The sequence below is a fragment of the Geminisphaera colitermitum TAV2 genome (assembly GCF_000171235.2).
Lineage (GTDB): Bacteria > Verrucomicrobiota > Verrucomicrobiia > Opitutales > Opitutaceae > Geminisphaera > Geminisphaera colitermitum.
Window position 1 is genome coordinate 1 of sequence record NZ_ABEA03000010.1, and the last position, 46,589, is coordinate 46,589.

At 61.1% G+C, this 46,589-nt stretch carries 35 protein-coding genes; 21 read left to right on the forward strand and 14 right to left on the reverse strand.

Annotation, left to right across the window (positions count from 1 at the left end):
- The 6 genes from OBACDRAFT_RS01690 to OBACDRAFT_RS24800 all read left to right on the forward strand — a co-directional run.
- Positions 1–1,433 (forward strand): pyruvate formate lyase family protein (locus OBACDRAFT_RS01690; protein WP_332835101.1); only part of this gene is annotated, 1,433 nt, incomplete at its 5' end.
- A gap of 158 nt (positions 1,434–1,591) precedes the next feature.
- On the forward strand, positions 1,592–2,446 hold the full coding sequence (locus tag OBACDRAFT_RS01695; protein WP_081721751.1) for a radical SAM protein: 855 nt from the start codon (positions 1,592–1,594) through the stop codon (positions 2,444–2,446).
- Positions 2,447–2,588: 142 nt separating this feature from the next.
- Positions 2,589–3,572, forward strand: coding sequence for a Gfo/Idh/MocA family protein (locus OBACDRAFT_RS01700; RefSeq protein ID WP_043582383.1), 984 nt, complete (start codon positions 2,589–2,591; stop codon positions 3,570–3,572).
- Between the two features lie 332 nt (positions 3,573–3,904).
- The gene (locus OBACDRAFT_RS01705) at positions 3,905–4,267 is read left to right on the forward strand and encodes an AlbA family DNA-binding domain-containing protein (RefSeq protein WP_043582384.1); all 363 of its coding nucleotides are present in this window, start codon (positions 3,905–3,907) and stop codon (positions 4,265–4,267) included.
- Positions 4,268–4,398: 131 nt separating this feature from the next.
- Positions 4,399–4,932, forward strand: a complete 534-nt coding sequence (locus OBACDRAFT_RS27790) for a hypothetical protein (RefSeq protein ID WP_198529832.1) — start codon at positions 4,399–4,401, stop codon at positions 4,930–4,932.
- On the forward strand, positions 4,818–5,510 hold the full coding sequence (locus OBACDRAFT_RS24800; protein WP_157836875.1) for a Fic family protein: 693 nt from the start codon (positions 4,818–4,820) through the stop codon (positions 5,508–5,510). The genes OBACDRAFT_RS27790 and OBACDRAFT_RS24800 overlap by 115 nt, the downstream gene beginning before the upstream one ends.
- Before the next feature lie 235 nt (positions 5,511–5,745).
- On the opposite strand, the gene OBACDRAFT_RS01715 is transcribed toward OBACDRAFT_RS24800, so the two are convergent.
- The 5 genes from OBACDRAFT_RS01715 to OBACDRAFT_RS01735 all read right to left on the reverse strand — a co-directional run bounded on the left by OBACDRAFT_RS01715 (position 5,746) and on the right by OBACDRAFT_RS01735 (position 12,781).
- A complete protein-coding gene (locus OBACDRAFT_RS01715; protein WP_043582385.1) occupies positions 5,746–6,411 on the reverse strand; it encodes a type II secretion system protein in 666 nt (221 codons plus the stop codon).
- A gap of 13 nt (positions 6,412–6,424) precedes the next feature.
- Positions 6,425–9,835 (reverse strand): hypothetical protein, encoded by a 3,411-nt coding sequence (locus OBACDRAFT_RS01720; protein ID WP_043582386.1) that lies wholly within the window; start codon positions 9,833–9,835, stop codon positions 6,425–6,427.
- Positions 9,836–9,889: 54 nt separating this feature from the next.
- Complete coding sequence (locus tag OBACDRAFT_RS01725; protein WP_043582387.1) at positions 9,890–10,564, reverse strand: PEP-CTERM sorting domain-containing protein; 675 nt, start codon at positions 10,562–10,564, stop codon at positions 9,890–9,892.
- A 130-nt stretch (positions 10,565–10,694) separates the two neighbouring features.
- Positions 10,695–11,618 (reverse strand): alpha/beta hydrolase, encoded by a 924-nt coding sequence (locus OBACDRAFT_RS01730; protein ID WP_232766527.1) that lies wholly within the window; start codon positions 11,616–11,618, stop codon positions 10,695–10,697.
- A gap of 56 nt (positions 11,619–11,674) precedes the next feature.
- Positions 11,675–12,781: a GntR family transcriptional regulator gene (locus OBACDRAFT_RS01735; RefSeq protein ID WP_232766529.1), complete on the reverse strand. Its 1,107-nt coding sequence runs from the start codon at positions 12,779–12,781 to the stop codon at positions 11,675–11,677.
- A gap of 50 nt (positions 12,782–12,831) precedes the next feature.
- On the opposite strand from OBACDRAFT_RS01735, the gene OBACDRAFT_RS01740 reads away from it, so the two are divergent.
- The 5 genes from OBACDRAFT_RS01740 to OBACDRAFT_RS01760 all read left to right on the forward strand — a co-directional run bounded on the left by OBACDRAFT_RS01740 (position 12,832) and on the right by OBACDRAFT_RS01760 (position 19,479).
- On the forward strand, positions 12,832–14,550 hold the full coding sequence (locus OBACDRAFT_RS01740) for an L-fucose/L-arabinose isomerase family protein (protein ID WP_232766531.1): 1,719 nt from the start codon (positions 12,832–12,834) through the stop codon (positions 14,548–14,550).
- Positions 14,551–14,680: 130 nt separating this feature from the next.
- Complete coding sequence (locus OBACDRAFT_RS01745) at positions 14,681–15,682, forward strand: carbohydrate kinase family protein (protein WP_043582389.1); 1,002 nt, start codon at positions 14,681–14,683, stop codon at positions 15,680–15,682.
- 128 nt (positions 15,683–15,810) lie between these two features.
- Entirely contained in the window at positions 15,811–16,809 is a 999-nt protein-coding gene (locus OBACDRAFT_RS01750; RefSeq protein ID WP_043582390.1) for a class II fructose-bisphosphate aldolase, read from the forward strand.
- 80 nt (positions 16,810–16,889) lie between these two features.
- The gene (locus OBACDRAFT_RS01755) at positions 16,890–19,100 is read left to right on the forward strand and encodes a glycoside hydrolase family 36 protein (protein ID WP_043582391.1); all 2,211 of its coding nucleotides are present in this window, start codon (positions 16,890–16,892) and stop codon (positions 19,098–19,100) included.
- Positions 19,101–19,212: 112 nt separating this feature from the next.
- Entirely contained in the window at positions 19,213–19,479 is a 267-nt protein-coding gene (locus OBACDRAFT_RS01760) for a hypothetical protein (RefSeq protein ID WP_157836876.1), read from the forward strand.
- Between the two features lie 514 nt (positions 19,480–19,993).
- On the opposite strand, the gene OBACDRAFT_RS01765 is transcribed toward OBACDRAFT_RS01760, so the two are convergent.
- The 5 genes from OBACDRAFT_RS01765 to OBACDRAFT_RS01785 form a co-directional block, all read right to left on the reverse strand.
- Positions 19,994–21,553 carry an SGNH/GDSL hydrolase family protein gene (locus OBACDRAFT_RS01765; RefSeq protein ID WP_081721754.1) on the reverse strand — a complete coding sequence of 520 codons (1,560 nt, stop codon included), beginning with the start codon at positions 21,551–21,553 and terminating at the stop codon, positions 19,994–19,996.
- A gap of 10 nt (positions 21,554–21,563) precedes the next feature.
- Positions 21,564–22,286 (reverse strand): prepilin-type N-terminal cleavage/methylation domain-containing protein, encoded by a 723-nt coding sequence (locus OBACDRAFT_RS01770; protein WP_052360839.1) that lies wholly within the window; start codon positions 22,284–22,286, stop codon positions 21,564–21,566.
- 29 nt (positions 22,287–22,315) lie between these two features.
- Complete coding sequence (locus tag OBACDRAFT_RS01775; RefSeq protein WP_043582392.1) at positions 22,316–23,953, reverse strand: hypothetical protein; 1,638 nt, start codon at positions 23,951–23,953, stop codon at positions 22,316–22,318.
- A gap of 113 nt (positions 23,954–24,066) precedes the next feature.
- A complete protein-coding gene (locus tag OBACDRAFT_RS01780) occupies positions 24,067–24,963 on the reverse strand; it encodes a LamG-like jellyroll fold domain-containing protein (RefSeq protein ID WP_043582393.1) in 897 nt (298 codons plus the stop codon).
- A gap of 70 nt (positions 24,964–25,033) precedes the next feature.
- A complete protein-coding gene (locus OBACDRAFT_RS01785) occupies positions 25,034–26,179 on the reverse strand; it encodes a LacI family DNA-binding transcriptional regulator (protein WP_043582394.1) in 1,146 nt (381 codons plus the stop codon).
- A gap of 227 nt (positions 26,180–26,406) precedes the next feature.
- Between OBACDRAFT_RS01785 and OBACDRAFT_RS01790 the strand changes: the two genes are divergently transcribed.
- Together OBACDRAFT_RS01790 and OBACDRAFT_RS01795 are read left to right on the forward strand one after the other, a co-directional pair.
- A complete protein-coding gene (locus tag OBACDRAFT_RS01790) occupies positions 26,407–27,855 on the forward strand; it encodes an alpha-L-fucosidase (RefSeq protein ID WP_043582395.1) in 1,449 nt (482 codons plus the stop codon).
- Between the two features lie 263 nt (positions 27,856–28,118).
- A complete protein-coding gene (locus OBACDRAFT_RS01795) occupies positions 28,119–32,360 on the forward strand; it encodes a S8 family serine peptidase (RefSeq protein ID WP_052360844.1) in 4,242 nt (1,413 codons plus the stop codon).
- Positions 32,361–32,761: 401 nt separating this feature from the next.
- On the opposite strand, the gene carB is transcribed toward OBACDRAFT_RS01795, so the two are convergent.
- The 3 genes from carB to OBACDRAFT_RS01810 form a co-directional block, all read right to left on the reverse strand.
- The gene (carB, locus tag OBACDRAFT_RS29150; protein WP_043582396.1) at positions 32,762–36,163 is read right to left on the reverse strand and encodes a carbamoyl-phosphate synthase large subunit; all 3,402 of its coding nucleotides are present in this window, start codon (positions 36,161–36,163) and stop codon (positions 32,762–32,764) included.
- A gap of 392 nt (positions 36,164–36,555) precedes the next feature.
- Positions 36,556–37,113, reverse strand: a complete 558-nt coding sequence (locus OBACDRAFT_RS01805; RefSeq protein WP_043582397.1) for a Uma2 family endonuclease — start codon at positions 37,111–37,113, stop codon at positions 36,556–36,558.
- Between the two features lie 57 nt (positions 37,114–37,170).
- Positions 37,171–38,574, reverse strand: coding sequence for a Y-family DNA polymerase (locus OBACDRAFT_RS01810; RefSeq protein WP_232766534.1), 1,404 nt, complete (start codon positions 38,572–38,574; stop codon positions 37,171–37,173).
- 331 nt (positions 38,575–38,905) lie between these two features.
- On the opposite strand from OBACDRAFT_RS01810, the gene OBACDRAFT_RS01815 reads away from it, so the two are divergent.
- The 8 genes from OBACDRAFT_RS01815 to OBACDRAFT_RS01845 all read left to right on the forward strand — a co-directional run bounded on the left by OBACDRAFT_RS01815 (position 38,906) and on the right by OBACDRAFT_RS01845 (position 45,617).
- The gene (locus OBACDRAFT_RS01815; RefSeq protein WP_332835102.1) at positions 38,906–39,736 is read left to right on the forward strand and encodes a formylglycine-generating enzyme family protein; all 831 of its coding nucleotides are present in this window, start codon (positions 38,906–38,908) and stop codon (positions 39,734–39,736) included.
- A gap of 435 nt (positions 39,737–40,171) precedes the next feature.
- Positions 40,172–40,360, forward strand: a complete 189-nt coding sequence (locus tag OBACDRAFT_RS31035; RefSeq protein WP_332835103.1) for a hypothetical protein — start codon at positions 40,172–40,174, stop codon at positions 40,358–40,360.
- Between the two features lie 396 nt (positions 40,361–40,756).
- Complete coding sequence (locus tag OBACDRAFT_RS01820; protein ID WP_081721756.1) at positions 40,757–41,140, forward strand: GxxExxY protein; 384 nt, start codon at positions 40,757–40,759, stop codon at positions 41,138–41,140.
- 180 nt (positions 41,141–41,320) lie between these two features.
- A complete protein-coding gene (gene avd, locus OBACDRAFT_RS01825) occupies positions 41,321–41,677 on the forward strand; it encodes a diversity-generating retroelement protein Avd (protein WP_043582399.1) in 357 nt (118 codons plus the stop codon).
- A 150-nt stretch (positions 41,678–41,827) separates the two neighbouring features.
- A complete protein-coding gene (locus tag OBACDRAFT_RS01830) occupies positions 41,828–42,904 on the forward strand; it encodes a reverse transcriptase/maturase family protein (RefSeq protein WP_043582400.1) in 1,077 nt (358 codons plus the stop codon).
- Positions 42,905–42,934: 30 nt separating this feature from the next.
- Positions 42,935–43,912: a cysteine synthase A gene (gene cysK, locus OBACDRAFT_RS01835; RefSeq protein WP_043582401.1), complete on the forward strand. Its 978-nt coding sequence runs from the start codon at positions 42,935–42,937 to the stop codon at positions 43,910–43,912.
- A 230-nt stretch (positions 43,913–44,142) separates the two neighbouring features.
- A complete protein-coding gene (locus tag OBACDRAFT_RS01840; RefSeq protein WP_043582402.1) occupies positions 44,143–44,859 on the forward strand; it encodes an RNA polymerase sigma factor in 717 nt (238 codons plus the stop codon).
- 53 nt (positions 44,860–44,912) lie between these two features.
- Positions 44,913–45,617, forward strand: coding sequence for a hypothetical protein (locus OBACDRAFT_RS01845; protein WP_232766536.1), 705 nt, complete (start codon positions 44,913–44,915; stop codon positions 45,615–45,617).
- Positions 45,618–45,791: 174 nt separating this feature from the next.
- On the opposite strand, the gene OBACDRAFT_RS01850 is transcribed toward OBACDRAFT_RS01845, so the two are convergent.
- A complete protein-coding gene (locus OBACDRAFT_RS01850) occupies positions 45,792–46,580 on the reverse strand; it encodes a hydroxypyruvate isomerase family protein (RefSeq protein ID WP_043582404.1) in 789 nt (262 codons plus the stop codon).
- Positions 46,581–46,589: the final 9 nt, after the last annotated feature.

Here is a 46,589-nt window from a genome sequence, read left to right on the forward strand (position 1 = left end):
GGCTCGACAGCGAACTTGCCGCCGCCGCCACACGACCCGCCCCCCCCCTCGAACAACTCAAAAACCTCTGGCGCCACATCGCGGAAACCAACGACAACATGTTCAACAACCGCATCGTTGTCGGCGGACGCGGACGCCCCGACGAAGCCTCCTCCGACCGCCTAGCCCTCCTCGCCATCGAAGCCACCCGCGCCGTCAAACTCAACCAACCCCAGCTCACCCTCCGCTTTCACCAACACCAGAACCCTGCCCTCCTGGACGCCGCCCTCGCCAGCATCGGCGAAGGCCGCACCTTCCCCCTCCTCTACAACGACGACGCCAACATCCCCGCCGTCGCCACCGCCTTCGGCATCCCCGAAACCGAAGCCGTCAACTACATCCCGTATGGCTGCGGCGAATACGTTATTGACCACGCCTCCACCGGCTCCCCCAACGGACTCATCAACCTCCTCCACCTCCTCCACGAAACCCTTCACCCCCCCGCCCCCCCGCGCACCCTCGCCGAACTCTACCCCGACTTTGAAACCCTCTGGAACGCCTGGGCCGCCAACGTCGAGACCGCCGTCACCGCCCTCGCCCGCCACCAGAAACTCACCCACACCATCACCGCCGCCGACGCCCCCCTCCTCCTCCTCAGCCACTTCCTCGACGACTGCGCCGCCACCGGAAAAGCGCTCCACAACGGCGGCATCCGTTATGAAGGCGGCACCCTCGAAACCTACGGCAACATCAACACCGCCGACGCCCTCGCCGCCATCCACCACCACGTTTACCAGCACAAAACCTGCACCCTCGACGAACTCGTCCGCGCCTGCGACGACAACTTCCGCCCCCCCCCCGCCGCCCGCCTCCGCCGCGCCCTCCTTGCCGCCCCCAAATTCGGCAACGACGACGACACCGCCGACGCCATGGCCCTTCGCGTCCACAACCACATCTGCTCCGTCACCCGCGCCGCCGCCACCCACGTCGGCCTCCGCACCTACCTTGCCGTCATCATCAACAACGGCGCCAACACCACCCTCGGCCTCCACACCCCCGCCACGCCCGACGGACGCCTCGCCGGCGCCCCCATGGCCAACGCCATCAACCCCGCTCCCGGCCACGACCGCAACGGCCTCACCGCATTCCTCAACTCCCTCAAAAAACTCCCTGCCACCGCCCACGCCGGCGCCGTCCACAACATGAAATTTGCCCGCTCTCTTTTTACAGAGCCCCTCTTTTCCAAAACCCGCGCCCTCCTCGCCGCCTGGTTCGCAGCCGGCGGCACCCAGGCCATGATCACCGTTGTCAACCGCAACGACCTCGAAGCCGCCATGCGCGAACCCGAAAACTGGGCGCACCTCATCGTCCGGGTCGGCGGCTTCAGCGCCCGCTTCATCGACCTCTCCCCCGAAATCCAGCGCGAAGTCCTCGCCCGCACCCTCAACGAATAAGGAGCATTTTCGATTCTCGATTGAAGAAACCACCGCCACCGCCACCGCGCACACGAACAAATGTAGAATGTAGAATTCAGACATCGAACACACACACACGAACCACACCAAACTTCCGCAACCCAACCCCGACGGCGAAGCCGCCCATTGGATGTTGGATGTTCGATGTTCGATGTTGGATGTTCGTCTTCCCCCCCCCCCCCCCCTGCGAACCAACCATGCACGACGGAATCATTTTCGACATCCAGCGCGGCGCCATGCACGACGGCCCCGGCATTCGGACCACCCTCTTCCTCAAAGGCTGCCCCCTCCGCTGCCTCTGGTGCCACAACCCCGAATCCATGTCACCAAAACCCCAATACGCCGCCCCCGTCCGCCCGGACGACCCGCCACAACTATACGGATACACCACTACTCCGGAAAAACTTCTCCCCCTCATCTGCAAAGACCGCGCCTGGTATGACGCCACCGGCGGCGGCATCACCCTCTCCGGTGGCGAACCCGCGTTCCAACCCCGCTTCACCGAAGCCCTCCTCCGCGCCGCCCGCGCCGAAAACATCCACACCTGCCTCGACACCAGCGGCCACGCCCCCCCTCCTGTTTACGAACGTCTCGCCCCGCACGTAAACCTCTTCCTCTGGGATTACAAAGCCACCGACACACCCGCCGCGCCCGACACCCACCGCCGCCTCACCGGTCACCCCGCCACCCTCATCCTGCAAAACCTCAAAACACTCCACGACACCGGCGCCCTCATCCTTCTGCGCTGTCCCCTCATCCCCGGCGTCAACGACACCCCCGCGCACCTCGAAGCCATAGCCCGCCTCGCAGCCACTCACCCGCGACTGACCGGCATCGAAATCCTCCCCTGGCACCCCACCGGCCTCGGAAAATACGACCGCCTCGGCCTCCCCCGCCCCCCCATCCTGCCACCCGTGCCCGACGAAAAAACCAAAAACGCCTGGCTCGCCACCCTCCAGTCCCGCTGCTCCCTGCCCGTGTCCTTGCACTGAAAAACCGAAAAACAAGAAAACAAGAAACGACTCCCCGACACGCAAATGACGCAAACCCGGCGAGGCCCTTGCCTCCACACCTTTCCCGACGAAATCGCCCGTAACAACCACATCGACATCCACTGAGATATTTCCTGCGACCATGATCAGATTCTGCACCATCGGATGCGGAGGCCACGCCAGCACGGCGCACGGCCCCGCGCAAAAAAAAGTTTCCGCCGCGCGCGGCGACATCGAACTCGCCGCCTGTTGCGACATCGACGAAACACGCGCGCGCGGCTATCGTGAATCCTTCGGATTTTCGCGGCACTACACGGACATCGACGCCATGCTCTCCCGTGAATCGCCCGATGCCGTCGCCCTCGTCGTGCCCACCCACCTCACCTCGCGCCTCGCCATGCCCCTCCTGGAACGCGGCGTTCCGCTTTTTCTCGAAAAACCGCCGGGGCTCACGGTCACCGAATTCGACCGGCTCGTCATCGCCGGACGTCGCGGCGGAGGGGCGCATCAAGTCGCGTTCAACCGCCGCTATGCCCCCGTAATCACGAGCGTTCGTGGAATCCTGGATACAACGCTGCCTGCCGAGGACGTATTGCAGATCAACTATGATATGATCCGGCATGACCGCCGTGATCCGGATTTTTCCACGACGGCCATCCATGCCATTGACGCCGTCCGCCATCTTGCCCGCTCGCCCTACCGTCGTTGCGCGCTCTCCTACCGGGAACTCCCGCAACTGGGAACAGGAGTCGCTGCCATTACGATCGAAGGTCATTGCGAAAGCGGGACGCAGGTGCGGCTCAACTTCCAGCCTATCGCGGGCCAGGTGACCGAAACCGGGACGATCCATGCCGTGAACCACACTTTGTCCTTCGACGTTTCTGGTGCCGAACCCAGTCGGCGAGGCAGCTTCACCCATTGGGCGCATGGCGCCGCAAAAACATCCGCCACCATTGACGGCGACCCGCTTGACGCCAATGGCATCTACTGGGAATTCGCCGCATTTCTCGACGCCGTGAACCACCACCGCATTCCTTCACCCGTTCTCGCTGATTGCCGCCAGCAAGTCACCCTCATGGAAGCCATCCGCCTCCGTATCCCATCGGTGGATTTTAGCAGGGAATAACCGCGATTTTTTACCCCGCCCCTAATCACGATACCTGCACCGTTTCACCTCAAAACAATGCCATTTGAGGAAGACGGGACGTTTGCGTAATAAAAGTCAGGATACGGGAAAGAGCTATGCTCCGAACAGGAAGACGATTCGCAGCCATTCTGCGATGATACGTCCGTCCGCTCGTCCACCATCACTCCCCCCCCCTCCCCCTGAGCCGATGACAAAAAGCAGGCTCGCCGCCCTCGGCACTTTCAACACCGTGGAGGCTCCACGATGATGGACAGCGGCACACAAGTCCCGGAAGTCAACAGGCTCATCGCCAACGGCGAATCGGAGATTCGGTGGAGTTCAAAAAAAGCACCGCCCAGTTATCCCGTGTCGGCGAGACCCTGAGTGGATTTCTCAACACCGGCGGCGGTCGTGTCCTTATCGGCGTGACGCCTTCGGGACGCGCCGTGGGGCAACAGGTGTCCGACACCACGTTGCAGGACATCGCCTCCATGATTGCCCGCATCGAACCCGCCATGCAGGTGTCGCTGGAGCGCGTTCCAGTGCCAGGCCAGCCTGGCTGCGAAGTCATCATTTTGAGCGCGCAAGGTCTCGCCGAACAGGGGCCGTTTTTAGAGCATTTTCGGTTCAATTTGTCGCAAGATTTAAGAGATCACGCAGAGACACAGAGACGCAGAGAAAACCCATGTTACTAATTATAAGTAAATTAAAAATATTACATTTCCCTCCCTCTGCGTTCTCCGCGCCTCCGCGTGAGACAAAATAAACCGAAAATGCTCTATACGATGGCCGCGCATGGTTGCGCCTCGGCACCAGCACGCGCGCGATGCCGCAGGCGCGTTACGAGACGCTGTTGCTCCAGCGCGCGCATCCCGTGCGCCGTTGGGAAACGACGCCGGCGGAGGGCTTTTCGTGGGAGTCGCTCGATGCCGACGAAATCATCCGCACCGTGCGCCTCGGCATTGCCGCCGGACGCCTGCCAGAAACCACTGGCAACGTGATCCCCGAGATCCTTGACCGTCTCGAATTGCGCACCGCTGAAGGCCGTCTGCGCAACGCCGCACTCGTGCTTTTTGGACGCCGCATGGCGAGCGATTTCCGCAATGCTGCCTGCGTCCCGCGCGCTTTCGCGGTCTTAATAAAAACGAGTTCATCGACAACCGTCTTCACCAAGGGCACCTGTTTCACCTGCTCGACGAGGCGATGGCATTTTTGCACCGCCACCTGCCGATCAGCGGACGCATCGTGGCCTCCCAACTGGAGCGCATCGAAGAGTTGCCGATCCCTGTCCCCGCGTTGCGCGAGACGCTGGTCAACGCATTTTGCCATCGCGACTACTCAACGGCGGGCGGTTCCGTAAGCGTGGCGATTTTTGACGATCGCATCGAAATCTGGAGCGAAGGCACGCTGCCCTTTGGCTTGCAACCCGACGAATTGAAACGTGTCCATGCCTCCCGACCGCGCAACCCGACGATCACCAATGTCGTTTATCGTCGCGGTTTGATCGAGCAATGGGGACGCGGCACCAACCGCGTTGTCGAGATGACGCTGGCCTCTGGAGCAGTTGAACCTGAATTCGTTACGCAAGCCGGCTCCACCGTGGTCAGCTTCCGTTTGCCCGAGCTGCTTGGGGGCGCCCCGCAAGTCACCGCGCAAGTCACCACGCAAGTCATGAGATTTCTTTCCCTGCTTCAAGGCGAGCACTTGCGGACTGAACTCATGGAGATGCTGGCGTTGAAACACCGTGAACATTTCCGCAAAGACTACCTCCGTCCGGCGCTGGACGAAGGCCTGATCGAAATGACCATGCCTGACAAACCCAACAGTCGTTTTCAAAAATACCGTCTTAGCGAAAAAGGCCGCGCGTGGCAGGCCGCCAATCGTCCCGCGCTTCCCGCCGCCACCGCGCCGCGCAAGTCTCACGGGGGATCAGTCTGAGTCCGTCGGTTGTATCAATTTTCCAATGACGATTGGCATGACTTTTCCGATACGCAACCCTGGCTGCAACCACACTCCGCCTTGAACGCCTCATGGAACCGGATCAACGACTGTTGCCCGCAGTGTAAAGTTGCGTGGCGACTGCCCACTGAATGGCTGTGGGATTATACGCGGGCGAGGAGCAGGACCGGCCCGGCATGGCAGGGGGGGCAAGGTGCGCCTTTTGGTCGCTCGCTCACTGGTCGAACTTGGTGTCGCCGTGGAACATGTAACGGGTCTCGTCGGTGTATGGTGGCGTACCGGTATCGCGGCGGAAGTCTATCCAGCGAATCTGGGTCACAAAGAGCGTCGTCACCGAAGCATCAAGATGGACGACGTTTACTTTTCTGGAATGTGGTTTCGGGATTGGGCCAAGGTAAGCGGTTTCACTCGTTTGTGCCGTGCCGTCGAACCATCCCTTGGTCGAACATGTTGCTAGAATATGCCGGGATGGTTGCGTGAATTGTGTGACCGGTTTCCACGCAATGTATGTGTTGAATCCGTAACGCCAGCCTTCGACGGTGCATCTTACTTTTTTAGTGAGCGCCGTGATTTTGGCTGTGGTGATCGGTTCCGAAACACTTAGCCCAAGATAGGTATAAAGGTCAGTCTCCACATAATGTCCGTCGGCACCGGGGGGATGCGCGAATGAGCCCCGGTAACTTGTGTCGGGCAGTTTTCCCCCGTTGTCCGCAGCGTAAAGTTGCGCAGCAACTGCCCACTGGCGGATGTTACTCTTGCATTGCGCGGCGCGGGCTTTTGTCCGGACGCTGGCCGTCACGGGTAAAATGATCGCGGCCAAGATGCCGATGATCGCGATCACGGTGAGGAGTTCGATCAGGGTGAAAGCACGTGTTTTCATAGTAGAGGCAGGGTTACGGATTGATGGTGATTTGGATTTTGCCGCCGTGCGGAAGTTGCACGCGGTGCAGGTGGGCGGCGGGATTGGCAGTGGTGGGAGCGGGATGTGTGGTGATGGCCGACGCAGGCAGCGGCGCAGCACCGTCAATACTCACTCTAACAACTTTTCCGGGCGCGGCAAATTCGAGGACAAAGGGCGTGGCATGCACGAGTTCAACCGTGAGTTTCTTTTCAGATTGAATCCATTCGCTGGATACAAAACGGGCGGGTTCCCAGTTGATGAGCGAGACGCCGGTGGCGTGTCCGCTCCATGCGCCAACCATGCCGGCGGTGCCGTGGGGCGGTGTGTCACGTTTGATGTGTTTGAGCCAAATGTTGATGTCTTCCTGGAGTTTGTCGGCGGGCCAGTCGGCCAGGAAGGAGCGGATGGCAAGGTGGGTGGCGGTGCGAGTCGTGTTGACGGGCATGGTGCGCCAACCGGAAAAATATTTTTCCATGAACTCGGACTGGAATTTGCTCATGAAGTCGGCTCCGAGGAGGTTGAAATAGAAACCAAACATTTCGGGCATCTCGCCGGTCCAGGAGAAGCACATGGCAATGTGGTCGAGGCTGGTGCCCGAATTTTTCTGGGCGGCTTCGATGGAAGGTCCGTCCTCGGCAAAACCGGCTCCGTACAGCCAGGGATATTTGTTTTTCGGGTCGAGGTAGCGGGCAAAGTTGAAACGGAGGGCGGTGGCGGCAGCGACCTTGGCGCGCAGGTAAGCGATGCGGTTGAAGTCGTCGGTTTTGCCCAGAACTTCGGCCATGCGTTCCATGGCGGCGAGGCCGGCGTAGGCGATGGTGTCCATGTCGATGGAGCTGTATTTGACGGCTTCGCGCGAGGTGGTCTGGGGAACGGCCCAGTCGTTGAGGATTTCGAAGACGCGCAGGGTGTCCATGATGCGCGGCCAGAATTTTTCGACCAGCGCCCAGTCGCCGCTGTATTTGGCGTAGAGATAAGCTGAATACGCGGCTTGTCCGACGTTGGAGTTGGGGTCGCCAAACATGGCGGGCAGCATGTGGCGGTCGCGCCAGCCGCGCACGTAGTAGGGTTCGCCGCTGAAACGTTCTTTGCGGGGAATCCACGATGAGGGTTCATACATGCGGCGGACGAGTGGTTGGGCAACGTCGAGGAGTTCGCCGCGGGTTTGTTCACCGAGGAGGCTGCCGCCAATGAGCGTGTGGGACCAGCGTTTGAAGTAGGCCATGATCCACGGGTGGTTGCTGTCGGTGACGAAGGGCGGTTTTACAATGGCGTCGTGGATGTCGGCTTCGAGTTTGGTCAGGGTGTCTTGGAACTCGGGGCGGCGCGGGAAGGCGGCGTGGGGTGCGGCGTAACGGGTCAGTTCGTAGGAGAGGGTCTTGCCGTTTTGCCAGCGCCAAGGGCCGACGGGGGTGTAGATGTCGGTCGAGTTGCTTGCGCCACGCGGAGAGGCAACGGATGCGGGCGAGACGCCCGCGCCACTTGGGATACCGGTCCAGCCGAGGGAGTCCCGGCCCCAACTGTAGATGGGCGGGATGGGGGCGTAGTCGGGAGCTTGCCAGTCGGAGCGGCCCCAGCGGTCGTAAGTGAATTCGTTAAAGATGCGGACAACGCCTTCCTCGACTTTGTAATACTCGCGGCATTCGACGGGATAGGTGCGGAGGAAACGGGTGAGAAGGCGGGCGCGGTCGGCGAGGCGCGCGGCGTCCCAGTTGTCGTTGAGCAGGCCGTGGAAGGCGGTGCTGACGGCCCAGCGGCCGGGCGGGAGGCGGAGACCGGCGGGCGTCCACTCGATGGGTTGCCGGGCGTCGGAGGTGAAGAGCACGGCGACGGCTTTGTCGCCCCAGAAGGTGGGGCGTCCGTCAGCGATGCCCCAGATGCCGACGAACCAAGGTTCGCGAAGGTCGCGGAGGGATTGTGGTTTGGTGAGGACGCCTTGGCTGGTGAGAATGGCGGCGGGGCCGATGCGGGGGAATTTGCCGCCGGAGGAGGCGGAGGCGAGGGAACGGAAGCGGACTTCGTCTTCGTCGGGTGCGCCGCTGCGGGCGGGGAGTTGGCCACCGCCACGAGAACTGAAATTGAGGGCGCGGGGAGAATCGACGAGGAAGCCGGGGACGAGGGTTCCGTAGGTGTAGCGGAGGGTGTCGTTTTCGACCTTCATGTCCACGTGCATGGTCGTCCAGTTGACGGAGACTTTTTCGGAATCGTCGTAGGAGCGGCGGAGTCGGACTTTCCAAAGTTCCTCGTCGCGACCGGTGTCGTCGGTCTGCTGTCCGTCGGCGTAGAAGTCGAAATCCAGACGGCGGCGGAGTTGCTTGCCATTGGCAGCGTAGGCGCGGAACCACGAGGCACCGACGATCTCGGTGAGGAGGCCGTTGTAGGCGGTGTTGCCAAAGCGACCGGCAGTGTGGTGGCTGAGTCCTTCTCGCCAGTCGGTTCCGTCGATCTGGCGGGTGGGGAAGTTGATCGGGGGCAGGGGGGCCCAGACGGCTTCGGCGTGCGCGGGTTGGACGGGCGCGAGGGTTTCGATTTTTATGCCGATGTCGGGGTCGGTGCTGGTGATGAGGAGTCGATCGAGGTTCTGGGGGAGGGGGGGGATGTCGTAGGGGAGGGTTTCGGTGAGCGTGGCGAGATCGAGGGTGTAGTCGTGGGTGCCAGCGCGGATGGCGAGGTCGGAGTGTTTGTAGGTGACGTCGTAAGTGATGTCGGACGAGCGGCCTCGGGCGCCCCGATCAATGAGGGCAATCACGTTGGCCGTGGTGTTGCGGGAAGCGGTCAGGGAGACGCGTAGCTTGGTCTGGTGGGCTTGCAGGGGAGCTTCGATAAGGGACCATTCGGCGGGGGCGATGGTGGCGTCGCCGATGCCGGAGAAGCCGCCCCAAGGCATGGTCTTGCCGGGTTCGCGCCAGATGGATTCAACGCGGATGTCGAGTTGGCGAACGGTGCGTTTGAGGGGAATGGCTTGGATTTTGCCATGGGCGTTCTGGAGTTCGACGCGGAGGGGCGCGGCTGCGTTGCCATCTATGGTGATGGCGAGGCGGCGAGGGAGAGCCCAGTTGGCGTGGCCGCCTTGAACGAAGGCCAGCCGAGCAATGTCACGGGGATGTTTGAAACGGATGGTGGTGACGGAGCCTTCGAGCTTTTTTAGATGGCTGAAACTTTTGGCTTTTCCGTCGAGAAGACTTTTGGTGGAGCGTTGTTGGTCTTCGTCGTTGGTGGAGATTTTTTCGATTTCGTCCGCGTTCCACGCGACCCAGCGGAGAGGCGGGTCGTATTCGGCCCGAAGCACAGTGGCGTCAGCCGCCGCCTGGACAATTATGGGTGTGCCCAAAATGCCGATGGAGGCGAGGGCAAGTGCAATAGCAAGAGGGCGGCGTGACCGAGTGGAACGCGGAGAAATCATGGCGGGTATTTGAGACGGGAGGCGGCAGCGGGGGGGGGGGGGAGTGCTGTCGGATCAGCGGCGGCGTTTGAACAGGAAGAGTGCGATGCCGACGAGGCCGAGGAGAGCAGTCACGGTGGCGGGTTCAGGCACGGGCACCGGAATGAACGTTGCCGCGAAGTTAGGCGCACCGCTAGATGCGGAGGAATTCCATGTTTTCGTGGAACCATTGCCTGACCAACGCTCCATGCCTGCGATGGATGAAGTCGTGAAACCATAATTCGAGGTGCCACCGGCACCGAGTGCAGTGCTATTCAGGAAATAGTATGTTTTGTCTCCCTTCAAAATAACCGCGCTCGAAAAGACATAACTTCCGGCGGTATATGAGTCGCTTTGGGCGATAAATCCGGCGGTCGCGCTGGTAATATTATCCGTCGTCATTCCTCCAGGAGAGGTGAATACCGAGGCATCAAAGATATAAAGGGCGTTGCGACCGGTTGCCACTGCTGACGATCCTGTGGATGTCAGCCACGTGAAGGAGGTCAGTTCCCACTCTAACTGCTCAGGATCGAGCACTGCGGACATAGTGAGCTTGAGACCTGGTATATTGCCGTTTCCGGCACCGCTACCTTTATTGTAGCCAATGCTGACAGAGGCGGCCTGGGCGGGGGCGGAAACGAGGAACGTGACAAGGCCGAGCAGGGCGGCGATGCACGGGGTTTTATAGTTTAATTTTGATGTTGGGTTCATGGCAGTGCGATTTTGGTTGTTTTGACGAGAGTTGGAGACTTGGCGGGATCAGGGTTTTTCACCACCGCCCGATATGCGTTGGATTAGCTTGTCGGCGATGGAGACGTTTTTCGGCTCATTTCTTGATTTTTCACGGTGCATCCGGGTTGGGGAGCACTCGGGCGGGTTGGCCAAGGTGTTTGGCGAGGAAAGCGAGGACGGTGGGGCGAAGGTCCATTTGTTTGGGCTGGAGGTGGTAGGAATGCGGGGCGCCGGCGATTTCGACATACCAGTAATCGACGCCAAGCCGGCGGAGGTGTTCGGCGAGTTGACGGGAGTGTTCGACGGGGCCGGTTTTGTCGGCGCTGCCGTGGGTGATGAAGACCGGAGGAGTGTGCTTGTCGAGGTAGGTGATGGCGGAGGCCTCGGCTTGCTTCACGGAGGCCTCGTCGGGAGGCAGGTCGGCGAATTGATGGGTGCCGCGGATGTCGTAGTTACCGTAGAAACTGAGGATGCAGGAGACGGCGTTGGACTGATCGGTGTAAAGGCCGTGGCGGTTGAACGCGTCGTGGTGGACGGTGGCGCCGAGAAGCTGGGCGAGGCGCGCGCCGCCGGAGCCTCCCATGACGGCGATGCGTTCGGGGTCGATGCCGAAACGGGCGGACTCGGCGCGGATGAAGCGAAGAGCGGACTTGCAGTCGTATAAGTTTTGTGGCCAAGCGAAGCGGGTGGTGAGGAATTTGCCGGTGGTGGGATCCTTTTCGCCGACGTTGAGGAGGTAGTTGACGGAGAAGACGACGTAGCCGTGGGAGGCGAGAGTGTGGCCGATGTTGCGTTCGCGGGCGTCGGCCTTGTCGCCGATGCGCCAGCCGCCACCGTGGATGAGGAGGACGGCGGGGAGGGGGCGGGCGAAGGAGGCGGGAGGTAGGTAGGCGTCGAGTTTTTCTGCACGGTCGGGGCCGAGATAGGGAATATCGGATTCGGCACGGGGTTCGGCGGCGGTTGCGGACGCTGCGATGGCGAGGGCCATAACGGCAGCGGAGAGAAGGGAACGGGTGATGGTGATTGCTTTCATATGTTGTATTGGGTCGTCCTTGGTTTGTGGGTCGCCAACAAGAGCGGCCGTTTCTTTTATTGCCGAATCTCGCCGCCGTCCGATATGCGTTGGATCAACTTGTCGGCGATGTCCGAGATGGAGACGTCGATGTAGTCGGCGTCGAAATTGCAGTAATACCCCAGTTCCACGTTGCGGTGGAAAAAAACGAAGAGGTCTTTGGGAACCTTGATCCCCAATTCCAAGATGGCCTGAATCGCGCCCTGAACGGTGTTGTCCGGGTAAACGATCAAGGCATCCGGACGGCGTTTGGCGGAGAGCAGTTCCATGGTGTTGCGGTAACCGATTTCCCCCCAGCCATGCTTGGATACATCGCTTTCCTCAATCAGGCGCAGGCGGTCCGGGCGAAAGGTTACGCCAACGGACTTCAGGCCGATAACGAGAAAGTTGTTCGCTTTTCCTTTGGGAAGGCCTGCTTTCGTGGTGTCCACGCAGGCCGGGGAAATCATCGCCACGCGCTGGCAGTTTCGCTGCTTTAATTTTGCCGCGATGCCGTCGAAATCGATCAGGGGGTCCCGCATTATGCAGATTTTTTTTATGGGGAGGCGATTAAACCAGTTCTGATCGTAGGATCTGACTATAATTCCTATAACAGATTGGATCCGACTTGAAATGATTGCATCCTGCAATTCCGCGGGCGGTTTCAGGTGTTCTTCACTTGGCCGGTAGTCGTCATAAAGGACAAATTCGATGCCTTGCCGCTGAAGCCTTGCGCAAAGCAGGTCGCGCAAGGCGAATGCGAACGACAGGTCGGAAATAGAGAAGGAATCGGGAGCCTTCGACATGTAGATCCCGACGCGACGCACTTCGCCATTTTGGGCGGCGACAAACATTCCCTTCCCCTGCTGTTTGTTCAAAAGCCCGTTGTTGACCAGCGCATCGGTGGCCAGCATGACGGAAAAAATATTCGTTCCCCAAAGTTGGGCCAGTTCTCGCACGGAGGGGAGTTTTCCTCCGGGGGGAAGTGCACCAGAGGTGATTTTTTCACGGAGGTACTGCGCGATTTCACGATGGATCCCACCGTTGCCGTTGCGCCAAAAATCCCGGAGGGCGTCTGTGGAAATGTTTTGGGCGTTTTTTGGCATTACAGCTATAACAGTTTTCGTTTTTTTAAAGAGTTGCAAGCAGAATTTCCAGATCTCCCTCCGAGACTGGTAGTGTCTGTTTTTGGAGGATGCGGTGGTTTGACACCGCATTTCTCCAAAAGTCTGCCGCACGCTCCCCCCCCCCCCCCCTTGCTTTAATTCCCCATCTGGTCAAAAAAGTATCAGGCTTTGCGCGTTCCGGCCAAGCGGACGCCTGCTCCGATGTGCTTTCATGGCAACGCACACTCATCCGCAACGCATCCAATAAACCCAATCCAAAACCCTCCAACGCCATGAACAAACCCGCGCTTCCCGACCTTCCCGCCAAAGGTGTCGCCACCGACATCCTGCAAGCCATGTTTCCGCCCCGCGCAGTGACGCCCACCCGCATCGTCGTCATTGGCTGCGGCACCGCCTGCCATTTTCCCTGGGACCACGCCTGCAAGATCTACGGCGAGGCCTGCGGCGAAATTAAAAAACTCACCGCCGCCGCCGGGCTTCCCGTTGAGATTGTCACCTGCGCCGCGCCCTTCCAAGACCCCGTCGCGCTCGTCCGCGAACTCGACACCCTCCTCGCCACGCGCATCGACGGAATAATACTTTTCCACGCCGCCTACACCTGCGGCGAAATCGGCTCGCACCTCGGACGCTGGCTCCTCGACCACCCCATGCCGCTCCTGAGCTGGTCGTGGCCCGATCCCATCACCGGCGACGCCATCGTGGCCAACAGTCTTTGCTGTCAAAACTTCCTCCTCGGCATGATGGGCCGCCTTGGCATTCGCTATGTGTGGATGCACGAAGCCGTCGGCCCCGGCGCTCATCCCTTCATCGAACGCTTCCTGCGCAGCGCCCGCGCCAAGTCACGCTTCAAACACGGCAAGTTGCTTCACGTCGGTGGCACCCGCGTCGAGGCGTTTTACGACGGTGAGGCCGACGAGCTTTCCGTCATGCGCCGTTTCGGACTGCGCTTTGACCGCATCGATCTGCAAACCGCGCTCGATCGCTCCCGTAAATTTACCGACGCCCAAATCAAGGCGCTCCGCGAAGCCATTCTCAAAAACCCGCTTTGCACCAAGATCGACCTCCCCGATTCGCAGACCGACCAAACCCTCCGCTTCGGTCTCGCCATTCTCGATTATGCACAGGAGCGCGATTACATTGGTTGCACCGTGAAGAGCTGGCCCGACCTCTGGTTCTCTTACCAATGCTCCATCGACGGCGCGGTCTCCATGCTCAACGACTACGGCTTCTGCACCGCCGAGGAAGGCGAGATGAACGGCCTCATCTCCTCGCTCGCACTCTGGGAGCTTAGTAATGGAAGCGCCATTACAAGCATGATGGACCTCTCCGCCGCCAATGCCTCCCGCAACCGCATCGGTCTCTGGCATTGCGGTGCCTCGCCCACGCGCATGTTGCGCAAGGGACGCACCTACGAGGCACGCAAACACGTCTGCCTCGAAAACGGTGACCCGAAAACCGCCGTCGGCCTCATGCTCGAATTTCTACTCGAACTCGGCCCCGTCACCGTCACTCGCTACCAGTCGCCTGACGCCGCGCGTTGCTTCACTTTCGAAGGTGACCTGCGTGATTGCGAACTGGCTTTCCGAGGCAACTACGGCGAAGTCGAGCCCGTCGCCGGAACCACCGCCGCCGATGTCATGGGCTCCATCCTGGCCCACGGCATGGATCATCACTGGAGTTTTGGATACGGCCATTGGGCGAAGGAAATCTCCATGCTCAACCACTGGCTCGACGTCCGCGAACTGCCTCTTGTGCGCAGCCCGCAACTCCAGGGTTTTAGCCAGTAAAACACCCGGTAGGGAGGCCTCTCCGAGGCCTCCGTCCTACATTCCGCACGCCAACGACATTCGCTCCATCTCACCACGCCCGGCGGAGGTCTCGGAGAGACCTCCCTGCCAGGTTTTTCTCACATTTCCCATGCCCACTGCAACAGCCCCCTCTTCCGCCTACGACGTCGTTGTCCTCGGCATGAACGTCGTGGACATCCTCACCGAAGTTCCCGCCATCGTCACGCCCGACGCCAAACACGAAGTCGAAAAAATCCTCGTGCAAGGAGGCGGCCCCGCTTCGACCGCCTCCTGCCAGATCGCCTCGCTCGGCTGGCGCACCGCCTTCGTCGGACGCCACGGACGCAACACCATCAGCGCCATTTCCGAAGCCGAGTTTGCCCGCTGCGGCGTGCTCCCCGACCTCTTTCTCCGCGACGATCCCGATGCCCAGCCCGCCGTTGCCATCGTCGAAGTGGATCGCGCGAAACAACAGCGTACCGTCTTCTTTTCCACCACCGGCTGTCCCAAGCTCACCGCTGCCGAAGTTCCTGTCGAAGCCATCCGCCGCGCCCGGGCCATCCTCGTTGACGGTTACGAAACAGCCGCTTCCCGCGCCGCGCTTCTTGCCGCCCGCGACGCAGGCATCCGTTCCGTCCTCGACATCGAAGCCGGTCCGCCTGACACGCTTCGCGAACTCCTCTCACTCGGCACCGATGCGATTCTTCCCCTCGCCGCCGCCCTCAAACTCACCGGTGCCGCCACGCCTGCCGACTCCCTTCGCGCCCTCTCGCGCCACACCGCCGCGCAACTCCTCATCACCGACGGGGCCAATGGTAGTTGGGCATTGGATACCGAAAAAAATCCAGATGGAGTGATCCACCACCAGCCCGCCTTTCCGGTCAACGTCATCGATACCACTGGTTGCGGTGACTGTTATCACGCCGCCTATCTCTCCGCGCTCCTCTCCGGCTGGTCGTTGCCACTGCGCATGGAGTTTGCGAGTTGGGTGGCAGGCTACGTGGCCGAAGCCCTCGGCGGTCGCACGCACCTGCCTACGCGCGCCGCCCTCCGTGCCCGCGACCAGTCGATGCTCTCGCCCGCGTTGCGCGAATGTCTTGCTGGTTTTCTGAAGATAACACCGACCCGGTAGGGAGGCCTCTCCGAGGCCTCCGCGCTACGTTCCGCACGCCAACGACATTCGCTCCATCTCACCACGCCCGGCGGAGGTCTCGGAGAGACCTCCCTACCTTGTTCTGGCAATTCAGCCCTTTCCAAACCATGCGCCTCCTCACCAACCGCTCCGACGTCCTTGACCGCTTCCGCCACGCGGGCGAACACCATTCACCCATCCTCTGCCCCAATGCCGAGACGCCCGACGAAATCGAGGGCATCCTCCTCGGCGCACAACGTCACCTGCATCGTCAGTCCCCCCCCCCCCCCTCCGCCGCTACGCCTGCTCCAACGCGAATCACCATTGGCATTGGTTTTACCGCCAGTTACCCCGACCACCCGCAACTGGGACGCCTTGCGTTACCCGGACGTTCCCTTGCAGACACCGCTCATATCTGGCTGTATTGGATTTCCAATTACGCAGACCGGTCCGGTCTGTTTGACGACATCGACGTGATCCCCTTTCTCGATCACGGCTGGGCTCCGCATGACGCCGACCTCGAACTCATGCACGAGACATGGTTTCAGGACGCGCTCGGCATCCTGATGTTTGATGCCAGCGCGTTCGACCCCGGGGAAAACATCCGTCTCACCGCCGCCTTCGCCGCTCGCGCCCGGGCTCGTGTAGTCATCGAAGCCTGCCCCGACAAGGTGTATGAACACGCCGAGCTTCTGCGCAACAACCTCAACGAAGCCGACCTGCTCTCCGATCCTTCCTTTGTCGAAAACTACGTCCGGCAGACCGGTGTTGATCTCATCGTTCCCAACCTCGGCACCGAGCACCGCACCGCCAGCGCCGCAGCGCTCGAATACCGTCGTGACCTTGCCTGCGACATCACCCGGCGTGTTGGTCCGATCCAAGCGCTGCACGGCACCAGCAGTCTCGGCGGCAGGCTTGGCACCGTTGGGACCGACGGCATCGTGAAAATCAACTACTACACCGCCATGGCCCGCGCCGCTACCAGCGCCTTGCAAGCCTCCCTCCCCCCCCCCCCCCCCTCCACGCGTCCGCTTCCCATTGTCCAAGCCTGCGGCAGTCACATCCATTGCACTCGACGCGAGGCCATTGCCCAAAACATCGCCGCCACCCTCGCCGCGCTCTCCTGAGAATTCAGGGCATTGATTAATCACAAAAACACAAAGATACAGAGACTCATCCAACCAATTTTTCAAAAGCATAGTCTCCCATGACCCGCCCGCTCACCTTTCGCATCAACGGCCTCGTTCTCCAATTCCACATCGCGCCCGACGCTCCTGTGTGTTTCACCCTCGGCACTCGTCCGGCGTCCGCCAAACGCACCACTCCCGCCTGGCTCAAGTGGGCCCGCCTTGTCGAACTTCAGGCTGCCGGGCACAACCCCGACGACCATCACGGCAACAAATACACCGGCACCTCGCCTGCCGACCAACTCCGCCATGCCGCCCATCGTAAAATCAAGGACTCCGTCGGGCGCACCCACATCGAAATCGATCAAAACGCCCGCATTCCCGAGGGAAAACTCCACGTCACCACGCACCTGCAATTTATCCCCGGCCAGCCCGCCTTCCGCATCTGGAACGACATTCGTCTCGAAAAAACGTCTCCGCGCCGAGCGCCCAATGCCGCGTCATTGTTTCTCGAATACGCTGCGAGCCTCGCCCTTGGCGGCATCTCCGCCGACGCCATCGGACAACGTTGGGCCGAAAAAATGCGCCTCCATCTCCCCGACAACAACTGGTGCGCCGAATGCCAGTGGCGATCCGGTCCGCTCTTACAGTTTGGCCTGCATCAGTTCTATGCCCCGGACCGAAAAAGCTCTCCCTTCGGAGTGGACCGCATCTCGGTCTCCAGTCAGGGCACCTGGTCCACCGCCGGTGCGCTGCCCCTTGCCGCGCTCGAAAATATTGCCACCGGTGAAACCTTGTATTGGCAAATCGAACACAACGGTTCCTGGCATTGGGAGATCTCCGACATCGCCGGAGAACTTTATCTGCGCGCCTCCGGTCCCACTTACCGCGAAGGACACTGGAGCAAACACCTCGGCCCCGGCGATACGTTCACGACTGCTCCTGTCGTTTGCGGCATCGTGACCCATTCCCCCGATAAGGGAAGCGGACTTCAAGCCGCGCTCCGTTCACTCACCGCCGTCCGCCGCGCCACGCGTCGTCCGCATCCCGACAACCGCGCGCTCTCCGTCATTTTCAACGACTACATGAACTGTCTCTCCGGCGACCCCACCGAGGAAAAGCTGCGTCCCCTCATTGCCCGCGCCGCCGCCACTGGTTGCGAGTATTTTGTGATCGACGCCGGCTGGTATGCCGATGCCGGGCGCTCCTGGTGGGACACGGTTGGCGAGTGGCAGCCCTCGGCCAGTCGCTTCCCCTGCGGCCTGCCCGCCCTTCTCCAAACCATCCGCGATCATGGCATGATTCCCGGTTTGTGGCTGGAGATTGAAGTCATGGGCATCCATTGCCCGCTCGCCGCCACGTTGCCCGACGACTGGTTTTTCCAACGCGACGGACGCCGCATCATCGATCATGGCCGCTACCAACTCGATTTTCGCAACCCGGCAGTCCGCGCTCATGCCACCGCCATCATCGACCGGCTCGTCAGCGATTACGGCGCCGGCTACATCAAGATGGATTACAACATCAACGCCGGTCCCGGCACCGACCACGCCGCTGATTCTCCCGGCGATGGACTCCTCGCTCACAATCGCGCCTACCTCGCGTGGATGGATTCCATTATCGACCGCCATCCCTCCCTCGTTGTCGAAAATTGCGGCAGTGGCGGACTGCGCATGGATGCCGCCATGCTCAACCATCACCCGATCCAGTCCGTCACCGATCAGACCGACTACCGTTACAACGCCGTTATTGCCGCCGCGGCCGCCTCTGCTGTCACGCCCGAGCAGGCCGCGATTTGGAGTTACCCGCTCCCGGAGGGCGACGAAGAAGAAACGATTTTCAACATGGTCAACGCGCTCCTCCTGCGCATTCACCAGAGCGGATGTATCATGGATCTTGATACGCGTCGTCTCGCCCGCGTCACCGAGGCGATTGCGCTCTACAAAAACACTCTCCGCGCCGACATCCCGCGTTCGCTCCCGTTCTGGCCGCTCGGGCTTCCGTGTTCCGGAGACGGCTGGCTCGCTTTCGGTCTCGACTGCCCCGCGACGCGTAGCCGCCCCGCCCGGCGTTACCTTGCCGTGTGGCGACTCGACGGAAAAAACAAAACCTGCGTCCTTCCGCTTCCCGGATTAGAACCGAATGGCCGGAGCCGTAATGTGACCGTGACAGCAGAGTGCATTTATCCGCAGCGCAAACCGACGCCCTGCGTCTGGGATGCGCGCCGCGCCGTCCTTGAAGTCACGCTGGCACGTCCTTTCACGGCCCGGTTGTTTCGGTTGGAAGGTTGAGGCAAGGGGGGGGGGGGGGAGGAGAGGAATGGCTGCAAACCGGGGATTTTATTTCCAATCCTGTTTCAACAGCGGGCAGCGGGTCGAGGACCATTTCGTTGAGGTCACCGATATGGTCGGAATTGGCAGTGGAGCCCGGCGTCCGCTCAAGACAGTGATGATGTCGCGCTATGCCTGTTATCTCGTCATCCAGAATGCCGATCCTGCGAAGGAGATCGTGGCCCAGGGGCAGACGTATTTTGCGCTCCAGACGCGACGGCAGGAACTCAGTGATGAACAGGTGGAGGAGCAGCGCCGGCTCGCCATCCGTTCCGATTTGAGGAGGCACAACAGCCGCGAATGGTTCTTCGACGTTTTCAGTGGAAACTCGATAAGTTGATATAGTGGGAGTTGGCGCGGTAGCGCCCGTAGCGCAGGCATCTTGCCTGCCATCTAAATTGATTGCGCGAAGCGCGGTGACATCGATTTGTCACGTAGTTCGGTGCTTTATTGCCAATCCGAACCGTGCGACTCACGAATACGCAGAGGTAACGGTTCGGGCTAAAGCTCCGAACTACGTCAAGGCAAGCGGCGCTTCGCGCAGTAGATTGGATTGCAGGCAAGATGCCTGCGCTACGGGCGCTGCCGCGCCAACTCTCGTCTATCCACCGAAAACGTCGAAAAACCCCGCGAATAGACGCGTACCGAGCGAAGGATAAGTTGACCACGGATTGCACGGATTTTTCGGAGATTACACGGATGGGAAATCATCTGTTTTTTCCTTCTGAAAATTCCTGCCTTTATCCGGTTTGTTAAATCAGTGGAATCCGTGGTTTATAGATTTCATTCGCGATCATTGGCGACCATTCGCGCTTGGTTTGTTGGCTTGGGGAACAGAGTTTTTAGAACCTCCCTCATGACGATTCAACTTGAACGGAGCGGTTCGGGCTGAGGCTCCGAACTACGGGACATGTCAGTTGGGCGCGGGGGGTGAGCGTGTAAACATGGGGGCGCGGGCGGGCGGTGTCGCGGATTTTTGTAACGAGTTCGCGGATACGCTGCTGGCTGGCCGTCTCCGTGGGTTTCACTTTGAGGTAACGTTGCACGATGCCGCGGTTGTAGTTGTCCATGCGGTTGTCGCTGCCGGTCCATTTTTCGACGAGGGCTTCGAGTTGCGGGCGGACGGCGTCAAAACTGACGGGATGTGGCACGTCTTTGAGCTGCCAGTGTTCGGCTTGAGCGACGCCGCGGTCGGCGTGGGCGACAAGGGCACGCCATTGCATGACGAGTTCGAGGACGGCGGCGGATTGTTTCGCCTGCGGCGTGTCGGGGCGTGTGGCAAGGTTGATGCCTGCGGCGAGTTGGGCGGCGGTCCAGGTGCCGATGGTTTGGTTGTCAATGGTCAGGGTGTGGCTGCCGGGCGCGAGTCCGGTGATGACAAGGGTTTCTCGGTTGAGGTCGTCGGTGAAGGGAACGTAGTCGAGCGCGGGCGTGGCGTTTTTCTCGATGGGACAGGGGAGGGCGGCGGCGTTGACGGTAAAGGTGAGGGTGGCGTTTTGTTCCAAGCCGTCGCCCGCGGTGGTGGTGGTGTGCGTGAGGTCGGTGACGGTGGCGTTGCGGGTTTCAGTGATGCGGGGGGCGGAGGAGGCGGGCGAAGCATCGATGGCCACATGCGAGATTTCGGCGGGAGCCCCCTGGCTTTTGAGGAAGTAGTAGGCCATGACAAGGTGACCGGCCTGGCGCGGGTGGACGCGGTCGGGGCCGATAAGGGTGAAGGCGGGGTCGGCTTGCTGGAGTTTCGCGTTGAGCGCGGTCATGGGGTGGTGGATTTCGATAAGCCCGATGCGGCCGTTGCTGGCGGCGGCGGTGTCGCGGGCGAATTGAGCGCAGTCAGCGAGGGCGAGAGAGTTGACGCCGGGGAGGTTGGGGCGGTCGCTCTTCATGGTTTCGTCGTAGATCGAGGGGGTGAGGAGCTGCACGCGCGCGCCGTCGGCTTGGAGGCGGGCGATGAGTTGTGTCATGTTTTTTCGATACGCGGCGAGGGCGTCGGCGCGGCGCTTGGCGATGCCGGGCGCGGGTTCGGTGTCGGGGGTGTTGGGGTCGGCGGGGGGGGGGAGGGGGGCGTAGAGGCTGCGGCTGACGTCGTTCATGCCCATCATGATGGTGGCGACGGTGGGTTTTTTGGTGTCGGAAACGATGTCCCAGTCATAGCGGCGGAGGGCACCGGCGGCGGAGTCGCCGGAGATTCCGCAGTTGTAGATGTCAATGGTGCGGTCGGGAAAGCGTGTGGCGTAGTAGGCGGCGATCCAGGTGTGGTAGTATCCGTTTTGCGTGACGCTGTCGCCGACGACGGCCCAACGGTCGCCGTCGCGGAAGAGGTCGGCAGTGGCGGTGATGGTGTCGGCGCGGGCAGAGGCGGCGATGAAAACGAGCGCGGTGAGCAGCAGGGCGGAGACGGAGATATGATGGCGCATACGGGGATGCTCAGTAGCGGGCGGGCCATTCGGCGAGGAGATTTACGCGTCCGTCAAACCAGAGGATGGTGTGTTTGTTGCCGTGCGGTGGGTTTTTGGGGAGGGAGTTGTACCAGCCGCTTTGTCCGGTGATGTAGGAGTAGGTGACAGTCTGGTCCACCTCAGCGAGTGCCCAAACGCGTGAGGCTCCGCCGAGTATGTCGAGTTCAGAGTAGCGGAGGGGGCGTATGCCTTTGGTTTCGTCTTTGGGATCAACACCATCGGGTTGCCCGAAGGCACGGTTATCGTTGTTGGGGGATTTGGTTTTATTGAGGTCACACTGGGCAGCAAAGGTGCAGATGGAGGTATCGTCCGCGATGCCGCGTGAGGGGCAGTGCAGGAGGGGAACGAAGGGATGGAGGCTGCTGGGGATAGTCGCGGGATCGGGATAACCGAGATAGGTAGAGAGTCGCCAAGCGAGGGCAGTATTCTCGGCTTTGCCGTAGGTATTTGTGATTTTTGCGTAAACGGGGCCGGGGAGCTTGTCTTTGTTGTCGTTGATGTAGGCGTGCATGGCGATGCCGACTTGGCGGAGGTTGGAGATGCAGCGGACTTGATGCGCTTTTTTGCGAACGTTGTCGATGGTCCCGAGGATGATACCGGCAAGGATTCCAATGATCGCAACGACCGTGAGGAGTTCGATCAGTGTGAAGGCGGCGGATTGGGTGGATCGGGAGTTGTGGCGTTTTTTCATTACGGGGAGAGGGGGGGGGGGAGGAGCGGTCAGCGGGATGTAGTCGAGGTTCGGATACGGGCGGCGAGTTGAGCGCGATAGAGGGAATGGGGTTCGAGGCCGGGGCGGTTCGTGCCTTCAATGTGGCCGGTAGGTTGTGCAAAGTAGCCTTTGCCTTCGACGTTGCCGGTGCAGCCGATGGCGTAGTTTTGCGCGGTGGGTGGTTTTTGGATGATGAGGCGGCGTCCGTCGGTGTCGCAGCGCCAGGCTACGGAGTGGGCGGCGGCCCAGCCGTGTCCTGTGCCCCAACTGCCGCGGTTGTAGAGGCCGAGAATGGCGGGGTTGCCGACGGGGTTGCGCGTGATGAAGCCGTCGAAGAGGAGGGCTTGGGGCCAGCGGCGGTGGCCTTCGGAGGGGGCGGTGGAGTAGGCGTTGGATGAGTCGAGGACGACGATGCCGGAGTCGAGGGTGGTGCCGTTGCTGATGAAGGCGTGGCGGGCGTGGGTGGCGTGGCAGTTTTCGAAGAGGATGAGTTGGGCTTGATAAACGCAGAAGTTGTAGCGGCGGGCTCCGATGATGCGGGAATGTGGGTCGAGGGCGCGGCAGTCGAGGGCGGTGCCGCGAGCGAAGTCGGGTCCGAATTTGATGCCGGCGGCTACGAAGTGGAGGACGGTGACGTCGCGCGCCCAGCAGTCGAGGGCGCGGCGGAAGACGAGGGCGTCTTTGGCGTGGTTTTCAGTTTGTTCGCCTTCGGTTTCGATGTCGATGCGGAGGCGGGCAACGCCGATTTCAGTGAGGAGTGGGGTGGTGTCGTATTTGTAGAGGGTGCTTTGGGTAAGGGTGCGGTCGAGGTGGTTGTAAACGGGGGCGTCAATGCTGATGGCAGGAGGGGTGGCGGGTGTGATGGCGGTGATGCGGCGGAGGTAGCGGATGGTCATTTCGGATTCGCGTTCACCGGGTTGCCAGGCGGGATCGGTGTCGGTGCCGCCGCCATTGAGGGCGCGTATCCAGGTTTCAGTTACGGGGTGTTCGACGATGACGGTATCGCCAATGGAAAAGGGGGTGGCGTCGGCAACGTCAAAGGTGCGGGAGCCGACGGTGACGCGGGGTGTGATGATGTCGGTGCGGGTGTTGGGGACGGGTTTTTGGAATTTGTCGTGGCGGCCAGTGCCTCCGGCAGTGATGACGGGTTCGGGGTTGGTGCCGGTGCGGCGGAGGATGGTGTCGCGCGTTGGGTCGTCGCCCGATCCGGAGCCGAGCAGGATAATGCCGGAGTGGCGGATGAGGAGCGGGGTGCGGAGTTCGTAGATGCCGGGTGCAAGGTGGAGCGCGCCGCGGCGGCGGGTGAGTGGGTCGATGGGGTGGGTGGCTGCAAGGGTGTCGAGCGCGGCTTGGAGGCGGGCGGTGTTGTCACCGGGTTCGGGTTGGAGGGTGGCGAGGATGGGGATGGCGTTGAGTTCGGGCAGGGGGTCGTCGGCTCCGCGATATCCGGCGTGGCTGAAGTCGGGGATGCGGTTGCCTTCGGCGTCGGCGGTGTAATGGAGCGCTCCTGTGGCGGGGTCGTAGCGGACGAGGGTGGATTGCCAAGGTGTTCCGGTGGCAGTGGGAGCGGCGGTAACCGCGAGATGGATTAGAATGAACGCGCAGGCAGCAGTGAGGCAGAGATAGCGGCGTAGCGGAGATTTCATGACAGGGTAAATATTGCTGCGCAATGTGTGCTCGTGGTGCGTGTGTATGGGGGGGGGGGCAAGGGATCGGAGCGGCGTTTTGGAGAGAAGAACGCCGCTGCGTCAGAAGTTCGTTAGCGGTAGCGGCGGATGATGAGCGTGAGGGCGAGAATCAAACCGGCGGTGAGCATGGCCCATGTCGCGGGTTCGGGAACGGTCGAGGTGGTGGCGAGGAGTTGGTCTTGCGTGAGGATGCCGTTGGTGAGGCGGACTTCGTCAATGGTGCCCCCGAAGTTGCGATATTCGTAAATGCCGCCGTCTTTGTTACAACTGGTACCGATGACGAAGGGCGCGGTGGAGGTGGTGGTAAGGGCTTTGAGTGAGGCCGTTTTAGTAACAGACTGAATGTCGCCTCCGGCGCTCAGGTCTTGAAGATAAAAGACGGCAGTGGTGCCGGAACCGTCGGCAATGACGCTGGCTCCCACGTAGTAATTTTTCGCGTCGGCTCCGGTCGTCAGGAAGAGACCGGAGCTGAGATCGTTGTAAGAGGTGCCCTGATTGGCCGAGTTTCCGAGACGCAGGTAAAGTTCACCGGTGGTCTTGACGCCGAAGAGCCAGTTGGCGTTGGCATTGTTACCTGTTTCAAAACCGAACTGTCCGGCGATGACGGCGGGGTTGGTGCCGTTGAAGGAGGTGATGCTGATGTCGGCTTCGATGGTGAAGGCTTGGAAGTTGAAGACAGCGCTGTCTGGGGTGCTGAGATAGTTTTTGATGGAACCGGAGCTGTCGAACACGAGGGCTTTGGTGTTGGTGTTGCCGGTTTGCGGGATGGTGGCGTGGAAGGGCGTGGCGACTTGGGCGGGCGTGGTGCTGCTGACTGCGAGGTTCAGATTGTTGCCGGAGGAGTCTTTGCCGAGGTTGGTGCTGTCTTCAAAGCGCCACCAGCCGATGGTGTCGGCGGCGATGGCGGCAGGGGAGGCGAGCCCGAGGCTGGTGAGGATGAGAAGGGTGCGGAGGTTTTGGTTTTTCATGGTGTGTATGTTTGATGTGGACAGGGATAAAAGGGAGGCCCTGGCAAGGGGGGGGGGGGGGGGACGCTCATCAGGTGGAGGCGGTAGCGCGGGAACGGGCGCTTGCCTTGGACGCTGTTGCCGGAGGCTGGGTCGAGAGATCTTGCACGGATTGGCGGATGATGAGGCGGGGGGCGATGCGCACGTTTTGTGATGGATTGTCGGCGTCCGGCGCACCGGACACGGACATGCGGCGCAGGAGAAGGTCAACGGCAACGCGGGTCATTTCCTCGAAGGGTTGGTCGAGCGAAGTGAGGGCAGGGGTCATGAGGGGGCAGGCAGAGGTGTTGTCGATACCGACAATGCTGAGCTGGCGGGGAATGGTGATGCCGGCAGAGGCCGCCCGGTGCAGTAGTGGAAGGGCGAATACGTCGCTCGTTATGAGCGCGGTGGGAGCGTCGGCGTCGAGGTGCTTCCAGGTGGCGATAATTTCGTCAACTTTGTCGAGGGCGGGGCGTTCGGGTTCGTCTGAGATGGCTTGGAATTCGGTGTAGTTGCGGATGCCGCGCTCCTCGGTGAACTGGCGGTAGGCGTTGATGCGGGCGCGAAAGAAGGAGTTGCCGGAGTAGTGGCCGAAGGTGGCAATGCGGCGGTGGCCGAGTGTCCAGAGGTGTTCGGCGGCCATGCGGATGTTCATTTCCTGATCGATGCTGACGACGTCCATCGGGGTGGCGGAGTGGCGTTCGCGGTTGAGGAGGACGAGGGGGATGCGGGAGGCAATCCAGTGGAGGAGGGCGGTGTCGGTGTCGGCAGCGCGCCAGAGGACGCCGCGGATGTCGGAGTCGGCGAGCCACTGGGTGAGGCGGGTGGATTCGCCGAGGTGAAAGACGGAGAGGGCAAAGTTTTGTTCGTTGAGTTGCTGGCTGGCCGTGGTGAGGATTTTGCCCATCAGGGTCTGGTAGGTGTTTTCGATCCACTCTTCGTTGGTGGCACGGCGGGGGGCCTGCGCGCAGACGATCAGGACGTTGCGTGTGCTGGCGTTGGCGCGGGGGGCGGCTTTGCGGGAGACGTAGCCGAGTTTTTCGGCGATGGTCAGGACGCGCTGACGGGTTTCGTCGCTGACGTTGAGCGTGCCGCCGTTGACTCCAGAGAGAATCGCGGAGACGGCGGCTTGGCTGATGCCGGCTTTGCGCGCGATTTGGGCTTGGGTGACAATTGGTTTTGAGGGGGAACGCATGGAGATTTTTGCGATAAAATTAAAAATAATCTGTTTTTAATTATAAATAATGTCAAGGCGGTTTTTATTGGAATCATTAAGATGGCCAAGGGGGGGGGGGAGGGGGGGCGTGATTTCCCAGTGTTTTTGCAAATGCGCTCCGGAAGTGTTGGGCAGTCTTGCCACAGCGACTGTTAAGTGAGGAAGTCGGTGGTTTCTGAGTTTTTTGGCCGTCAAATCATCCTGCCATGTCGCTCCTCCCTCCCTTCGCTCCTATTCCGTCACCTGCGCAACTTGCCTGGCAGCGCACCGAGACCAATCTGTTTGTGCATATTTGCGTGAACACGTTTACCGGACGCGAATGGGGCGACGGCACGGAATCGCCGGCGATTTTTAATCCGTCAAAGCTCGACTGCCGCCAGTGGGCGCGGGTGGCCAGGGAGGCGGGGATCAAGATCGGCATCCTGACGGCGAAACACCACGACGGGTTTTGTCTTTGGCCAACGGATACAACAGGGCACTCGGTGAAGGCGTCTCCGTGGCGCGACGGCAAAGGCGATTTGGTGCGCGAGTTCGTGGACGCGTTTCGTGCCGAGGGGCTCAAGGTCGGGTTGTACCTGTCGCCGTGGGATCGTCACGAGAAGTGCTACGGTGACTCGTCGCGCTACAATGATTTTTATTGCGCGCAACTGACCGAGTTGCTGACGCGCTACGGCGAGTTGCACGAGGTTTGGTTCGATGGCGCGTGCGCCGAGGGGCCGAACGGGAGAAAACAGAAATATGACTGGGATCGGTTTTCCGGGATCGTGAAAACATTGCAGCCGAAGGCAGTGACGTTTGGCGACGGGGGAACCGACGTGCGCTGGGTGGGCAACGAGCGCGGGTTTGCCAACGAAACGTGCTGGGGGTCGGTCGATCCACGGACGGTCCGATTTCCGGGCGACTCGGGGATTTGCCAGGCCAACGACGCCGCGGCGCGCGAGGAACTGAAACGGCATTTCGGCAGCGGCGACGCACCCGATCGCGAGGGTCGCGAGCCTCGCGTGTGGCGTCCGGCGGAGTGCGACGTGTCGATCCGGCCGGGATGGTTTTACCACGCGGAGGAAGATGGCAAGGTGCGGTCAGTTGAGAATCTGGTGGATTTGTATTTTCGCAGCGTGGGGCGCAACGGGCTGTTGCTGCTCAACATTCCGCCGACGCGTGAGGGGCTTTTTCACGAGAACGACATCGCGGCGATCACCGGGATGCGACGCGAGCTGGACCGGATTTTCGCGCAAGACCTGGCGCAGACGGAGGGCGTCCGCGTGACAGCCGACACCGAGCGCGTGAGCGGTCCGTGCGCGGTGTTGGAGTATTTTGCAGAGTCGGTGCGTGATGGGAATTCGGATACGTTCTGGGCCGCGCCGGATGGCGTTACAACGGCCATGCTGGAAATGGAGTTTCCAGAAAAAGGAGGGGTGTCCGTGAGCGTGATTTGTCTGGAGGAGGCGATCCAAAACGGGCAGCGCATCGCGGCATATCACGTGGAGGCTGAGGTCGCCGGGGCGGAGGGAACGTGGACGGAAATCGTGCGCGGCACGACGATCGGACGCAAAAAACTCGACCGGCTCGCGGCTCCGGTGCGAGCGAGGCGGTTGCGTTTGGTGATCGACGAGGCACTCGCGCCGCCGGCTTTGTCGGCGTGGCGGGTGTATTGAGCGACGTGCTCCGGACGGCAAAATCCGGGTTATAAAATAGAGGTGCATCTTCGTCCGGATCGGCTTTGGTAAAATGCCAAATGGTTACCAATAGAGGAAAGATCGGGTTGGGTGTTATTGTGGTGTTGCTGGCGGCCTTGGGTTTCCTGGCATGGCAATGGAAAACGCAACCATTCGCTAGTCAGACGGTTGCCTTTTCGTCCGGTCCGGACGTCGTCCCGTCAGATGCCTCGGACGCAGGCGCAGAAGAGGAAATTGGTCCGGTGAATTTCGCCCCCGTGTCGTTTGTGCCTGTCGTGACCGCCGCCGATCAGTCGCGGTTATCCGCCGCCAGTCCCGCCCCGTCCAATCCCACGCCGGTTTACGCAGGACTGCCGCCTGAAACCGTTTGGCGAGTGCCGGCCAATGCCGATGGCGTCGATTATATCGTGGCTCTCGATGAACTTTATTTGCCGGCGCGCTCCGATCTTCCCGGCAACACGCTTCGGCTCACCTCTCCCGCGGCCGATTTGCCGGTGCTGCTTCGAATCGCCTCCGAACACGCCCCCGCAGACGCCGCTTTATCCGCCGCCCAGCCGAACCTTGTCCTTTATCCGGCGGATTCCCCGCGCAGTGAGTCGCAACGCCTCCTCGTGACCATGCAGGTGTGGATCGAAACGGATTTGCCCTCCTCCGCTTCCACCTCGACGAGCCCCGCCCCTGCCGCGCTTTCCGCACGCGCCGCCGAACTTGGTCTCGTCCGCCTTCAGCCCGTCACGTATTCACCCGGCACCTACATCGCTGATGTCGCCGGCGACCCTGCCCAGCCGCTCCGCGCCGCCGCCGCGCTTTCGCAAATGCCCGGTGTGCGTCTGGCCATGCCCGTGCTTGCGCCGCGCCTCGCGCCCGCAGCCATCCCCAACGATCCCCTCTTTTCCCGTCAGTGGCATCTCTACAACAACGGACAGCAGGGGGGCAAAGCCGGTTGCGATATCAACGTCCTGTCCGTCTGGGATCAGGGCTACAGCGGCGCCGATTCCGGCTCCGGCCTTGAACCTGCCACGCCTGTGCGCATTGGCATCGTCGACGATGGTATTCAGATGAGCATTACCGATGTCGCCGACTGGCCGTATCCACCCGAAAGCGATCACCCCGACCTCAAACAAAACCTTGGCGGCAAACACAAAGACTGGCTCGCCCCCATTGAAGCTTCCCTGCGCGCCGCCAATCCCCACTACCAGTTCATCGAGGCCGGCAAACACGGCACCCCCGTTGCCGGCCTCGCTGCTGCGCGCGGCAACAACACCCTTGGCCTGACCGGTGTTGCCCCCCGCTCCAGCCTCACCCGCCTCCGCGTCCTCGGCCACGAGAAGAGCACACCTGCCCTCATTGCCGAGGCTCTCGTGTGGGATTGTCCCGCGGCCGACATGATTGAACAAAACGGCGTCAAATACCCGCCGCTCGACGACGTGATTCACGTCAAGAACAACAGTTGGGGCCCCTACACGACAAAACCCTCCGAGTGGCCCGCATGGACCACCTATAAACCCATCTTCGACGCCCTCGCCACCGGCGTCCGCCAAGGCCGCTACTGGGCCGGCACGATCTACGTCTTCGCCTCGGGCAATGACCAGCTCATCAACCCCGGCGTCAAAAACCCCGTCGCCGCCGGCAGCATCAACCTCATTCCCGTCGGAGCCGCCGACAACAAAGGCAAAGTCGCCAGCTACAGTCAGGGCGGCCCCCACCTCGTGGTCAGCGCGCCCTGCGATGCCGGTACCGGCGTTGCCACTACCGACCTCACCGGTGACCGCGGTTACAACGCGCTCGCCAGCAAAGTAACCGGCGAAGTTGCCGACCTCGATTACACCACGGGATTCACCGGCACCTCCGCCGCTGCCTCCATCGTCTCCGGCGTCGTTGCCCTCATGCTCGAAGCCAACCCCGACCTCGGCTGGCGCGACGTGAAGGAAATCCTCCTGCGCACCTCCACCCGCACCGGCGGTTCCAACTGGGTGACGCGCGACGGCGGCCAGCCCTCTCTCCCGCTCATCAAACACGATGACCGCATGGGCGGCGGCATCGTCAATGCCACCGAGGCCGTCAAGCTCGCCCGCGCCTGGCAAAACCTTCCCGTCAACCTCTCCACTGAACCCGCGAACGATCCCGTTTACGGTTCCAGTTCGCTTGCCACCACCGCCGCCACCACCCTGCCCGACAAAGGCAGCGCCAAGGCGATTTTCGATTTTTCGCAGACCGGCTCCAACATCCGCGTCGAACACGTCGAATTGGAACTCAAGGTCACGCATTCTCAGCGCGGCGCTCTCACGATCACGCTTCGCTCGCCCTCCGGCGTCACCAGCACCTTCCTCCCCCGTCACGGTCAGGATACCGGCGCCAACGTCCAGACCACCCTCGTCAGCGTCCGTCACTGGGGCGAACTCTCCAAGGGCAAATGGACCCTTACCGTCACCGATGCTGTCACCGACGAACGTATCGGTATCCTTGCCACGGGTACCAAGCTCACTCTCACCGGTGCCCTGCTCACCGAACCTCTTATCAAAGCTCCCGATCAACCTGTCCCCCTCACCATTGTCCCCGTCGGCTCCTCCGCCACTCTCATAACCACCGGCACCGGCCACACGCTCCACTACCAATGGCGACAGAATAACCAGAACATTCCCGTTGCCACCACGCCCACCGCCAATGACCCCGCCCTCGTCATTCCCTCGGCGACGATCTCGCACGGCGGTTCCTACACCTGCCGCGTCAGCAATCTTCTCGGCGCCACCGTCAGCGCCGCCGCCAACCTCACTGTCTATGAAACGACTGCGCAATCCATGACCGCCTCCGCTGGCTCCACCCTTGTTTTCCCGACGCTTGTCAGTGGCACCGGCCTGCAAAACCTCGCCTGGTACCGCGATGGGAAACCCCTCCTCAACGACAACCGTATCAGTGGAGCCAATACAACCCGGCTCACCATCAAAAACCTCACCACCGCCGACAGCGGTGCCTACACCCTTCAGGTCAATGCCGCCGACGGCACATCCCTCAACGGCGGCGCTCACATCCTCGCTCCCGTCAATCTCACTGTCACCCCGCGTCCCGGTGACGAGAACGCCATCGCCATCACCGGCGAAGTCGGACGCGGCCTCGCTCTCTCCGTCCCCGAAGGCGGTGTGAGCTACAGCTACAAAGGCCTGCCCAAAGGACTGAAATACGACAAGAAAACCGGCCTCATCACCCACTACGCCACCACTCCCGGCAGCTATCCGGTGACGCTTACCATCACCTGGCCCGACAAAACCAAGACCACGCTCCCCACCTGGCTTGTCACCATCGAACCCTCCCCGGCTGTCGGCACATTCAACGGCTTCGTGCACCGCTCGCCCTCGCTCAACCAAAACCTCGGAGCCTCTTTTACCCTGACCAGCACGCCTGCCGGTTCGTTCACCGGCAAGCTCACCATCGCCAAGTCCTCCGCCTCCTTCCGCGGCAACCTGAGCCGCCCCGAGACCGGCCCCGCGATCCTCGCCACCACCGTTACTCCGCGCGGCTATCCGCCGCTCGCGCTTTACCTGGAGATTCCGCAAGACGGCACCGCCGCCACCGGCTACCTGCAACCCGTCGGTTCCCCCGCCGATGTTGCCAGCGTCACTGCGTCCCTCGCCAATGGCACTGCCGCCGCCGTCACCGCATGGCGCAATCCTTGGAATAAAAAAACCTTCCCCGCCACCAGCCAGACCGGCGCCTACACCCTGGCAATGGAAAATCCGGTATCCAATCCCGCCCTACAACCCGCCGGCTACACCACCGCGGCGCTCAAGGTGGCGGACGACGGAAAACTCACCTGGACTCTCTATCCCGCGGACGGGTCCTCCGCGCTCAAAGGCAGCACCACGATTTCGTTCGACGGAACTTTCCCGCTCTATGCCGTGGAGAGCACGCCTGCCGGGACGTTCCTTGGCTGGATTACGCTGCCCGACCGGTTTTCAACTGGTTCGATTACGACCGGCGATCTCACTTGGACTCGCGCTCCAGTGACGAGCAGCAAAGGCGTGCAGAGTTACCCGGACGGCTTCGGTCCGCTTCCGCTTACCCTGACGGGCGCGGCCTACGCTCCACCGGCCAAGGGCGCGCTTCTGTTCGGCCTTGTGCCAGAGGACGGCAACCTGCAACTCAAGCTTGTCGAAAACGAAGCGACCGGTATGGGCGAGCAGGGATATTATCTCGACGCGCTTTATTTTGGACTCTGGACCGGCAACAAAATCCGCAACCCCACGATGCCGTTGACTCCTAAGCTCACGCTCAAACCGGCAACGGGTGAATTTAGCGGCAGCCTCACACTGGCCGACCCGAATCCCGCGAACCCAAACAAGACGATCAAGCGCACCGTGAAATTCAACGGCGTGATCCTGCAAAATTGGGATCAGGCGGTTGGTTATTATCTGCTCCCGGTTTCGCCCGCCGGCACGATGCCCGGCCCACTGTCGGGCGAAGCAATCTTGATGCCGAAGGTGGAGTGAGCCAACAAATCAAACCGTAACCGCGAATGAACGCGAATAGACGCGAATAACTGAGGTTACGTGGAACATTGTGGCGCGGGCGTCTCGCCCGCATCTGAGGAATGTGCCTCTCAGCCTTGTTCCAGGGCGGCGCTCCGCGCCGTTTGCGGGCGAGACGCCCGCGCCACGCGTAGGGGCTTCGCTTGCGAAGCCCGCGTATGCAGGACGTGGCCTCAAATGGCGTGCGCGGGCGTCGCAAGCGACGCCCCTACAGCGGGCGAGACGCCCGCGCCACTTTCCAAGCATACGTAACGTCAGTGAACCCTGTCATGTTATTCGCGTTTCATTCGCGACCATTCGCGGTTGCTTCGGCGAAGCAGGCAGGGGATTCGCAAGCGAAGTCCCCCCCCCCCTGCGACGGATCACGCCAGAGTGACGTTGCCTTTGTAGTGCTGGATGGGACGGACGCCGATGCGCTGGCTCTTGAGCGCCTTGATGCCGGAGAGCGCGGCGAAGGCGCCTGTAATGGTCGTCATGATACACACACTGTGCGCATAGGCGGCGGAACGAATCTTGTTCTCGTCCTGACGCGGGATCATGCCGCTGGGCGTGTTGATCACGAGCTGGATCTGGTTGTTCTTGATCATGTCGATCGTGTTGGGACGGCCTTCATCGATCTTGGCAAGGCGCGTCACGGGCACGCCGCAATCGGCAAGGTGCTGCGCGGTGCCGCTGGTGGAGTAAATCGTGAAACCGAGCTTGATCAACTGGCGGGCGAGATCGACGGCGCGCTTCTTGTCGCTGTCCTTGACGGAGAGAAACACGTTGCCGCCGGTCGGCAGCGGAGGACGCGCGGCGGCCTGCGCCTTGGCGAAGGCCACGCCGAGGTCGGCATCAAGTCCCATCACCTCGCCGGTGGAGCGCATCTCGGGGCCAAGCGTGATGGTGGAGCCGGGGAAACGAACAAAGGGGAACACGGCCTCCTTCACGCACCAGTGCTTGGGCGTCTGCTCATGCGTGAAGCCAAGGTCGGCGAGTTTTTGGCCGGTCATGATCTTGGCGGCGAGTTTGGCGAGGGGCACGCCGATGGCCTTGGCGACGAAGGGCACGGTGCGCGAGGCGCGAGGGTTGACCTCAAGGACGTAGAGTTCGTTGTCCTTGATCGCAAACTGGATGTTCATGAGGCCGATGACGTTGAGTTCGCGGGCGAGGGCGTGCGTGGCCTTGCGAACGGTCTCCAGCATGGCGCGCCCGAGGGTGTGCGGGGGCATGACCATGGAGGCATCGCCGGAGTGCACGCCAGCGAACTCGATGTGCTCCAACATGCCGCCGATGACGGAGGTAGTGCCGTCGCTGATACAATCGACGTCGAGTTCGATGGCGTCTTCGAGGAACTTGTCGATGAGCACGGGCTTGTCGGGCATGACCTCGAAGGCCTGGCGGATGACGGCCTTGAATTCGTCTTCGTTGTAAACGATGAACATGCCGCGTCCGCCGAGCACGAACGAAGGGCGGAGGAGGACGGGGAACCCGACTTCCTTGGCGAAAACGAGCGCCTCGGTCTCGTTCATCGCGGTGCGGTTGGCGGGTTGTTGCAGGTTGAGCTTGTGGAGGATGGCGGCGAAGAGTTTGCGGTCTTCGGCGATTTCGATGGATTCGGGCGAGGTGCCGATGATGTTGACGCCGTTGGCCTTGAGGGCGGAGGCGAGGTTGAGCGGGGTTTGTCCGCCGAATTGCACGATGGCGCCGTCGCACTGTTCCTGCTGGTAGATTTCGAGGACGTCTTCGAGGGTGAGCGGTTCGAAGTAGAGGCGGTCGGAGGTGTCGTAGTCGGTGGAGACGGTTTCGGGGTTGGAGTTGACCATGACGCTTTCGTAGCCGATCTCGCGCAGGGCGAAGGAGGCGTGGACGCAACAGTAGTCAAACTCGATGCCCTGGCCGATGCGGTTGGGGCCGCCGCCGAGGATCATGATTTTCTTTTTTCCGGTCGGCGGGAGGACTTCGTTTTCGTCGCCGTAGCTGGAATAATAATACGGGGTGAACGCCTCGAACTCGGCGGCGCATGTATCCACAAGTCGATACGTGGTGCCGATGCCGGCGGCCTTGCGCGCGGCGCGCACGGTGGCGAGGTCGGAGCCGAGGTAGTGCGCGAGTTGGACGTCGGAGAAGCCGAATTGCTTGGCGCGGCGGAAGAGCGCGACAGGGAGGGGGGGGGGGGGGGGGGGCGGCGCTACGCGCCGAACGTCGAACGCCGAACGTCCAACATCCAACGTCGAAGTGCCGGAATTGGATGCGAGTGTGGACGGGAGCGACTGCCGGGCTTGAGTGCCGTCGGTTGGATGTTGGATGTTGGGCGTTCGATGTTCGATGTTCGGCGAAGCCGCGGCTTTGATCTGCGTTTCCAGTTCGTAGATTTCGCGGAGTTGGGTGAGGAACCAGGGGTCGATTTTCGAGAGGTCGAAAATCTGTTCCACGGTGTAGCCGGCCATGAAGGCGTAGCGGATGTAAAAGATGCGCTCGAAGTTGGGCGTGGCGAGTTTGCTGCGGATGAGCTTGTCGTCGGGTGCTTCGTCGAGGCCGTATTTGCCGCCGCCGCCGAAGCCGCGCGCGCCGATTTCGAGGGAGCGGAGCGCCTTTTGCATCGACTCCTTGAAGGTGCGTCCGATGGCCATGGCTTCGCCGACGGACTTCATGGCGGAGGTAAGCATGGTGTCGGCGCCGGGGAATTTTTCGAAGGTGAAGCGCGGGATTTTGGTGACGACGTAGTCGATGGTGGGTTCGAAGGAGGCGGGGGTGAGGCGCGTGATGTCGTTGCGCAATTCGTCGAGCGTGTAGCCGACGGCGAGTTTGGCGGCGATCTTGGCGATGGGGAATCCGGTGGCTTTGGAGGCGAGGGCGGAGGAGCGGGAGACGCGGGGGTTCATCTCGATGACAACCTGGCGACCTGTCTTGGGGTCGATGGAAAACTGGATGTTGGAGCCGCCGGTTTCGACGCCGATTTCGCGGATGACGGCGAAGGAGGCGTCGCGCATGACTTGATACTCTTTGTCGGTGAGCGTCATGGCGGGGGCGACGGTGATGGAGTCGCCGGTGTGGACGCCCATGGGGTCGAAGTTTTCGATGGAGCAGATGACGACGCACTGGTCCTTGTGGTCGCGCATGACTTCCATCTCGTATTCTTTCCAGCCGAGCAGGCACTCTTCGACGAGCACTTCATGGACGGGGGAGAGGTCGAGGCCGTTGGCGACGATTTGCTCGAATTCTTCCTTGTTGTAGGCGATGCCGCCGCCGGAGCCGCCGAGGGTGAAGGAGGGTCGGATGATGAGGGGATAGTTGCCGATTTCCTCGGCGGCGGCGCGGGCCGCGTCCATGCTTTTGACGGTGCGCGAGCGGGCAACGTCGAGGCCGATCTTGAGCATGGCTTGCTTGAAGAGTTCGCGGTCTTCGCCTTTGGCGATGGCGGCGGGTTTGGCGCCGATCATCTCGACGCCGTGTTTTTGGAGGATGCCTTTCTCGTGCAGTTGCATCGAGAGATTGAGCGCGGTCTGGCCGCCGAGGGTGGGGAGGAGGGCCGAGGGTTTTTCGGTTTCGATGATCTTTTCGAGCATCTCGACCGTGAGGGGCTCGATGTAGGTGACGTCGGCAAATTCCGGGTCGGTCATGATGGTGGCCGGGTTGGAATTTACGAGGATGACGCGGTAGCCTTCCTCTCGCAAAGCTTTGCAGGCTTGAGTGCCGGAGTAATCAAACTCGCAGGCTTGGCCGATCACAATGGGACCGGCACCAATGATGAGGATGGACTTCAGATCAGTGCGCTTGGGCATGGACGTGGATTTCGTGGAGGGTTGCGACCGGTGGGCAGTCTGCGCAAGTGGAAAGCCCGAGAAATTCCTAGTTTGCGCGGTGAATATGAGAAATACGCACGAGCAGGCTTTTGTTGCAGTTTTTTTGCTTATATTGGGGGAGCCCAACCACGAATTACGCGGAGCGGCTGTACCGCAAGCGAAGTGGCGGAAGGAATGGCCACAAGAAACACAAAGAAACAAGCGGCGCATGGAATCCTCCATTGCGCATATAAGCGCGCGAGCGTCTCGCCCGCAACTGTTGCCACTCAGCCTGAGACCGCGACATCCTTACCGGCACCGGTGAATGCCAGGCTGGGGCCTGCACTCCCAGAGGCGCATCGCGTGTGTAGTGGACCGTCAACTACAACCGGTCACGACGCGTTGAACAGTTCCGTCACTCCGATGCTCAGGCCCGGCAGCAACGCGCTCGCCAGCTTACGCCCGCTCCTCAACGTGGCGACCGGAGTGTCCGCGTTCTCCTCCAGGTTGTAAACTTTCACCACCCGCGCCATTGGGTCGATGATCCAGTATTCGAGCACCCCCGTCCGCGCATAAACATCCCGTTTCACTCCCAGATCGTATTTCGATGTGGAGGGGGACAAAATCTCCACCACCAAATCGGGCGCGCCGTTTGCCCCTTCGTCTGTCAGGTAGCAGTAACGTTCCTTGGAAAAATAACTCAGGTCGGGTTGATACACGTTGAGGTCGGACAGATACACGTCGAACGGGCCGGCATAGACTTTGCCGATCTGATTTTGTTTAAGATAAATGGTAAATTCTCCTGCGAGGAAGATCAGGATTCCTTGGTGAAAACGGTTGGGGGCTGGCGCCATGTGGAGGTCTCCTTCGATGAGTTGATAACGCGGTCCGTATTCCGGGAGTTCCCGGTAATCGTGGGCGGTAAGCGGACGGTATGCAGCGACTGGCATGGCAATGCATGATACGTTACAAATTGGCCGCGTCAAGGGTGCCTCCTCATTCCGGAATCAGTGGCGAAGTTGGTGGCCGTGGCGGACAAGGGGAGGGGAGCCTTTGGCAGCGGTGGCGTTGAGTTTGTCGAGGACGGCAGCGAGTTGGCGGCGTTTTTCGTCGGTCCGGGCAAACATGTCGAGTTGCACGCCGTCGGCGGCATCGACGCCGGAGAGTTTCACGCTGACGAGTCGCAGGGGACGGTGCTGCAACCAGGCTTGGCGGAGGAGCGGGGCAACGTGGGGATAAAAGAGGGTTTCAAGGTCGGTGGCGTCGGACAGGCTGTGCGCGGCGGAGCGTTGGGTGAAGTCACCGTAACGCACTTTGACGGTAAGGGTCCGCACGCGTTTGCCGTCGGCGCGGATGTCGGGCATGAGTTCGTCGATCATGCCCTTGGCCACGCTTTCGATGGTGGCGAAATCTCCGACGTCGGCAGGGAATGTTTCTTGTTTGGAGTAGCTTTTGGCGTCCTCGTGGTCGGTGTGCACGGGGCGGTCGTCTTCGCCGCGTGCGGCGGCAACGAGGTCGGGCCAGCCGGAGCCGAGCGTGGCGGCGAGTTCGCGTTCGCCGGTGGCCCCGGCACCGGGCGCGAGGCAGCGGGCGGCAAGGGTTGTAATGTCACTGACGATACGCAGGCCGCGGGCGTTGAGTGTTTCCTCCGTTTTCTGGCCGACGCCGGGGAGTTTGCCGATGGAGAGCGGGGCGAGGAAGGCGGCTTCTTCGCCGGGCGGCACGACGACGAAGCCGCGGGGTTTGCGAAGTTTGGAGGCGATTTGGGCAACAAGGCGGTTGGTCGCGATGCCCATGGAGACGGGGATTTGCAGTTGTTGCCAGATGCGGTTTTGCAGGTCGCGGATGGCGGCGACGATTTCATCCTGCGTCTTGAAACCGCACATCGTCACGTCGAGGTAGCCTTCATCGATGGAATTGCGCTGGACGATGGGGGTGAGGTTTTCGCAGAGGTCAAACATGCGGCGCGACACGTCGCCGTAACTGCCTTTGTGCGGGAGGAGGATGAGGTCGGGGCAGATTTTGAGGGCGCGGGCGGTGGGCATGGGCGTGTAAACTCCGCAGGCGCGCGCCTCGTAGCTGGCGGAGGCAATGATGCCGCGTTCGCGTCCGCCGACCGCGACTTTCTTGCCGCGATACTGAGGCTGCAACGCCAGCTCGACCGACACGAAAAACGCGTCGGCGTCGAGGTGCACGATGTTGGGCAGCGGGCGGCTCATGCGTCGAACATCCAACATCGAACGCCGAACGTCCAACATCCAATCTGATGTTGCGCAGAGTTTGGGAAGTGGCGCGGGCGTCCCGCCCGCTTCGGGAGCGCCGGGCACCAGTCCGGCACCTGATGCGGGCGAGACGCCCGCGCCCCGCGTAGGGGCTTCGCTTGCGAAGCCCGCGAATGCAGGACGTGGCATCGAATGGCGTGCGCGGGCGTCGCAAGCGACGCCCCTACAGCGGGCGAGACGCCCGCGCCACTTTGCCATCAGCACGATGCCGGCAGGATGCCGCGCCGCCTGTCCCTCCCCCCCCCCCGCGCACTAAATATATAATACAGCGAAAGCCTTATTGTTATATGTATAGTAGGTAGGTGATTCACCTGACATGTAGTGTATAAAGCGAAAAATATCTGAATAAAACGGTTGATAAAGAGGTGGAGGGAGGCAGAGTAGAGAGGCTGAACCGGTCGCGGCCAGATCCGTGACGGTGCAGATTCAACATCAACAAGATCATCAACAAACGACAGTCATGAGTATTCAAAATAATGATATGATAAGCGCAGGTCCGCTTTGGCGGGCGCTGCTCGTTCCCCTCGCGGGAGCGTTAATGACGCTGGGGGCCGTGACAACGGCCTTCGCCGCAACTCCAGGATCGCAGCTCATCACCATGCCGACCGTGACGGTGGGCGACATTGGCAACGTTGCCGATTCGACTGGCTTCGGTTCGGTGAGCTACGAGTATCAGATTGGGAAGTATGAGGTGACGAACGGGCAATATGCGGCGTTTTTGAACGCCGTGGGCGTGACCAGCACGAACAACGCGCTTGGGCTCTACAACAGCAACATGGGCAGCAATGCCAGCTACGGTGGCATCACATGGAACGCAGGCAGCAGCCAATACGAGGCGAAGACCGGGTGGGAGAACAAGGCCGTGAATTACGTATCGTTTTACGATGCGGCGCGGTTCACGAATTGGCTGACGACCGGGGACACGGAGAACGGGCTGTACACGTTTAACGGAGCGACGAGTATCACGATCAATCCGGACCATGCAGCCAGCAGCGGCTGGGCAGTGGCGAGCGAGGACGAGTGGTATAAAGCGGCGTATTACAATGGAGACGGGACGTATCACACGTATCCGGTGACAGGGTCCCTGAACCAGACCACGGCGAATTACTATAGCGGTGGGTATGCGATGCCTGGAGGGACGTATATAGCGGATGTGGATTATTATGATGATGTGACTGGAGCTGGTTCGACGTATGGTACGTTCCAGCAGGGGGGCAACGTTTATGAGTGGAGTGATACGCTTATAAACGGAACTGCCCGTGGGGTGCGTGGCGGCTCGTTCGACATATAACGTTACGCTCCTCGCCTCTTCGGCCCGCTACCTCGACGCTCCCGCCGGCGAGTGCTCGACTCCATCGGTTTTCGTGTCGTGTCGTTGTCCAGCCTTGACGGCCCCCAAGTGCCCGAGCCGAATGATATAGCGGCTATAATTGGAGTGTTGATGTTAGGAGTCGTTTTGATGAGAAAGGGGGGCCGCCGCACCCTTTAGGCTTTTACCCTTTTACCCTTTATGAATGGACCCGCGAAAGCGGGGCCATTTCGGGGGGACTGGGGGGCTTGCCCCCCAGTGTTCTTTGAATCCGAAACCGGCGAAGCCGGTCGAAAAAAAATTTAACCACGGAGGACACGGAGGAACACGGAGAAAAGGCAGGAAGGTTTTTGTAATTATAAAAGCTGACTTTTCTCGGCTTGAACCTCCGTGTCCTCCGTGGTTTAAAAAAGCTCCGTGGTTAAAGAAACTTGGGGGTTCCGGGACACTTATGCCCGTGGGGTGCGTGGCGGCTCGTTCAACAATAACGATACGAACCTCGCCTCTTCGGCCCGCAACAACAACGATCCCGCCAACGAGAACAACAACATCGGTTTTCGTGTCGTGTCGTTGTCCAGCCTTCGGAACAGGCGTCCAGCCTGGTAGGCCAGAACGACGTGTGGTGTGGCACGGATTAAATGCCGTGCTCGCTCACGCCGCCGTGCCGTTATCAGGAAGGCACCCGGCGCTCCCGCGCGGAGGAAAGAGGGGACACATGGCGACGAAGCGCAAGTCTCGTCCGCCCCCCTTCCGGCCTCCGGGCAAATAACACCCGTGCCCGGCTGCGGCTATGTAGGCGAGGCGACTCGCCCAACGACGCGGCCGGGCCTTCTTTTTTCAAGAAAACAAACCTTCAAGCCTTCAAACCTTTTAAACCACGGAGGACACGGAGGAACACGGAGAAAAGGCAGGAAGGTTTTTGTAATTATAAAAGCTGTCTTTCCTCGGCTTGAACCTCCGTGCCCTCCGTGTCCTCCGTGGTTTAAAAAAACAAAAAAATCCATGAACACCAAAATTGAACAGGAAGCATTGACTGAGAAAATCATCGGCGCGGCCATCGAAGTGCACAAGCAACTCGGTCCGGGCTTGCTTGAATCCGCCTACGAAGCCGCCCTTGCGCTGGAACTGGCGCTGCGCGGAGTCGGGCTGGAGAAGCAAAGGGTGCTTCCGGTTAGCTACAAGGGAACCCCGATCGAGATCGGTTATCGCATCGATCTTCTGGTCGAGGGCAAGATCGTCGTCGAACTCAAGGCCGTGGAGGCCCTGCATCCGCTCCATGAGGCGCAGCTCCTCACTTACCTGAAACTTTCGGGCTGCAAGGTGGGGCTCCTGATCAATTTCAATGTTCCTCTCTTGAAAAACGGCATCGTCCGCCGGGTGCTGTGATTTTTTTCCCAAACCTTTTTAACCACGGAGGACACGGAGGAACACGGAGAAAAGGCAGGAGGGTTTTTGTAATTATAAAAGCTGACTTCTCTCGGCTTGAACCTCCGTGCCCTCCGTGTCCTCCGTGGTTAAAATTTTCTGCGTCGTATCCTCCGTGGTTCATTAAAAAAAAGCCCGAATATGTCGAATGCATCGAAATCGGCCAATGAGCCCGTGTTGCTGGCGCGCTGGTATGACTACATGAAGTGGCTGCTGGACCGGGTGGACGGCTTTCCGAAAAACCAGCGGTTTATCTTTGGCACGCGGCTGGCGGACGCGGCGCTGGACATCCATGAGTTGCTGGTGGAGGCGAGCTACACGCGGGAGAAGGCGGAGTTGCTGCGCCGGGTCAACGTGCGGGTGGAAAAGTTGCGCTGGCTGGTGCGGCTGGCGAAAGACCGCCGCCTCATCACGTCGCGCCAATACGAATACAGCGCCGAGCAGTTGACCGGCTGCGGCAAAATGCTCGGCGGCTGGATTAAAAACACTGAACGCTAATGACTGAAAAACAGAAATTTAACCACGGAGGACACGGAGGAACACGGAGTTTCAAACCGAGGGAAGGATGTATTTTCTAATAAATACAATTTCCTGTCTTTTCTCCGTGTTCCTCCGTGTCCTCCGTGGTTTAAAAATCAGGACTTCCCCATGCCCCGAAAGCACCGTCACCTGTTCGAGAAGGTAATCACGCTGGAAAACCTGTTTGCCGCCGCCGAAAACGCGTCGCGTGGCAGGAGCGGCAAGGTGCCGGTGGCGCGAGGATTTGCGGAACTGGAAAAGACCGTCGTCACGCTGCGAGACGAATTGCTGGCGGGCACGTGGCAGCCGGGCCGGTATTATTACTTCACGATCACCGACCCGAAAGAGCGTGAGGTGGCCGCCGCGCCGTTCCGCGATCGCGTGGTGCACCATGCGCTGGTGCGCGTGCTGGAGCCGATTTTCGAACCGCGTTTCATCGCGGATTCCTTCGCGTGCCGCCCCGGCAAGGGCACCCACGCCGCGCTCGCCCGCGCCCGCGAGTTCACCCGCCGCCACCGCTACTGCCTCAAGTGCGACATCAAAAAATATTTCCCCAACATCGACCACGCGCTGCTCCTGCGCGAGGTCGGGCGGGCGGTGGACGACGCGAGGGTGCTCGAACTCATCGGGCGCATCCTCGCCAGCCATGCCGACGGCGCGGCGCAGGAATGGCGGGCGGGGGCCGGTTTGTTCGACGTGGAGCAACGCCCGCGAGGCTTGCCCATCGGAAACCTCACCAGCCAGTTTCTGGCCAACGTACACCTGCACCCGCTCGACCTGTTCGTGAAGCAGACGTTGCGCGTGAAAGGCTACGTGCGCTACGTGGACGACTTTTTGCTTTTCGGCGACGACCGCGCCGCGCTCAAGGCGCACGGCCAGCGGGTGCGCGAGTTCGTCAGGACGCTGCGCCTGCGGGTGCATCCGGACAAGTTCCGGCTCTCGCGCACGGAGCAGGGCGTGGATTTTGTGGGTTTTGTGGCCTTTCCTGACGGGCGTATCCGCGTGCGCGACAGCAACGTGCGCCGCTTCACGCGCCGCCTGCGGCGGCAGGCGTGGTGCGTACGCACGGGGAGGATGGATTTTGACGACCTGTGCCAGCGGGCGTGTTCGTGGGCCGCCCACGCGGGCCATGCGCAGAGCCGGGGGTTGTTGCAGGATATTTTTTCCGGAATTTTCCATTTGCCAAATAAAGGCTCATGGGCCTAATCATTGGCAAGTTCACCAAAATACCAAACTATGGCTCGCATCTATAACGACATCACCGAGACGATTGGCAATACACCGCTCGTCCGCCTCAACCGCACCGCCGCCGCTCATGGCGCCCAAGCCGAGATCCTTCTCAAACTGGAGTTCTTTAATCCGCTCTCCTCCGTTAAGGACCGCATCGGTTTCGCCATGATCGACGAGGCCCTGAAATCCGGCCGTATCAACAAGGACACGATCCTCATCGAACCCACCTCCGGCAACACCGGCATTGCGCTCGCCTTTGTCGCCGCCGCCAAGGGTCTCAAGCTTATCCTCACCATGCCCGAGACGATGTCGCTCGAACGCCGCAAGCTCTTGAAAGTTCTCGGCGCCAAGCTCGTTCTCACCGAAGGCAGCAAGGGCATGAAGGGCGCCATCGCCAAGGCCGAGGAACTCAACAAGCAGATCGCCAACAGCGTCGTGCTCCAGCAATTTGCCAATCCCGACAATCCCGAAATCCACCGCAAGACGACCGCCGAGGAAATCTGGCGCGACACCGATGGCGCAGTCGATTTTGTCGTTTCGGGCGTCGGCACCGGCGGCACCATCACCGGCGTCGGCGAAGTGCTCAAATCCCGCAAGCCCGGCGTCAAACTCGTCGCCGTCGAACCTGCCGGCTCCCCCGTCCTTTCCGGTGGCAACCCCGGCCCGCACAAGCTTCAGGGCATCGGCGCTGGCTTCATTCCCTCGGTGCTCAACACCAAGATCATCGACGAAATCATCCAGGTGAAGGAAGACGACTCGGGGCCCATTTCCAAGCAAGTGAACACCCTTGATGGCATTCCCATCGGCATTTCGTCCGGCGCGGCCGTGTGGGCGGCGATCCAACTCGCCAAGCGTCCGGAGAACAAGGGCAAGAAGATCGTTGCGATCATTCCCTCTGCCGCCGAGCGCTACCTGTCGTCCTGGCTGTTTGCCGACGTCAACGTCGAGAGCGACAACATCGACGCCCTTCTCGCCGCCAAGTAAGGCGGCTTTACGTGGACAGCCCCCTATAAGGAGGGCGGGTCTCCCGACCCGCCGACGGCGCAAAGCGCCGCAATTCCGGATGGGCGCGGCTGCGCCGCGTCTGGCGGGTCGGGAGACCCGCCCTCCTTAGAAAATGCCGCTCCGGGGTAATGCCCGGAGCGGCGTTTTTTTAGTTGGCCTGACTATGGCGGACCTGCCTTTACTCCGCGCCCGCCTTGCCTGCTGTCACCATGAACGACCAACCGCCACCACCCAGTCCATCGCCCGCCGAGTCCTCCCGGACCGGCGAACGCGAAAAACCGGGAACAATCGTCGGACGGGCGCGTCAGAACGCAGAGCAAATGATTTCGACCAAAGCTCAAGAAGTTGCCCTGGACCGCATGTTGGTGGATCGCTTCAAGGACGGCGATGCCTCGGCCTTCGATGAAATGGTATCGCGTTACTGGGACCGCATTTATGCCGTCGTCCATCAACTCCTCCGCAATCATCAGGATGCCGAGGAAGTCACGCAGGACGCTTTCATTCGCGCCCACCGGGGTCTTGTTAATTTCCGCGGCGACTCCGCCTTTTCGACCTGGCTTTACCAGATCGCCACCAACCTCGCCCGCAACCGCTACTGGTATTGGTGGCGCCGCAAGCGCGACAAGACAGTGTCGTTTGACCAGCCTGTCAGCTCCGACAACGAAACGCCGCTTTCGGAGATTTATGCCGCGCCTGTGGAGAGTCCAGACGACATCACCGTCACGCAGGAATTCGTGGACCGCGTGGCCTCGGGCATGGAAAAACTCAACGCCAAGCACCGCGAAATTCTTATCCTGCGAAACGTCAAGAACCTGTCATATGAAGAGATCGGCACGATCCTCGGCATATCCGTCGGCACCGTCAAAAGCCGCATCGCTCGCGCGCGCGATAACCTGCGCGCAACCATGGGAGGAGATTTCAAGTGAAAGACCGTAGATTCAAAGAACTGATCAACCTGTATCTCGATAACGAGATAAGTATGTCCGAGGCCGCCGAACTCGAAGCCGAGTTGCACTGCAATCCAGTCCGCCGCGAGGAATACCACGACTACTGCCGCCTGCAACGAGGCTGCTCCACGCTCTTCGAGACGGAGTGCTCCCGCGCCCCGGCTTCCTTTGCCCTGCATCGCGCCCTCCGCGATGCTGAACGGCGCATCGAACGGCCCGCGTCGTCGGCTGCTTTCTGGCAACGTCGTCAATGGTGGGCTTATGGCAGCGCCGCCGCCGTGGCCGCTTCGCTGGTGCTGGTCGTGGTCCGCTTGCAGCAAGACCCGGACGGTGCCGCCGCATCCGCCCAATACGCCGCCACCGCTCCGGCGCTTGAGGTGGCTCCCGGTGGCAGTGGAGAAGCGCCGCCGCTGGTTGTTGCGGTCAGCGCACCTAGTCCGGTGCGTCCTTCGCATGGCACGTTGCGCGGCATCTCGGTTCCTGGCTGGGTGCTGGTGGCGGCGCACGATGCGAACCGGCAGGGCGAACTGGGCGTTGGTTCCAGTCGTCTGGCGCTGGGTGTCGGCGAGCCGGTGATCAATCTGCCCGAACCCGCCATCAACGCTGATCTCGACCATTACGAACGAGCCGTGGCGTATGAGCCGGTTTCTTCCACCGGACTGCGCGGCTCCACCTCGGCGCTCGGCGCCGGTTCTGGATACAAGGTCGAGATGACCTCGTATCAGTTCCAACGGTAAGTTCACCACCGAGACACAAAGTTCAAACTATACCTGGTAGGGAGGCCTCTCCGAGGCCTCCGCCGTGCGTAGTGTGAAGATGCGAAATTCATAGGTAGATGGAGCGTGGTTTCGGAGGCCTCGGAGAGGCCTCCCTACCGTTAAGACAACGGCTACATTTCAACTGAAAACGCACTACACCCGCGCCAGCGCGTGGGCTCGGGCGAGATCGTCAAGCGGATTGGCCGCCGGGAAAAATTCGTGGCCGACAAAACCGGCATGGCCGGTTTCACGAATCGCACGGAAAATCGCCGGGTAATTGAGTTCCTGCGCGGGATCGTCAAGCGGGCCGCGACCGGGATTGCCTGCCGTGTGGTAGTGCGCAAACCAACGATGATCGCGCCGGATCGTCCGGATAACGTCTCCCTCCATCACCTGCATGTGATAGATGTCGTAGAGCAGTTTCACCGCCGGCGAGTTGACCTGCTCGCAAAGCCGCACGCCCCAAGCCGTGCGGTCGCATTGGTAGCCGGCGTGATCCACACGGCTGTTGAGCAACTCGACGGCGAGCGTCACGCCAGCCTTTTCGGCTTCGGGCGCAATGCGGGAAAGCGTTTCCGCGGCAACGGCGAGGCCGCCGGCATCGGAAGGAGTATCGGTATTTGAATTTCCATGACGGTTGCCGCTGAAGCAGATCAGAACCGGGATGCGCCACTCCACGGCTTTGGCGATGTTGGCGCGCAACTCGTCGAGGATGCGCGGGGCGTTCTCACGACGGTTGAGGCCGTTTTCGATGGTTCCGTGGCCGCCGGTGGTGGCGATGGCAAGGCCGTGCCGCCGGGCGAGCGGCCAGAATTTTTCGTCGATCAACTCGACGCCATCGTAGCCGATCTTCGCGGCCCCGGCGAGCAGGGCCTCCGGCTCGACACCGCGATTGGCGAACGACCACCAGGTGAAGGATTGCTTGAAGGATGCTTTTTGCATGGTGCGGGG

What these genes read in the sequence shown, in the direction of transcription:
- OBACDRAFT_RS01720 (WP_043582386.1), bottom strand. Translation starts at nt 9,835, where the DNA reads ATGATTTCTCCGCGTTCCACTCGGTCACGCCGCCCTCTTGCTATTGCA.
- OBACDRAFT_RS01850 (WP_043582404.1), bottom strand. Translation starts at nt 46,580, where the DNA reads ATGCAAAAAGCATCCTTCAAGCAATCCTTCACCTGGTGGTCGTTCGCC.
- OBACDRAFT_RS01815 (WP_332835102.1), top strand. Translation starts at nt 38,906, where the DNA reads ATGAGTATTCAAAATAATGATATGATAAGCGCAGGTCCGCTTTGGCGG.
- OBACDRAFT_RS01790 (WP_043582395.1), top strand. Translation starts at nt 26,407, where the DNA reads ATGTCGCTCCTCCCTCCCTTCGCTCCTATTCCGTCACCTGCGCAACTT.
- OBACDRAFT_RS01730 (WP_232766527.1), bottom strand. Translation starts at nt 11,618, where the DNA reads ATGAAAGCAATCACCATCACCCGTTCCCTTCTCTCCGCTGCCGTTATG.
- OBACDRAFT_RS01840 (WP_043582402.1), top strand. Translation starts at nt 44,143, where the DNA reads ATGAACGACCAACCGCCACCACCCAGTCCATCGCCCGCCGAGTCCTCC.
- OBACDRAFT_RS01805 (WP_043582397.1), bottom strand. Translation starts at nt 37,113, where the DNA reads ATGCCAGTCGCTGCATACCGTCCGCTTACCGCCCACGATTACCGGGAA.
- OBACDRAFT_RS01780 (WP_043582393.1), bottom strand. Translation starts at nt 24,963, where the DNA reads ATGAAAAACCAAAACCTCCGCACCCTTCTCATCCTCACCAGCCTCGGG.
- OBACDRAFT_RS01715 (WP_043582385.1), bottom strand. Translation starts at nt 6,411, where the DNA reads ATGAAAACACGTGCTTTCACCCTGATCGAACTCCTCACCGTGATCGCG.
- OBACDRAFT_RS01745 (WP_043582389.1), top strand. Translation starts at nt 14,681, where the DNA reads ATGCCCACTGCAACAGCCCCCTCTTCCGCCTACGACGTCGTTGTCCTC.
- OBACDRAFT_RS01740 (WP_232766531.1), top strand. Translation starts at nt 12,832, where the DNA reads ATGCGGTGGTTTGACACCGCATTTCTCCAAAAGTCTGCCGCACGCTCC.
- cysK (WP_043582401.1), top strand. Translation starts at nt 42,935, where the DNA reads ATGGCTCGCATCTATAACGACATCACCGAGACGATTGGCAATACACCG.
- OBACDRAFT_RS01700 (WP_043582383.1), top strand. Translation starts at nt 2,589, where the DNA reads ATGATCAGATTCTGCACCATCGGATGCGGAGGCCACGCCAGCACGGCG.
- OBACDRAFT_RS01750 (WP_043582390.1), top strand. Translation starts at nt 15,811, where the DNA reads ATGCGCCTCCTCACCAACCGCTCCGACGTCCTTGACCGCTTCCGCCAC.
- OBACDRAFT_RS01830 (WP_043582400.1), top strand. Translation starts at nt 41,828, where the DNA reads ATGCCCCGAAAGCACCGTCACCTGTTCGAGAAGGTAATCACGCTGGAA.
- OBACDRAFT_RS01725 (WP_043582387.1), bottom strand. Translation starts at nt 10,564, where the DNA reads ATGAACCCAACATCAAAATTAAACTATAAAACCCCGTGCATCGCCGCC.
- OBACDRAFT_RS01770 (WP_052360839.1), bottom strand. Translation starts at nt 22,286, where the DNA reads ATGAAAAAACGCCACAACTCCCGATCCACCCAATCCGCCGCCTTCACA.
- OBACDRAFT_RS01845 (WP_232766536.1), top strand. Translation starts at nt 44,913, where the DNA reads ATGTCCGAGGCCGCCGAACTCGAAGCCGAGTTGCACTGCAATCCAGTC.
- OBACDRAFT_RS01810 (WP_232766534.1), bottom strand. Translation starts at nt 38,574, where the DNA reads ATGCCACGTCCTGCATTCGCGGGCTTCGCAAGCGAAGCCCCTACGCGG.
- OBACDRAFT_RS01695 (WP_081721751.1), top strand. Translation starts at nt 1,592, where the DNA reads ATGTTCGATGTTCGATGTTGGATGTTCGTCTTCCCCCCCCCCCCCCCC.
- OBACDRAFT_RS01775 (WP_043582392.1), bottom strand. Translation starts at nt 23,953, where the DNA reads ATGAAATCTCCGCTACGCCGCTATCTCTGCCTCACTGCTGCCTGCGCG.
- avd (WP_043582399.1), top strand. Translation starts at nt 41,321, where the DNA reads ATGTCGAATGCATCGAAATCGGCCAATGAGCCCGTGTTGCTGGCGCGC.
- OBACDRAFT_RS01820 (WP_081721756.1), top strand. Translation starts at nt 40,757, where the DNA reads ATGAACACCAAAATTGAACAGGAAGCATTGACTGAGAAAATCATCGGC.
- carB (WP_043582396.1), bottom strand. Translation starts at nt 36,163, where the DNA reads ATGCCCAAGCGCACTGATCTGAAGTCCATCCTCATCATTGGTGCCGGT.
- OBACDRAFT_RS01765 (WP_081721754.1), bottom strand. Translation starts at nt 21,553, where the DNA reads ATGCGCCATCATATCTCCGTCTCCGCCCTGCTGCTCACCGCGCTCGTT.
- OBACDRAFT_RS01760 (WP_157836876.1), top strand. Translation starts at nt 19,213, where the DNA reads ATGGTCGGAATTGGCAGTGGAGCCCGGCGTCCGCTCAAGACAGTGATG.
- OBACDRAFT_RS01755 (WP_043582391.1), top strand. Translation starts at nt 16,890, where the DNA reads ATGACCCGCCCGCTCACCTTTCGCATCAACGGCCTCGTTCTCCAATTC.
- OBACDRAFT_RS01785 (WP_043582394.1), bottom strand. Translation starts at nt 26,179, where the DNA reads ATGCGTTCCCCCTCAAAACCAATTGTCACCCAAGCCCAAATCGCGCGC.
- OBACDRAFT_RS27790 (WP_198529832.1), top strand. Translation starts at nt 4,399, where the DNA reads ATGCCGCAGGCGCGTTACGAGACGCTGTTGCTCCAGCGCGCGCATCCC.